The sequence below is a fragment of the Campylobacter concisus genome (assembly GCF_003048985.1).
GTDB lineage: Bacteria > Campylobacterota > Campylobacteria > Campylobacterales > Campylobacteraceae > Campylobacter_A > Campylobacter_A concisus_AY.
In genome coordinates, this window is record NZ_PIRS01000014.1 from 1 (window position 1) to 57,671 (window position 57,671).

Annotated in this window: 51 protein-coding genes, 1 other RNA gene and 2 pseudogenes (1 of these 54 running past the window's edge); 41 read left to right on the forward strand and 13 right to left on the reverse strand. The window is 40.2% G+C overall.

The features are described from left to right. The 3 genes and pseudogenes from CVS91_RS10730 to CVS91_RS09000 form a co-directional block, all read left to right on the forward strand. Positions 1-155: pseudogene (locus CVS91_RS10730) on the forward strand (chemotaxis protein); the annotation flags it as partial. A 394-nt stretch (positions 156-549) separates the two neighbouring features. Continuing rightward, a complete protein-coding gene (locus CVS91_RS08995) occupies positions 550-1,266 on the forward strand; it encodes a basic amino acid ABC transporter substrate-binding protein (RefSeq protein ID WP_087583725.1) in 717 nt (238 codons plus the stop codon). 100 nt (positions 1,267-1,366) lie between these two features. Beyond that, the gene (locus CVS91_RS09000) at positions 1,367-4,105 is read left to right on the forward strand and encodes a M16 family metallopeptidase (protein WP_107831661.1); all 2,739 of its coding nucleotides are present in this window, start codon (positions 1,367-1,369) and stop codon (positions 4,103-4,105) included. 313 nt (positions 4,106-4,418) lie between these two features. Here CVS91_RS09000 and CVS91_RS09005 read toward each other — a convergent pair whose 3' ends face one another. From CVS91_RS09005 to CVS91_RS09015, 3 genes are read right to left on the reverse strand one after another with little or no spacing between them, the layout of a single operon-like run. Further along, positions 4,419-5,321 (reverse strand): hypothetical protein, encoded by a 903-nt coding sequence (locus tag CVS91_RS09005; protein ID WP_107831663.1) that lies wholly within the window; start codon positions 5,319-5,321, stop codon positions 4,419-4,421. A gap of 50 nt (positions 5,322-5,371) precedes the next feature. Then, positions 5,372-5,593 (reverse strand): hypothetical protein, encoded by a 222-nt coding sequence (locus tag CVS91_RS09010; RefSeq protein ID WP_002941152.1) that lies wholly within the window; start codon positions 5,591-5,593, stop codon positions 5,372-5,374. A gap of 32 nt (positions 5,594-5,625) precedes the next feature. Beyond that, a complete protein-coding gene (locus tag CVS91_RS09015; protein ID WP_021084216.1) occupies positions 5,626-5,919 on the reverse strand; it encodes a putative quinol monooxygenase in 294 nt (97 codons plus the stop codon). 160 nt (positions 5,920-6,079) lie between these two features. On the opposite strand from CVS91_RS09015, the gene CVS91_RS09020 reads away from it, so the two are divergent. From CVS91_RS09020 to CVS91_RS09060, 9 genes are all read left to right on the forward strand, one after another. Further along, positions 6,080-8,533: a molybdopterin-dependent oxidoreductase gene (locus tag CVS91_RS09020; protein ID WP_107831665.1), complete on the forward strand. Its 2,454-nt coding sequence runs from the start codon at positions 6,080-6,082 to the stop codon at positions 8,531-8,533. Between the two features lie 88 nt (positions 8,534-8,621). Then, the gene (locus CVS91_RS09025) at positions 8,622-9,728 is read left to right on the forward strand and encodes a D-TA family PLP-dependent enzyme (RefSeq protein WP_107831667.1); all 1,107 of its coding nucleotides are present in this window, start codon (positions 8,622-8,624) and stop codon (positions 9,726-9,728) included. 766 nt (positions 9,729-10,494) lie between these two features. Next, positions 10,495-11,232, forward strand: a complete 738-nt coding sequence (locus CVS91_RS09030; RefSeq protein WP_107831668.1) for a phosphatidate cytidylyltransferase — start codon at positions 10,495-10,497, stop codon at positions 11,230-11,232. Further along, entirely contained in the window at positions 11,214-12,323 is a 1,110-nt protein-coding gene (gene dxr / locus CVS91_RS09035) for a 1-deoxy-D-xylulose-5-phosphate reductoisomerase (RefSeq protein ID WP_107831670.1), read from the forward strand. The genes CVS91_RS09030 and dxr overlap by 19 nt, the downstream gene beginning before the upstream one ends. Further along, complete coding sequence (locus CVS91_RS09040) at positions 12,310-13,545, forward strand: uracil-xanthine permease family protein (RefSeq protein ID WP_107831672.1); 1,236 nt, start codon at positions 12,310-12,312, stop codon at positions 13,543-13,545. The genes dxr and CVS91_RS09040 overlap by 14 nt, the downstream gene beginning before the upstream one ends. Beyond that, positions 13,545-14,843 (forward strand): M99 family carboxypeptidase catalytic domain-containing protein, encoded by a 1,299-nt coding sequence (locus CVS91_RS09045; RefSeq protein WP_107831674.1) that lies wholly within the window; start codon positions 13,545-13,547, stop codon positions 14,841-14,843. The genes CVS91_RS09040 and CVS91_RS09045 overlap by 1 nt, the downstream gene beginning before the upstream one ends. Then, a complete protein-coding gene (tsaD, locus tag CVS91_RS09050; protein WP_107831676.1) occupies positions 14,840-15,859 on the forward strand; it encodes a tRNA (adenosine(37)-N6)-threonylcarbamoyltransferase complex transferase subunit TsaD in 1,020 nt (339 codons plus the stop codon). The genes CVS91_RS09045 and tsaD overlap by 4 nt, the downstream gene beginning before the upstream one ends. A gap of 79 nt (positions 15,860-15,938) precedes the next feature. Next, positions 15,939-18,020: a dynamin family protein gene (locus tag CVS91_RS09055; RefSeq protein WP_107831678.1), complete on the forward strand. Its 2,082-nt coding sequence runs from the start codon at positions 15,939-15,941 to the stop codon at positions 18,018-18,020. Then, positions 18,013-19,845 carry a dynamin family protein gene (locus CVS91_RS09060; protein ID WP_107831680.1) on the forward strand — a complete coding sequence of 611 codons (1,833 nt, stop codon included), beginning with the start codon at positions 18,013-18,015 and terminating at the stop codon, positions 19,843-19,845. Before CVS91_RS09055 ends, CVS91_RS09060 begins: the two co-directional genes overlap by 8 nt. A gap of 58 nt (positions 19,846-19,903) precedes the next feature. On the opposite strand, the gene CVS91_RS09065 is transcribed toward CVS91_RS09060, so the two are convergent. Beyond that, positions 19,904-20,803, reverse strand: coding sequence for a restriction endonuclease (locus CVS91_RS09065; RefSeq protein ID WP_107831682.1), 900 nt, complete (start codon positions 20,801-20,803; stop codon positions 19,904-19,906). Positions 20,804-20,900: 97 nt separating this feature from the next. On the opposite strand from CVS91_RS09065, the gene CVS91_RS09070 reads away from it, so the two are divergent. Then, positions 20,901-21,152 (forward strand): hypothetical protein, encoded by a 252-nt coding sequence (locus tag CVS91_RS09070; protein WP_159071414.1) that lies wholly within the window; start codon positions 20,901-20,903, stop codon positions 21,150-21,152. A gap of 26 nt (positions 21,153-21,178) precedes the next feature. Here the strand turns inward: CVS91_RS09070 and CVS91_RS09075 are convergent, their stop codons facing one another. The 5 genes from CVS91_RS09075 to CVS91_RS09095 form a co-directional block, all read right to left on the reverse strand. Beyond that, complete coding sequence (locus CVS91_RS09075) at positions 21,179-21,898, reverse strand: fumarate reductase iron-sulfur subunit (protein WP_004317555.1); 720 nt, start codon at positions 21,896-21,898, stop codon at positions 21,179-21,181. Beyond that, positions 21,891-23,909: a fumarate reductase flavoprotein subunit gene (locus tag CVS91_RS09080; RefSeq protein WP_004317497.1), complete on the reverse strand. Its 2,019-nt coding sequence runs from the start codon at positions 23,907-23,909 to the stop codon at positions 21,891-21,893. Before CVS91_RS09080 ends, CVS91_RS09075 begins: the two co-directional genes overlap by 8 nt. Before the next feature lie 14 nt (positions 23,910-23,923). Continuing rightward, complete coding sequence (locus CVS91_RS09085) at positions 23,924-24,622, reverse strand: fumarate reductase cytochrome b subunit (RefSeq protein WP_035160410.1); 699 nt, start codon at positions 24,620-24,622, stop codon at positions 23,924-23,926. A gap of 119 nt (positions 24,623-24,741) precedes the next feature. Next, complete coding sequence (gene lgt, locus CVS91_RS09090; RefSeq protein ID WP_107831686.1) at positions 24,742-25,557, reverse strand: prolipoprotein diacylglyceryl transferase; 816 nt, start codon at positions 25,555-25,557, stop codon at positions 24,742-24,744. Between the two features lie 36 nt (positions 25,558-25,593). Further along, complete coding sequence (locus CVS91_RS09095; protein WP_107831688.1) at positions 25,594-26,229, reverse strand: IMPACT family protein; 636 nt, start codon at positions 26,227-26,229, stop codon at positions 25,594-25,596. Between the two features lie 126 nt (positions 26,230-26,355). On the opposite strand from CVS91_RS09095, the gene galU reads away from it, so the two are divergent. The 13 genes from galU (at position 26,356) to CVS91_RS09160 (ending at position 42,013) form a co-directional block, all read left to right on the forward strand. Then, positions 26,356-27,177: a UTP--glucose-1-phosphate uridylyltransferase GalU gene (gene galU / locus CVS91_RS09100; protein ID WP_009294249.1), complete on the forward strand. Its 822-nt coding sequence runs from the start codon at positions 26,356-26,358 to the stop codon at positions 27,175-27,177. Continuing rightward, entirely contained in the window at positions 27,174-28,394 is a 1,221-nt protein-coding gene (locus CVS91_RS09105) for a glucose-6-phosphate isomerase (protein ID WP_107831690.1), read from the forward strand. The genes galU and CVS91_RS09105 overlap by 4 nt, the downstream gene beginning before the upstream one ends. A 3-nt stretch (positions 28,395-28,397) precedes the next feature. Further along, positions 28,398-28,943, forward strand: a complete 546-nt coding sequence (locus CVS91_RS09110; protein ID WP_107831692.1) for a DUF1287 domain-containing protein — start codon at positions 28,398-28,400, stop codon at positions 28,941-28,943. Positions 28,944-29,005: 62 nt separating this feature from the next. Further along, positions 29,006-30,595, forward strand: a complete 1,590-nt coding sequence (locus CVS91_RS09115; protein WP_107831694.1) for an ABC-F family ATP-binding cassette domain-containing protein — start codon at positions 29,006-29,008, stop codon at positions 30,593-30,595. Between the two features lie 493 nt (positions 30,596-31,088). Beyond that, positions 31,089-32,489, forward strand: a complete 1,401-nt coding sequence (locus CVS91_RS09120) for an aspartate ammonia-lyase (protein WP_012140135.1) — start codon at positions 31,089-31,091, stop codon at positions 32,487-32,489. 91 nt (positions 32,490-32,580) lie between these two features. Next, a complete protein-coding gene (locus CVS91_RS09125) occupies positions 32,581-33,924 on the forward strand; it encodes an anaerobic C4-dicarboxylate transporter (RefSeq protein WP_021090082.1) in 1,344 nt (447 codons plus the stop codon). A 303-nt stretch (positions 33,925-34,227) separates the two neighbouring features. Next, positions 34,228-36,501, forward strand: a complete 2,274-nt coding sequence (gene phsA, locus CVS91_RS09130; protein ID WP_107831696.1) for a thiosulfate reductase PhsA — start codon at positions 34,228-34,230, stop codon at positions 36,499-36,501. A gap of 9 nt (positions 36,502-36,510) precedes the next feature. After that, positions 36,511-37,074, forward strand: a complete 564-nt coding sequence (locus CVS91_RS09135; RefSeq protein ID WP_004317626.1) for a 4Fe-4S dicluster domain-containing protein — start codon at positions 36,511-36,513, stop codon at positions 37,072-37,074. Continuing rightward, positions 37,067-38,002 carry an NrfD/PsrC family molybdoenzyme membrane anchor subunit gene (gene nrfD, locus CVS91_RS09140; RefSeq protein ID WP_107831698.1) on the forward strand — a complete coding sequence of 312 codons (936 nt, stop codon included), beginning with the start codon at positions 37,067-37,069 and terminating at the stop codon, positions 38,000-38,002. Before CVS91_RS09135 ends, nrfD begins: the two co-directional genes overlap by 8 nt. 89 nt (positions 38,003-38,091) lie before the next feature. Next, positions 38,092-38,760: a response regulator transcription factor gene (locus CVS91_RS09145; protein WP_103614048.1), complete on the forward strand. Its 669-nt coding sequence runs from the start codon at positions 38,092-38,094 to the stop codon at positions 38,758-38,760. After that, positions 38,744-39,850, forward strand: coding sequence for a sensor histidine kinase (locus CVS91_RS09150; RefSeq protein ID WP_107831700.1), 1,107 nt, complete (start codon positions 38,744-38,746; stop codon positions 39,848-39,850). The genes CVS91_RS09145 and CVS91_RS09150 overlap by 17 nt, the downstream gene beginning before the upstream one ends. Before the next feature lie 49 nt (positions 39,851-39,899). After that, positions 39,900-40,910: a Holliday junction branch migration DNA helicase RuvB gene (ruvB, locus tag CVS91_RS09155; protein ID WP_103612349.1), complete on the forward strand. Its 1,011-nt coding sequence runs from the start codon at positions 39,900-39,902 to the stop codon at positions 40,908-40,910. Between the two features lie 23 nt (positions 40,911-40,933). Continuing rightward, positions 40,934-42,013: a cytochrome C gene (locus CVS91_RS09160; protein ID WP_107831702.1), complete on the forward strand. Its 1,080-nt coding sequence runs from the start codon at positions 40,934-40,936 to the stop codon at positions 42,011-42,013. Positions 42,014-42,017: 4 nt separating this feature from the next. Here CVS91_RS09160 and CVS91_RS10350 read toward each other — a convergent pair whose 3' ends face one another. Beyond that, positions 42,018-42,158 carry a hypothetical protein gene (locus CVS91_RS10350; protein WP_188116266.1) on the reverse strand — a complete coding sequence of 47 codons (141 nt, stop codon included), beginning with the start codon at positions 42,156-42,158 and terminating at the stop codon, positions 42,018-42,020. Between the two features lie 55 nt (positions 42,159-42,213). Here CVS91_RS10350 and CVS91_RS09165 point away from each other — a divergent pair, with 55 nt between their 5' ends. Genes CVS91_RS09165 through CVS91_RS09175 form a run of 3 tightly spaced genes read left to right on the forward strand, consistent with a single transcriptional unit; the run spans position 42,214 to position 44,520 of the window. Next, positions 42,214-43,254 (forward strand): AI-2E family transporter, encoded by a 1,041-nt coding sequence (locus tag CVS91_RS09165; RefSeq protein ID WP_107831704.1) that lies wholly within the window; start codon positions 42,214-42,216, stop codon positions 43,252-43,254. 14 nt (positions 43,255-43,268) lie between these two features. Beyond that, the gene (locus CVS91_RS09170; protein ID WP_107831706.1) at positions 43,269-43,640 is read left to right on the forward strand and encodes an HIT family protein; all 372 of its coding nucleotides are present in this window, start codon (positions 43,269-43,271) and stop codon (positions 43,638-43,640) included. Beyond that, complete coding sequence (locus tag CVS91_RS09175) at positions 43,633-44,520, forward strand: cache domain-containing protein (protein WP_107831708.1); 888 nt, start codon at positions 43,633-43,635, stop codon at positions 44,518-44,520. The genes CVS91_RS09170 and CVS91_RS09175 overlap by 8 nt, the downstream gene beginning before the upstream one ends. Positions 44,521-44,606: 86 nt before the next feature. Here CVS91_RS09175 and panB read toward each other — a convergent pair whose 3' ends face one another. Next, positions 44,607-45,422: a 3-methyl-2-oxobutanoate hydroxymethyltransferase gene (gene panB, locus CVS91_RS09180; protein WP_107831710.1), complete on the reverse strand. Its 816-nt coding sequence runs from the start codon at positions 45,420-45,422 to the stop codon at positions 44,607-44,609. A gap of 85 nt (positions 45,423-45,507) precedes the next feature. Between panB and CVS91_RS09185 the strand changes: the two genes are divergently transcribed. From CVS91_RS09185 to CVS91_RS09205, 5 genes and pseudogenes are all read left to right on the forward strand, one after another. After that, positions 45,508-45,912 (forward strand): hypothetical protein, encoded by a 405-nt coding sequence (locus tag CVS91_RS09185; protein WP_004317574.1) that lies wholly within the window; start codon positions 45,508-45,510, stop codon positions 45,910-45,912. 30 nt (positions 45,913-45,942) lie between these two features. Further along, positions 45,943-46,301: a transfer-messenger RNA gene (gene ssrA / locus CVS91_RS09190) on the forward strand. 105 nt (positions 46,302-46,406) lie between these two features. Then, positions 46,407-48,965 (forward strand): WG repeat-containing protein, encoded by a 2,559-nt coding sequence (locus tag CVS91_RS09195; protein ID WP_107831712.1) that lies wholly within the window; start codon positions 46,407-46,409, stop codon positions 48,963-48,965. Between the two features lie 17 nt (positions 48,966-48,982). Beyond that, positions 48,983-49,567, forward strand: a pseudogene (locus tag CVS91_RS10735) (WG repeat-containing protein); the annotation flags it as partial. 21 nt (positions 49,568-49,588) lie between these two features. Beyond that, positions 49,589-50,680 carry a WG repeat-containing protein gene (locus CVS91_RS09205; RefSeq protein WP_107831714.1) on the forward strand — a complete coding sequence of 364 codons (1,092 nt, stop codon included), beginning with the start codon at positions 49,589-49,591 and terminating at the stop codon, positions 50,678-50,680. Positions 50,681-50,732: 52 nt separating this feature from the next. On the opposite strand, the gene sppA is transcribed toward CVS91_RS09205, so the two are convergent. Then, entirely contained in the window at positions 50,733-51,596 is an 864-nt protein-coding gene (gene sppA / locus CVS91_RS09210; protein WP_107831716.1) for a signal peptide peptidase SppA, read from the reverse strand. Further along, entirely contained in the window at positions 51,584-52,801 is a 1,218-nt protein-coding gene (locus tag CVS91_RS09215) for a metal-dependent hydrolase (RefSeq protein ID WP_107831718.1), read from the reverse strand. Before CVS91_RS09215 ends, sppA begins: the two co-directional genes overlap by 13 nt. 84 nt (positions 52,802-52,885) lie before the next feature. On the opposite strand from CVS91_RS09215, the gene aroQ reads away from it, so the two are divergent. The 7 genes in view from aroQ to CVS91_RS09250 are tightly spaced (at most 13 nt apart) and all read left to right on the forward strand, a layout consistent with a single transcriptional unit that may run on beyond the window. Then, complete coding sequence (gene aroQ, locus CVS91_RS09220) at positions 52,886-53,365, forward strand: type II 3-dehydroquinate dehydratase (RefSeq protein WP_004317604.1); 480 nt, start codon at positions 52,886-52,888, stop codon at positions 53,363-53,365. Continuing rightward, positions 53,362-54,387: an aminopeptidase P family protein gene (locus tag CVS91_RS09225; RefSeq protein WP_107831720.1), complete on the forward strand. Its 1,026-nt coding sequence runs from the start codon at positions 53,362-53,364 to the stop codon at positions 54,385-54,387. Before aroQ ends, CVS91_RS09225 begins: the two co-directional genes overlap by 4 nt. Further along, positions 54,384-54,860 carry a 2-amino-4-hydroxy-6-hydroxymethyldihydropteridine diphosphokinase gene (gene folK / locus CVS91_RS09230; RefSeq protein ID WP_087583756.1) on the forward strand — a complete coding sequence of 159 codons (477 nt, stop codon included), beginning with the start codon at positions 54,384-54,386 and terminating at the stop codon, positions 54,858-54,860. The genes CVS91_RS09225 and folK overlap by 4 nt, the downstream gene beginning before the upstream one ends. Positions 54,861-54,869: 9 nt before the next feature. Continuing rightward, positions 54,870-56,228 (forward strand): flagellar biosynthesis protein FlhF, encoded by a 1,359-nt coding sequence (gene flhF, locus CVS91_RS09235; protein ID WP_107831722.1) that lies wholly within the window; start codon positions 54,870-54,872, stop codon positions 56,226-56,228. Further along, positions 56,221-57,087 carry a P-loop NTPase gene (locus CVS91_RS09240; RefSeq protein ID WP_004317632.1) on the forward strand — a complete coding sequence of 289 codons (867 nt, stop codon included), beginning with the start codon at positions 56,221-56,223 and terminating at the stop codon, positions 57,085-57,087. The genes flhF and CVS91_RS09240 overlap by 8 nt, the downstream gene beginning before the upstream one ends. 13 nt (positions 57,088-57,100) lie before the next feature. Further along, positions 57,101-57,445 (forward strand): hypothetical protein, encoded by a 345-nt coding sequence (locus CVS91_RS09245; RefSeq protein ID WP_107831724.1) that lies wholly within the window; start codon positions 57,101-57,103, stop codon positions 57,443-57,445. Next, positions 57,417-57,671, forward strand: the 5' portion of a protein-coding gene (locus CVS91_RS09250; protein ID WP_004317527.1) for an RNA polymerase sigma factor FliA. It continues 450 nt past the right edge of the window; the window shows 255 of its 705 coding nt (coding positions 1-255); its start codon is at positions 57,417-57,419; its stop codon lies beyond the right edge, outside the window. Before CVS91_RS09245 ends, CVS91_RS09250 begins: the two co-directional genes overlap by 29 nt.

Consider the following 57,671-nt stretch of genomic DNA (forward strand, 5'->3'; position numbering starts at 1 on the left):
GTGAAGGAATAAATATGATAAATCAATCAGTTGCTCAAATAGATAATCTAACAAAAGAGAATGTTGTAATAGCCAACCAAGCAAATGAAGTAACATCAGAAGTAGATGAGATGGCTAAAGCTATAGTTGAAGATGTTAGGAAAAATAAATTTTAAAACATTTCTGGCTTAGGGTTTTAAATAAACTAAAATTTGTTTAATGAAAAACTACTCAATAAACCCCAACCTAGTTTAAACTGTGTTGGGGTTTAATAATATTTTTAAATCCTATACCTTGAATTTAACACTCAAGAATTATCTATCAAATTTTTAAAATTCCATTCACTCGCAAGAATTGACTACTAAAATTTGGCTTCGCTTGCCGCTTAGCTCAAATTTTAGAGCCGAAATTACTCGTTCATAAATTTTTAAAATTTGCCTGACTTCTTTTGGCACACTTGCCTATACACTTTACAAGCTTGTGTAAATTTCTGTCATTGCGCTAAATTTAAACAAATTTTAATAGATAAATGCCGATAATTAGGGCTTTAAATCACCTTAAAGGATAGACATGAAAAAGATCTTTGCTCTTTTACTGACAGCTTTTGTTGCTCTTTGTGCAAACGAGCTAAAATTTGGTACTGCGGCAAACTACCCGCCATTTGAATACATCGATGAAAACAACAAAATAACAGGCTTTGACATCGATTTGATAGACGAAATCTCAAAGCGTGCTGGCTTTTCATACAAGATCATAAATATGAGCTTTGATGGCCTCATCCCAGCGCTTAAAGCTGGCAAGATAAATGGCATCATAAGTGCGATGAGCGCGACTCCTGATAGACTAAAGTCGATTGACTTTACAAAGCCATACTATCTAACTGAAAACATCTACCTAAAGAAAAAAGGCAACGACGCTTTAAAAGCTAAAGAGGAGCTGGCTGGCAAAAAAGTAGGCGTGCAACAAGGCACCATCCAAGAGCTAGCTGCAAATGCGATAAATGGCGCAAAAGTAGTGCCTTCAGAAGATACTGTGCCACTCATCATGGGGCTAAAAGTTGGCAAATTTGACGCAGTCATCCTTGATAGCTCGATCGGCTATGGCTTTATCAAGAAAAACCCTGAAATAGAGGCATTTTTCAAAGAGGTTGATGGTAGCGAGGGCTTTTCAATAGCTTTTGACAAAAACAAAGAGAGCGAGCTTATCGCTAAGATAAATCAAATTTTAGATGAGATGAAAAAAGACGGCAGCTACGACGCACTGCTTAAAAAATACGAACTAAAATAACACCTCCCAACTAGCCTGCAAATTTAGCAGGCTAGCTTTATCTTGCATTTTAAAATTTATACTAAAATCCGCTTTTACATAGAAATTTAAAGGACGGATTATGAGAAAAATTCTGCTACTTTTGTGCCTAGCGCTTAGCCTCTTTGCCTTGCAAAATGACAAAGATATGCTAAGCGGTGAGCTAAAAAACGGGCTTAAATACTATATAAAAGAGAATAAACTCCCACAAAATACAGCCATCTTTTACCTAGTCGTAAACTCAGGCTCGACTGATGAGAGAGATGGCGAGCAGGGGCTTGCGCACTTTTTGGAGCACATGGCGTTTAATGGCAGCCGTGACTTTAGCAAAAATGAGCTCATTAAACAGCTTGAGAGCCTTGGGGTTAAATTTGGCGCTGATCTAAACGCGCAAACGAGCTATGATCAGACGAGCTACACGCTAAGCATAAATGTAAATGAGAAAAATTTAAAAGACGTTTTCAAGGTCTTTTCAAACTGGATCGATGGCGTAAAGATCGACGCAGGCGAGCTTGATAAGGAGCGAGGCGTCATAATGGAGGAGGAGCGCCAGCGAAACACGCCAGCATATAGGCTCTATCTTGCCCAGAGCAAGGACATCTTTGCTGGCAGCATCTATCAAAAAAGAGTGCCTATAGGCGATATGAACGTGATAAAAAGCGTAGATGCTAAGCACATGCAAGAGTTTTACGAGAGGCTCTATCAGCCAAGATTTATGAGCTTTGTGGCAGTTGGCGACTTTGATAAAAACGAGATAAAAGCTCTGATAGAGAAAAATTTTAGTGCAGCGAAAAATAGCAACTCTTACGTTCATCCAGATAAAAGCATCGCTTTTAAAGATGGGCTAAATATCTTTAACTACGATGCAAACGAGACGGCAGCTCAGTTTGTGAGGCTTAGTTTTTTTGATAAATTTAAGCCAGTTTCAAACGAGGCTGATGTGAAGCGAAATTTAAAAGATGCGCTAATAGCTAGCCTTATAAATATGCTTTATGAGCAAAAAAATGCAAATAATTCATCAAATTTAAGTGTTGATTTTATGGCGCAAACGCTTCAAGCAAAGCAAAAAATTTATAGCTTTGAGGCAAATGTGATCGGAGATGATTTTAACGCTAGCCTTAAAGATATGTTAAGCGTTTTAAAGGGCATTGAGAAATTTGGCTTTAACAAAGGCGATTTTAGTGATGTGAAAAAGGCGTTTGTGGCAAATGTAGAGGCTAAATTTAAACGCTCAAAAACTAAAAAATCAAGCGTTTATGCAAGTGAAATTTTAAATATGATCGAAAATGGAGGCTTTGTGCTAAGCGACGAAGATAGCAAAAACCTTAGCCTAAAGCTCTTAAACGAGATCACGCTTGAAGATGTAAATGCGAGATTTAGGCAAATTTTAGCCATACCTGATGAGCGTGTGAGGGTCTTTAGCAAAGATGGCTTTAAGCTTAGCAAAGATGCTTTTTTAAAGCTAAAAGACGAAGCAAAACCTTACGATACAAATTTAGCTAGCCAGAGCCTAAATAAGAGCCTTGGCAATGAAAATTTAGAGCCAAAAGATATCCTTTCTAGTGAATTTGACCAAAAGCATGGCATATACACTTATAAGCTGCCAAATGGCTCGCAAGTCATCTTTAAGCCACTAGCCACCAAAAAAGATAGCATCTTGTTTGCGGCCATTAGCAAGGGTGGCACTTCAGATCTAGCTGATCCTAAGCTTGGCGGCTTTGCGGTTGCGCTCACAAATGAAAGTGGCGTTGGCAAATTTAACAACTACGAGCTATCAAAGGTGCTAAACGATAAGATAGTAAGCTACGAAAAGAGTATAGAAGCGCTTACACAGGGCATTTACGGCTCTTCAAGCAGTGGTGATCTTGGCTCGTTGCTAGCTGTTATAAATTTAGAGTTTAGCTCGCCAAGAGCCGATGCAAACGTGCTTGAGAGGATAAAACAAAGAGCAAAAGATGAGCTAGCTAAAGAGCAAAATTTGCCTGAATATAAATTTAGCACCGAATTTAGCAAGTTTTTTTACGAAAACAATAAGCGTGTAGCGCCCATTGAGATGGCGCAGATCGACGCGCTAAAGCTAAATGAGCTAAAAGCTATCATCAAAGATAAATTTACAAACGCAGCCTCATACACCTTCGTAATCATCGGCGACACCGACGAGGAGAGGCTTTTGCCACTTGTTAAAAAGTATATTGCTACCTTGCCAAAGCTTGGCGAGGCTGAAAATTTTAAGGATGATGGCGTGCGAAGCATCAATGGAGAGCACACCTTTAAAAGAGAGTATCAAAGCACAAAAAGAAGCGATGTGAGCGTGGATATAATAAATTTAGATACAAAATACAGCTTCAAAGAGGTGATCAAGCTAAGAGCACTAAGCTCGGTCTTAAAAACGGCGCTTCGTGAAAAGATCAGAGAGGACAAAGGCCAAACATACGGCTTTAGCCTAAACGCGAAGCTCACTCGCTATGCGTATGAGCACTCAAAGGCGGTGATCGGCTTTACTTGCGACCCTGCAAACACGGACAAGATCATCGCCGAGATAAAGGAGATAATAGCTAGTATCAAGCGTGATGGCGCGCTCTTGCCAAAACATTTGGAGGATTTTAAGGCGCAGAGTGAAATTTCTATAAAGAAAGATTATGAAAAGCCTGAGTTTTGGCAAAATCTCATCATCTCAAATAAAATTTTTAACACGCCACTTTACACGGCTGATGAGTATATAGATGCGGTCAAAGCGCTCACAAATGACGACATCAAAGAGGCTGCTAGGCTATATCTTGATGAGAAAAATATGGTGATAAGTATAAATAATCCGAAGTAGAAATTTGGGGGACAGCTGGCTAGCTCTTTAAATTTAAGCCTGAATATAAATTTATGGAGCTAAGCTGGCTCTTTAAAATTTAAGATTAAGTAGAAATTTGAGTAGCTAAATCAGTCCCCAGAAATCTAAGCCTAGGCAGAAATTTGAGAAGTCAAGATGGCTCTTTAAATTTAAGTCTGAGTAGAAAAATTTGGGGCTGGGCTAACTCTTTAATTCAAATTTAAATAGAAATTTAGAGAACTAAGCCAGCTTCAAAAATTTAAGCAAAATAAATTTAGCGCGCCAAGCCAGCCCCAAAATTTAAACCCTAAAGCTAAGCCAGCACATCCTTTGGCTTTAGCTTGTTTAGCTTTTGCACCAGATCATCAAAACTCGCGCCATTTTCGACCTCGCGCCTGATAAATTCCTCAAAAAACTCGCGTTTTATATCCTTGTCCGTGTAAGTCACGCTCTTTTTGGTAACTTGCATAGGCTTAAATTTCTCTTCTTCTATATCTTCGTCGCCATCTTCTCTAACTGACACAAGGGCGATATTTTGCAGCACATCAGCGATATTTTCGCCCTTTTCATAGCTTGTTTTTAAAAATTTCAAAAACTCATCTTTGCTGTTTTTGTCAGCATAGCTTACACGCTGCGGCGTCGCTTGACCTATGATTTCTATGCGTTTTTTAGCCGATGTTTGCTCGTAGTGCAAGGCACCGTCTTTAAAAGAAATTTTCACATTTGCATGCTCGCCAAGTATCCTTTCGGCGGTAAATTCCAGCCATTTGTCTTTAAAATCGTCGATACTTAGATCAGAGTCTAGCAAATTTCTAGCCTCACGACTTAGATGAAGTACGCCAATGTCGTGATTGATTAGAGCGCCAAGAGCATTGGTGACGTTAGTAGATATTTTGTAAGTTTTATTAAACTCATCTACGCTAAATCCGTTTTTCTCGCTAGTGATGATGGAATTTAACCTCCAAAGCTTCGTGCTATCAACGAAATTTTTAAGGCTAGCAACTTCGTCTTTACCCATAGAACTATCAAGCCCGTTTATCTTGCCCCAGATAGAAATTTTATAATTTGACGAGTAGCCAGAGAGTGATAGATGCTTGATGTCTAGGGCATTGGGAGAAATTTTTACTTTGCCTAAATTTGCGATAGTTGTTGGCTGCTTATTAAAAGTGTCTTGATAGTTAAAGCTTTGATTAAATCCATTTAGTGCGTTTATCATGTCAAATCCTTTAACACTATATCGGCAAATGGATTTAAATTTTAAATGGATTATTTTTTATTGCGGTATTTTTCGAAAATGGCGATCATCTGGTGCGAGTCTTGCGCGACTTTGAGCTTGTTTGGGTTTTTGCTAAGTAGCTCTTCTCTTAAAGCGTCGATGAACTCCTTATCCTTTTTGCAGGCTTCAAGGCTCACACGTCCTCTAAGTATAGCCATAAACATAATATCGGCAGTCGCGTTTATCATCTCAAGCATCTTTTCTTCGCTCATTTTTTTAAATTTTGTCCTTTTTTAAGCAAATATTATTCCTTTACGCTTACAAAATTTATTATTTTCACCTCTTGGCTCTCTTTGCAAGCCTCCAGCGCAGCCGCATTTTTCACCATGTGAGCGCTCTTCATGTGCTCTTTTTGGCTCTCTAAATTTTCCCAGCTCTCCATAAAGCAGTATTCGCTTTTAGAGCCTGCAACTACGCCACACTCGTAGCTTATGCAGCCTTTATCTTTTCTTGAAGCTGGCACGATCTCTTTTAAAATTTCTTCAAATTTCGCCTCGCATCCAGCTTTTAATTTTACATTTACATAAAATCCTACCATTTCTTATCCTTTAATATTTTTTGGCTAAAATAACGCAATTTAGACGCAAGTTTGCGTATTACATTACAAGGCCTTTTCATGACTAGATGATACAAAATACTAAATTTATAACTCATAAAACCAACCAAAAACAATAAATTTAACCAAAATCGGAGAAAAAATGAAAAGACGAGACTTTTTAAAGCTTGGTGCCTTAAGTGCAGCAAGCCTTCAGGCAAAAGAGCTTGACGGAGCAGCTCAGGCGCTCTTTGACAAGCAAAGCGGGCTAAGTGCGAACAAATTTGGTCCATTTTATGTAAAAACTATCGCAGGCCGCGTGGTTGAGACTGAGCCGTTTGAGGGCGATGCATGCCCAAATGAGCTAAACAACGCACTTCTTGATCATATCCAAAATGAAAGCCGTGTAAAATATCCATTTGTTAGAAAGAGCTTTTTGGCTGACCCAAACAACCCAAAGCCAGAGCTTCGTGGCAAAGAGGAGTTTGTGCGCGTGAGCTGGGATGAGGCGATAAAGCTAAGTGCGAAAATTTTAAAAGAAAATTTTGATAAATACGGCGCTGAAGCGATCTACGGACAGGTTTATCAGTGGGGTAGCCTTGGTAAAGTCGGTCACAGCCAAAAGACCGCAAAGAGGCTACTTAACGTGCTTGGCGGATATGTAAATGAGCTTGGTGGCTACTCATACGGCGCAGCGACTGTCATCATGCCTCACATCACTGGCTCGATCGATCCAACACTAGCGCCAACAAAGTGGGAGGCTATCTTAAAAAATGCCAAAACGATCGTATTTTGGGGCACAAACCCAGTCGTTTCAAACAAGATCGCCATTGGCGTGCCACTTCACAACTCATATAAATACTACGATGAGATCAGAAAAAAAGGCGAGAGCGGCGAGATGAAAATTTATAGCGTTGATGTTTATCACAACGAAAGCGCAAGATATTTTGGCGCAAAGTACCTTGAAGTCGTGCCTTGCACCGATACGGCGATGATGATAGGTATGTGCAACTACCTTTTTGAAAAAGGGCTTTACAGCAAAGAATTTATAGAAAAGTACACCGTTGGCTTTGATAAATTTAAAGAGTATATGCTTGGTACAAAAGACGGGGTCAATAAAAACCTAGCTTGGGCAAGTAAAATTTGTGGCGTGAGCGAGCAGGAGCTGGCGAAATTTAGCGAGGATCTAGCTAAAAATGACTCAGTCATAGTTAGTGGCTACGCCATCCAAAGGCAAGATCACGGCGAGATGGCGTATTGGGCTCTTGTGACGCTAAATGCGATGCTTGGACACATCGGCAAAGAGGGTTGTGGCTTTGTCACAAATGACGGCATGCACAAAAACGCCGATGAAAGCTTCATAGCGCCTAAACTAGCGGCTTTTGAGACGAAGGTGCCACAAAAATTCATTGATAGTGGCCTTGTGCCAAAGACCAAGGGCTACGAGCTGCCAAACTCAAGGCTCATAGACGCGCTTTTAAGCCCTGGCAAAGAGATAACTAGAAATGGCAAGAGCTACAAGCTACCAAAGATCAGAGTGATGTTTAACGCCAACGGCTCGACATTTACAAGACATCCAGAGACCAACAGAGCGATAAAAGCTATGCAAAAAGTTAGTGCGATCATCACTTGCGAGCCATTTTGGACGAGCACGGCGAAATTTAGCGACATCGTCCTGCCAGCTGCGCTAGAGTGCGAGCGAACGGATATCGAAATGGCAAACTCAACTAGCGAGTATCTCTTTGCCATTAAGCCGCTTGTTGCGCCATTTGGCGAGAGCAAAAGCGACTTCGAGATCGCAAGGCTCATCGCAAAAGAGTGGGGCAGGGAAGAGGCATTTAGCGAGGGCAAAAGCGAGCTAGAGTGGGTCAAAGAAATTTACGAAGATGCCGTTAAAAAGGCTGCTGGGCTTGGGTATGAGAGCATGCCAAGCTTTGATGAGTTTTGGGATAAGGGTTATTTTAGATTTGACAAGGTCGATGAGAAAAAACGCTACTTTACAAACTACAAGAAATTCCGCGACGACCCAGTGGCAAATCCGCTAAAAACGCCATCTGGCAAGATAGAAATTTACTCTGAAACGGTCGCTGGCTTTGGCTATGATGACTGCCCACCGCATGCGACGTGGCTTGAGCCGTTTGAGTGGCTAGGCGCAAAAAATAAAAAATACCCTATCGCCATCAGCGGCGCGCACTCTAAATTTAGACTTCACTCGCAGCTAAATAACTCCGTGCTTCGCCATTTTAACGAGATCGCAGAGCGCGAGCCAGTGCTCATAAACCCAAAAACAGCCGAAGCTAGAGGGATAAAAATGGGCGACGTAGTGAAAATTTACAACGACAGGGGAGAAATTTTGTGCGGTGCCTTTGTGACCGAGGACGTGCCACAAAACGTCGTCATCGTGAGCGAGGGCGCTTGGTACGACCCAGATGTGCCAGGCGAAAAGAGCCTTTGCTTGCATGGAAATTTAAATGTGCTCACAAAAGACGTGCCATCAAGCAAGATGAGCCAGAGTAACACCGCTCACACGAGCCTTGTCGAGGTCGAGAAATTTAAAGGCACGCCAAAACGTGTCAGGGCGTTTGACGCACCAAAGATCGGCGCAAGAAAGGCCTAAAAGTAACACTTTGAAATTTTAAAGTGCCAAAAGCTATCCTTTTTTAAATAATTAGAGTTAAAATCTAAGAAAAAAGAAAGGATAGCTCATGAAAATCACTGAAATAGACACTCCAGCACTGCTTATAGACAAAGAGATAGTGCTAAAAAACTTAGACAAAATGCAAAAATACGCTGATAAATTTAACGTAAGCTTAAGACCACATACCAAAACGCACAAGATGCCATACTTTGCAAAACTGCAAGTAGAGTGTGGGGCAAAGGGCATCACGGTGGCAAAGGTGGGCGAGGCTGAAGTGATGGCAAAAGAGGGGCTAAGCGACATTTTCATCGCAAATGAGATCGTCACAAGGCAGAAATTTGCTCGCATCATAGCCCTTGTAAGATCTGGCGTTAAAGTGAGCTTTGGCGTCGATAGCGTGGGCGTTTTAAGGCTCATTGATGAGGTATTTGGCGAGGCTGGCGAGATAGCTAGGCTACTTGTCGAGATAGAAGTTGGTGAAAACCGCTCGGGCGTCATAGAAGAGGGCGATTTTAGAGCTTTGATGGGCGCTTTTAAAGAGTGCAAAAATGCGAAATTTTGCGGTGTTTTCTCGCATGATGGCCACTCGTACAAGGCAAAAGATAAGCGCGAGTGCGAGCAAATTTTTAAAGTAGCAACCAAGAGAACGCTAAAATTTGCTGATATCGCGCGTGAGTTTGGGTATGAAAATTTAACCGTTAGCATCGGCTCGACGCCGTCGCTGACAAATGATTTTGAGATACCAAAAGGCGTTACGGAGCTTCGTCCTGGCACATATATATTTATGGATGCGTCGCAGGCAAATGCCTATGGCAGCTTTGATATGAACGCTGCTAGCGTGCTTAGCGTCGTGATCTCAAGGCCGACTGCGACCCGCACGATCCTTGATGCTGGAGCAAAGGCGCTAACCAAAGAGAGACGCAGCGAGGGCTTTTGCACGACGCCTGGCATGGGGCTCATCGCAGAGCACGAGGTGTGGATAGATAGCCTATTTGACGAGCATGCGATCATCTTAAATGAGAAATTTGCAAAAAGCGTGCGCGTGGGCGATTTAGTACGTATCTATCCAAACCACATCTGTCCGGTGGTAAATTTGTATGACTACGCCTATCTCGTAAGTGGCGATGAGGTCTGCGAAAAAGTGCCAGTTTTGGCAAGAGGTAAGATAGAGTAGGGATTTGCTTTGGGTTTTATGTAAAAAATTAAATTTTAAAATTCAATAAAGCTTTTTTGCAAATTTTAAACTTTCATTCACTCGCAAGAATTGACTACTAAAATGTGGCTTCGTTTGCGGCTTAGCTCAAATTTTAGAGCCGAAATTACTCGCTCATGAAATTTTAAAATTTGCTTGATATTTATCTGACTTCACAAGGCAAATTTGCAAATTTTAAACTTTCACTCACTCGCCTTAGCAGACTACTAAATCTAGGTCTAGTAGCCACTCGCCACTAAATTTAGAGCCGTGATATGCCAGCTCTAATTTTAAAATTTGTCTGACACTTGCCAGATGATAAACTGCATGCAGTGCGAAGCACCATTGCATGCCCCTCTAACGTTGTAGGGGTTAGGGGATTGTTAAGGGGGAAGGGAGCGACTTCGTAATTCAAGCCTCTTCCCCCTTAACAAAGAAGAAAAAACTTTAAATTTCTAAAAAACTATTTTGCAAATTTTAAAATTTAACTCACTCCTAAGAATTGACTACTAAAATTTGGCTTCGCTTACAGCTTAGCTCAAATTTTAGAGCCGAAATTACTCGTTCATGAAATTTTAAAATTTGCTGGAGTCTCAATAAAACGCAAGCAATGTAAAGCCCCATTAAACATCCTTTCATGCTCGTATCAAATTTTCAAACACATTTTAAACCAAATTTCACTCTTATAAACGCCGTCTAACTTTTAAGTGTTATAATTACGGCAAAATAACGATTTTAAGGAGAAAGTATGCGATCACGCATAATCACTGGCGTTTTGTTGTTTGCCTTATTTTTAATTATTGTATATACAAACAATCCTTATTTAAATTACACATTACTTGGCGTCGTTTATTGTTTCGCATTTAAAGAATCATTAGATCTTTATGGCATAAACAATAAAAAATTAACCTATGCAGCGCTTATTATTTATGGATTTCTACCTTTTACGGATCCGATCTTTTTATCAATAGTAGCAGTTGTATTTGTTGCTTCTGTTTTAGCTTATCAAAAAAATGAAAACTTAAAGATAGTGGCACCTTTCATCTATCCTACTATACCTATTCTTATGATGTGGATGCTTTTGCAATATGGGATTGAGTACCTTGTATGGCTTATATTAAGCGTAGTTGCGAGCGATAGTGGCGCATTTTTTATTGGCAAAGCCTTTGGTAAGCACCCATTTAGCCCAAGCTCACCAAACAAGACCATCGAAGGTGCAGTTGGCGGCGTGATACTAGGCACGGTAGTTGGCTGCATAGGCTGCATAGTTGGAGATTTCGTATCAAAAGGCTTTTTTCAAATTCTATTTTCAAGCTTTTTAGTCTGCGTCTTTGCGGTCTGGGGAGATCTCTTTGAGAGCTATCTAAAGAGACTTTGTGGTGTCAAAGACAGTGGCTCGCTGTTTCCAGGACACGGCGGCATGCTTGATAGGATAGATGGCTATTTATTTGGCGTTGTTGCGCTACTTTGGTCGCTATCGTGGTAATACTTGGCTCAACTGGCTCGATCGGCAAAAATACTTTAGCGCTCTGCGAGAAATTTGACATTAGCGTCGAGGCGCTAAGCTGCGCTAAAAACGTAGCTTTGCTAAATGAGCAAATTTTAAAATTTAAGCCAAAATTTGTCTGCGTGGGCGATGAAAAGTTAGCTAAAAATGTAAAAAACATTGAAGCTAAAAACATCTTTTTTGGCGAGGCTGGACTGCTTGAGATGCTTGAAATTTCAAGCTCAAAAAAGGTGATAAACGCCCTTGTTGGCTTTGCTGGGCTTGCTCCTAGTCTAAAGACGCAAGCACTTGGCAAAAGGCTGGCACTTGCAAATAAAGAGAGCCTTGTAGTTGGTGGCAAGTTTTTAAAAACAAGAGAAATTTTGCCCATTGATAGTGAGCATTTTGGGCTTAAATTTCTACTAGAAAACAAAAGTCCTGCCAAAAAACTCATCATCACAGCAAGCGGCGGGGCATTTTATAAAAAGCCGATCAAATTTCTAAAAGATGCCACGCCGTCTGACGCGCTTAAACACCCAAACTGGGATATGGGCGCAAAGATCACCATTGATAGCGCGACGATGACAAACAAGCTTTTTGAGGTGATGGAGGCTTACTGGCTTTACGGCATAAAAGATATCGAGGCCGTGATAGAGCCAACCTCGGCCATCCACGCCGTAGTCGAGTTTATCGACGGCTCAAGCACGATGCACCTCTCGCGCGCTGATATGAAGCTAGCCATTTCGCATGCTATCTTTGAAAAAGTTGAGCAAAATATCGTCTCACACGCAAATTTACTTGATCTAAAAAATATCAAATTTCACAAGATCAGCCTTAAAAAATATCCAGTCTTTTCTCTAAAAGATGAAGTCTTAGCTAGTCCTGATCTAGGTGTCGTCATAAACGCTGCAAACGAGGTTGGAGTGTTTAGCTTTTTAGAGAAAAAGTGCTCATTTTTGGATATATCAAGGCTCATTTTAGGTTCAGCAAAAAAATTTAAGAGTCTTAAAATTTCAAGCGTAGATGAAATTTATGAAGTTGATAAAGAGGTTAGAGAATACGCAAAAAGGATGCTAAATGCAAAGGTATGAGGGGTATAAATTTGATCTTAAGCAAAGCTTGATCGGTGTGCAGTTTTTATTTGTCGCCTTTGGCGCGCTCGTGCTCGTGCCTATCCTTACGGGGCTTGATGCAAACGTAGCACTCTTTACAGCTGGCCTTGGCACGCTGCTTTTTCAGCTAATAACTAGAAAAAACGTCCCACCGATCTTTCTAGCAAGCTCGTTTGCCTTTATCGCTCCACTTCAGTACGGCATCGAAAAATGGGGCATACCAGTGACTATGGGCGGCGTTATATTTGCTGGATTTTTCTACGTCGCGCTAAGTCTTGTGGTTCGCTTTGGCGGAGAGAAAATTTTGCATAAAATTTTGCCTCCAGTTGTCGTTGGTCCAGTCATCATGACCATAGGTCTGATACTAGCTCCAAATGCCGTCAAAATGGCTACTTCAGCTACTGAGGCTTACACTCAAAACGTAGCGATGATCGTAGCAGCCACATCGCTTATCGCCACTATCGTTGTCATGATGCTAGGACGGGGGATGTTTAGGCTCATACCGATCCTGCTTGGCATCATCGCTGGCTACATCGTGGCTTACTGCTTTGGCATGGTTAATTTTAGCGCCATCGCTAACGCTCCTTGGTTTAGAGTGCCAAGTTTTAGCGCACCAAAATTTGAACTCGAAGCGATCATCTATATGATACCTATCGCCATCGCCCCAGCGATCGAGCACATCGGCGATATGCTCGCTATCTCAAATGTCACAAAAGAGGATTTTTTGAAAAATCCAGGGCTAAAAAACACTCTTTTAGGCGACGGCCTAGCCACCTCGCTAGCTGCTGCCTTTGGTGGTCCGCCAAACACCACCTACTCAGAGGTCACAGGCGCGGTTAGCCTTACAAAAGCGTATAATCCAGCGATCATGACCTTTGCAGCGATCACTGCTATCGTGCTAGCCTTTATTGGCAAGCTTGGCGCGGTGCTCTCGAGTATCCCAGCGCCAGTCATCGGCGGCATCATGCTGCTACTTTTTGGCATCATCGCAAGCGTTGGCATGGAGACACTTATAAAAAACAGAGTCGATCTTGCCGATCCTAGAAATATGATAATCGTAGCTCTCATCTTCATCTTTGCCATCGGTGGCATGGTGCTTGACCTTGGAGCTGTTAAATTTTCAGGTATCGGACTTGGCGCGGTTACTGGTATAGTTTTAAATTTGCTTTTACCAAAAACAAAGCATTATGAAGGATATTAATGCGTAAATTTAGACTTTTTTTAGCAGTTCTAGCGGCTGCAAGCCTTGCAAATGCAAGCGCACTGGACTATGCACTTATCAAAAAAGGTGAGCCAAGTAGCAATACTATGCTCTTAATCGGTGGCATACAAGGCGACGAGCCAGGCGGCTTTTTGGCAGCTTCTATCGTGGCGACTGACTATAACATCACAAAAGGTTCGCTTTGGGTCGTGCCAAATTTAAATTTCCCAAGCATCATCGAGCGAAGTCGCGGCACAAAGGGCGATATGAATAGAAAATTCGCCCACGTCGAAAAGGACGATCCAGACTACAACTCAGTGATGAAGATAAAAGACGTCATCACTGACAAAAACGTCACTCTCATCTTAAATTTACACGATGGCAGCGGATATTACAGAGATAAATTTATAAGCAAGGACGAAAATCCAGACAAATGGGGCAACACCTGCATCATCGACCAAAGCACACTGCCAGGCTCAAAGTACCCAGAGCTTGAAACTATCGCCTCAAGCGTAAAAGACGTGCTAAATAAGCACCTTATAGATCCAAAACATCAGTATCACGTCAAAAATACGCACACAGCGATGGGCGACAAAGAGATGCTAAAAAGCCTCACCTATTACGCGATCACGCAAAACAAGTCCGCCTTTGCAAACGAAGCTAGCAAAAATTTAAACGCCGAGCAAAGGACATATTACCACCTAGTAGCGATCGAAGAGTATATGAAAAAGGCTGGTATTAGTTTTACTAGGCCATTTGAGCTTGATGTAAAAAGTGTGAAAAAAGCGATCGAAAAAGAGATCAGACTTGAGCTATTTGACAGCTACGCTCTTAGCCTTAAAAATTTAAAACCTGTGATAAATTTCGTCCCGTTTAAAAAGGGCGAGCTAAACTACCACTCGCCAAATCCGCTAATCGCCGTCATAAAAGAGAATGACACTTACAAAGTGCAGTATGGCAACCGCTCTGTTACAAAGCTAAAGCCACAATACTTCGAGTTTGCAAAGCCACTTGATAAAATTTCTCTTTTGAGCGATGGCAACGAACAGGTGCTAAAAAGTGGCGACAAATTTAGCGTCAAAAAGAGCTTTAAAGTAAAAGCACTCAAAAACGTGCGCGTAAATGTCATAGGATATGGCACAAAAAGCGTTGATGAGAGCGAGCAAGAGATCGATAAAAACAGCCTAAACAAAAGCTATAGCATAGATAAAGATGGCAAAATTTACCGAGTTGAGTTTTACAAAAGCGAAAATGGCAAAGAGAAATTTGCTGGCATGATACTAGTGGAGTTTAGATGATACTTGGCATAGAAAGTAGCTGCGATGATAGCTCTGTTGCACTCATAGATGAAGGCACGCTGGAGCAAATTTATTATAAAAAGATATCGCAAGAAGAGGAGCACGCTATCTTTGGTGGCGTGGTTCCAGAGCTTGCAGCGAGGCTTCACACAAAGGCACTGCCAGCGCTTTTAAATGATATCTTGCTAAATTTAAAAGATATAAACGCGATCGCCGTGACAAACGAGCCAGGGCTAAGCGTGAGCCTAATAGGTGGTGTGAGCATGGCAAAATCGCTAAGTATCGCCCTAAATATCCCACTAATCGCCGTAAATCACCTAGTTGGCCACATCTACTCGCTTTTTTTAGACCGTGAGGCCACCTTTCCACTTGGCGTTTTGCTAGTAAGTGGCGGACATACGATGATTCTTGAGATTGACAAAAATGGCGAAATCACAGAGCTTGCAAGCACTAGCGATGATAGCTTTGGCGAGAGCTTTGACAAGGTGGCAAAGATGCTTGATCTTGGCTATCCAGGCGGTGCTGTGGTGCAGCAAAATGCACTTTTGTGCGAGGATAAAGATAGGTTTAAATTTACCGTCCCACTTCTTCACGACAAACGCCTTGAATACAGCTTTTCAGGGCTTAAAAACCAAGTCAGGGTTGAAATTTCAAAGCTTAAAACTATTACACAAAAAGATATCGCAGATATTTGTTACGCCTTTGAAAACACAGCCTGCGAGCACATTTTAAATAAGCTTGAAAAGGTTTTTAAGCTAAGAAATTTCAAGCGCTTTGGCGTGGTTGGCGGAGCGAGTGCAAATTTAAATTTACGCAAAAGGCTTGAAACTCTTTGCCAAAAAAATGAGTGCGAGCTTTTGCTAGCTCCACTTGCGTTTTGCTCTGATAATGCGATAATGATAGCAAGGGCTGGTCGTGAGAAATACCTAAAAAAAGAGTTTGTAAGCCACAGCGAACTAGCGATACATCCAAGGGTTAGCTTTAAGAAATTTGAAATTTCATTAGAAAAAACATAAAGTTTTTATGCTTAAATTTTTGATACCTTCATAAGTAAAAATTTAATAAAATCCCAAAATATCAATAAAAAGAGTCTTTATGGATGAGTTTTTAAAACAGGCTTGGCGTGCAAATAAAATTTATACAAATGCTGCTGCTAGCGTGCCATTTTACCCAGATCTGCTAGCTCTTCTTTTGGTTTGTGACGAGAGAAATTTAGATCAGTTTATGGCGCTTGATGAGTTTAGAGCGGTGCTAAAAAGGCTTAAGGTTGAGCTAGATATATTTAGCATACAAAGTGCGCAGCTTGCGACTCTTAAAGCACTAAACGAGGCTAAAATTTCAAGTGATGAGATAGTAAAATACCTAAGAATATTGCGCGATGAAAAGATCATAGATGATGAGAAATTTACCTTTTTAGAAAAGATCATAAGCAAAAACAAGGGCGCCAATGAGGCTAAAATTTCTCATACCAAGCCAAAAGATCACTTCCATAAAAACCTAGACTTTTTAAATGAGATAAACGAAAAAGCAAGCTTGCTTGATAGCGATAAAACATTTTTAGAGGCGCTTATGGCAGCCAAAAAAAGATCAAACGAAACGCTTTTTAACATAGCTGCAAGTGGCGTCATAAACTCTGGCAAATCGACCCTTTTAAACGCCCTTTTAAACAAACCCGTCCTTGGCGCTTCAAACGTGCCAGAAACGATAAATTTAACCATTTTAAAATACTCCAAAGATAGCTTTGCAAGGGTAAATTTTTACAGCATTGATGAGCTTTTAGCACTTGGCATACCAAGTGAAAATTTACCAAGCAAAAGCGTAGATATCGGCATAGATGAGATAAAAAGCTACACCTCTTCAAGTTCAAAAACAGCAAATCTCGTAAAAAGCGTCGAGCTTTATGACGATTTGGAGCTTTTAAAGGACAACGTCTGCATCATAGACACGCCAGGCATCGATGATGCGGTGGTTTTAAGGGAACAGATCACTACAAATTTTATGAAAAAGTGCGACCTTTTAGCCCACCTCATGAACGCCTCGCAAAGTGCCACGCAAAAAGACGCGCTCTTTTTAAAAAAATGCCTTGAAAACTCGCACATCGTAAGGCTTGCTGTGGTGCTAACTCACGCTGATGAGCTAAGTGCTAAAGAGCTAAACGAGACGCTAAACTACACTAAAAAAGCGATTGCTGAGCAGATAAATGGCGTTGAGATTGATTACTTTGCGCTTAGTGCAAAAAGCTTCTTAGAAGGCGCTGCAAATAGCGGTGTAGAGGAGTTTAAGGACTATCTTTACGAGGTGCTTTTTGGCAAAAATTCTAAAAAATCAGCCCTTGTCTTAAGCTCGTATCAAAAGGAGCTAAAAAACATCCTAAATAGCAAGCTTGAGGCCACTAAGGCTGAAATTTTGTTGCTCAAAGCTTATGAAGTGGAGCTTAAAAAGCTTCAAAATGAGCAGGCAAACGTCAAAAACGCACTTAGTGAAAATTTCTCTAAACTTGAAAATCTAACCAAAGACGAGCTTGCAAAGCTTGAAAGCAGCAACACCAAAAACATCTATAAAATGGGGCTTGAGACGCTTTTGCAAAACTTAAACGATAAGGTAAAAAGCGAGATAGCCTACTGCAAAAGCAAAAAGCAAAGCTTAAATTTAGAGCGCCTAGAACAAATCGCAAAAACGACGCTTCGAGACGGTGTGATAGCGCTTATGAGAGAGGCCAGAAACGAAACTTTGGTGCAAACAAGATCATGCGAGCAAAATATCGCTTTAAATTTTGATGATTATGTGATGAGCAAAGATGAGATTTTTAACATCAATGACTTTTTAGAGCAAATGGGCGTAAAGCTTGAATTTAAGGAGCTTTTAGCTGCATTTAGAGCTAAAATTTCAAGTGACGCAAGTGAAGCACTTTCAGGCTTAAAAGAGGGTTTGCCAAAAGATAAAAATATCTCTCAATTTTGTGAAATTTTAACTGACCACGAAAAAAACCGCCTTTTAAACCTCATAAAAACCTACCAAACCGCTCAAAAAGCCACGCTTGATCAGAGGCTAAAAAAGCTAGATCGTGAGCTAGAAAAGCTTAGCTCGCAAAATCAAAACTCACTTTTAAAACTAAAAGAGCAAAACGCCTTGCAAGATGAAATTTGCTCTCTTTTAGGGGAGCTAGAAAATGTTTAATGAGTTCATAAATGCCTATAAGGCGAGATATTTTAAGGTTTTTACAAGCGACTTTAAAGGCGAGCTAGCAAGGCTGGTAAATGAGCTAAATGATCCAAGCCTGCACGCAAGTGATGAGATAAAAGAGAGCCTAAATTTACTAATCGACACTCTAAATGAACCGCCTCTTATCGCCGTCATCGGTCAGTTTTCAAGTGGCAAATCAACATTTTTAAACGCTCTGCTTGGACAAAACATCTTGCCATCAGGCCTAACACCTGTCACAGCAAAGGCTGTGCGGCTAAAATTTGCAAAGATGCCGCTTCTTAGCGTGAAATTTACAAATGGCAACGAGAGCTTGCTAGCTAGCAGCGAACTTACAGAGCTAAACGCCATGAGCGAGCAGATAAAAAGCATGACACTTTATGCGCCAAGTGAAATTTTAAAAGAGGTAAATTTCATCGACACGCCAGGGCTAAACTCACTACGAGATGCCGATACAAAAGAGACCAAAAACACGCTAAAAAAGGTCTGTGGCGCGATCTGGCTAAGCCTCGCAAACAACGCAGCAAAGGCTAGTGAGCTTGAAAGTGTAGAAGAAATTTTAAAGACAAACGATCTAAAGGCGCTTTGCTTCATCAACCAAAAGGATAAGCTAAGCGAGGACGAGCTTGAAAGCTTGCTAAAGCACGCTAGGCAAACTTATGGCGAGCTTTTTGACGATATCATCGCCATCTCGTCAAAGCAAGCACTCAATGGCATCATAAATAAAAACAAGAGCGAGCTAGAAAGCTCAAATTTCACTAAAGCACTAAGTGCGGTAAAAGAGACGTTTTTAAACGCGAGCTTTAAAGAAAATTTCATAAAAGCAAGGGCAAAAAAGATAGTAAATTTTTTGATTATCGAGCAAGAAAATCGCCTTAAAGTTTATAGCGCAGCTGATGAAATTTTGGATAAATTTAATGCCACGCTTGAAGAAAAACTAGAAGCGATAAAAGAGGAGTTTAAGCCTAAAATCGCCCTGCGATACAGCGATATGAGCGAGGCTATCAAGCTTGCAAGCGATGAAGTTTTTAAGCTGCTTAAGCCATTTTCTAGGACAAAATTTAACCCAACAAAGACGCTTTTAAACAAAGAAATTTATAAGCGCGAAAATTTTGAGATGATAAGCCTTGACACGGACGAGGTCTTTTCAAAGCTCATCTACGAAGACGTCGTTTTTTCTAAATTTTTTAAACGCTATAAAAGAGATCTAAAAGAGCTTGAAAATGAGATCATATCGGCTTTTGATGAGCTTTATAAAAGCTTAGAAGATGAGCTTTTCGTTTATAAATCTCGCTACGAGAGCTTTAATCCATTTGATGAGTTTGCCTCAAACTACGAGACAAAATCGATAAATACCTACGCTGGCAGGACCTATGAGAATTTTTTAAGAGAGTATGAAAATGCCAAATTTAAGGCGACGCAAAAGATATCGCTCTTTTTTGAAAAGCTTGACGTAAAGGTCGCATCAAACTACGAAAATGCGCTTAAGCTCGCGGTTTATTTTCTAAAGCAAAAGATCGAAAACTCGCTAAATTCGCACCTGCAAATGGGCACGCCACTTTACATCCCAAGCGCAAAAGAGGTTTATGAGCGCATGCTAAATGCCTTTAGCTTGTATGAATTTGACGATCTTATGTGCTCAAACAACTCTTTTTTAAATAAAACTTTGCTTGATATAAAGACCGAATTTAATGAAATTTACGCCCAAAAAATAGCGATGCTTGAACGCCTAAAAACAAAGCCAAAAGAGCAAATATTAAAGCTAGAAAAACTGCAAAAGAGTTCGGTGATATTAAAGTGAAATTTGACTTCAAACTACACATGCGAGCATCTTGCAAATTTTAAATTAGCTAGCATATTTAAAAATTATTTTCCTCAAAAAAGTCGGTGTCGATCTTGCAAATTTCATATATCTGGCTTGTTTGAACGCCTACTTTATACTTTATCATTAGCTCAGCCAGTCTGTCGCCATCTATCAAGACTACGCTAAAGTTTTGACTATCTTTGGCAAACGTTTGGGCCTCTTTTGTAAATTTTGCTGTAGTGATAAAGACGCCTTTTTTGGTATTTTTGTTTGAGATAGCGCCAATAAACTGCTGTATCTCTTGCCTGCCTATATTGCTACCATCCTTATATCTCTTTGCTTGGATGTAAATTTTAGAAAGTCCTAGCTCATCTTCGTCTATTATGCCATCTATCCCGCCATCTGGTCCTTTGTTTGTAAGACTTCCAGTTCCATAGTCCATCCTCTCTAAAAGCTCTGTTACTAGATGTTCGAAAAATCTAGGCTCTTTTTCTAAAATGCTAGATAAAATTTCACTTTTTAACTCTTCTTTTATCTTTTCATATGCTTCTTTTAGGCTGTCGTCTGGTGTATTTTCTACTGCTTCTTTCTTTTCTTGTTTAATCTCTTGCTTATAAATTTCATCATACCAAGATATAAATTTCTCTTTTGCGTTCTTGCTGCTTATCAGCTCTTTACCAAAATTTGTTATAGAAAACAGACTTTTGCCAACTTTCTCAAGAGGCTTCATCTTTGGTTTTGCCTTTACCTGTGCGGTGGTTGCCAGATACGTTAGAGCCCAGTCGGCACGGTTTATATAAGTAGGTGTCCCTCTTTTTATCCTTTGCAAAAGATCTTCGTCGTTTAGCTTAAACTGGTTTATTATAAATTTGTAAATTTCACTTCTGTTTGTATTGTTATTTTGTGCTACAAATTCTAAAATGGGCAGCATCATCTCTTTATAACTTGGTATCATTTTATGTCCTAAAAAATGAAGTTGTTTGATGTCAAATTATATAAATTTTTTACCAAAAAAATTCTTGTTTTTACATTTTTATGGATATAATCACCACATGAAATATGTAAGCCTAACAGAGTTTTTCTCTGATAATATCAACTTATTTATGAACGTGATCGCTTCATTGTTTGCGGTATTTTTTTGCTTTAGTGTTGGCTTTGGTCTTTTATTTTTTATTACCTTGCCACTTGGCTATATAATGGGCATAGTCTTATCGTTTCCGATTTTAATATTTGTATTTTTCTTATTTGCAGCGCTAGATAATTGTATCTGTATCTTGGTCTCTGTTTGCAGAGTATTTAAATAAATTTGGGGCTTTTTACAGCCCCCTTGCTACTTTATAGCAGCCATTTTTCTACGCATATAAGCTATGCGGCTTTGAAGAGGTAGGTGTTTTGGGCAGTTGTCTTCGCAGCCAAGCAAAGTCATACAACCAAATACACCATCATCATCGCCGATTAGCTCGTAAAAGTCCTCGTCAGTTCTCTTATCAAGTGCGTCTATCTTAAATCTAGCAACCCTGTTTAGACCAACAGCGCCGATGAAATCAGGTCTCATGATAGCTGTTCCACAAGATGCGACACAAATTCCGCACTCTATACAGCGGTCAAGCTCGAAAACTTCTTGAGCGACTTCTGGCTCAACTTTCTCTTCAAGCTTAGAGATATCTGTCTCGTGATCTGTGTGTATCCAGCTCTCGACACGCTTGCTCATAGCGTTCATCCAGTTGCCAGTATCTACGCTTAGATCTTTTAGTAGCTTAAAGACTGGCAAAGGCATAAGCTCGATGACACCGCTTTCAAAGTCTTTTGTTAGAGTTCTGCAAGCTAGGCTTGGTTTGCCATTTACTAGCATGCCACAACTTCCACAAATTCCCGCACGACAAACAAAGTCAAAGCTAAGATCTGGATCAAATTTCTCGCGAATTTGATTTAACGCGATAAATAGCGTCATACCATCAGTTTCTTCAAGCTCATAAGTCGCAAAATGAGGCTTTGAAACTTTGCTTAAAGGATTGTATTTAAAAGCTTTTATGGTTATTTTTCTACTCATTTCCTATACCTGCTCTTTCATTTGGTGCTTTATATTTTGGTTGAAGGTCATAGTGCATCAAAGCCTCTTGAATTTCTTGTCTGCTCTTGCCTTCTGCTTGCATTTTCTCGCGAATTTCATCGACCTCTTTTTGGCGGATAGCGCTGTTTGGATGCTCGATGATATTTCCTTTTGCACCATAACCTCTAAATGCTGGCGGCATCTCCATCTTCATGATATCAAGTGGCTCATAAGTGATAGTTGGCATAGTGTCGCCTTCTTTCCAGCTTGTAAGCGTTCTGTTTAGCCAGTTAAGGTCATCTCTTTTTGGATAGTCTTCACGGCAGTGAGCGCCACGGCTCTCTGTTCTATCAAGCGCACCTTTTGCGATACAAAGTGCTAGTTTTAACATCTTTGGCACGCGGTAAGCCTCTTCGAGCTCTGGGTTGCCAAATAGTGCTTTGTTGCTTACTTTTACATCAAGTGACTCTTTGTAGAGTGCTTCAAGCTCTTTAACAGCAAGCTCTAGACCTTTGCCTGTTCTAAATATCGCAACGTGCTCCCACATTACCTCTTTCATCTTGTTTTTGATATCAAAGACGTTAAATTTACCCTCTTTTGTGACGAGGCTATTTAGATAGTCTTCTTGTTTTTTAACAAATTTCTCGATATCAGCTGTGTTTATCTCGATCTCGTGGCTAGCGCAGTAATCTGCAAAATAATCACCAACGATCATACCAGCAACGACTGTCTCAGAAACTGAGTTACCACCAAGGCGGTTAAAGCCGTGCATATCCCAGCAAGCAGCCTCACCAGCGCTAAATAGACCAGCTAGTGTTGGGCTCTCGCCAGTTGGTTTTGTCTTGATGCCACCCATTGAGTAGTGCTGCATAGGTAGGATCGGCGCCCAGCCTTTGCCACGCTGATGTCCTGTCTCATCGGTATATACTTCAGTGTCAGCAGGATCGATGCCATTAAAAATTTCGCAAATTTCTTGAACGTCACGTAAATTTTTCTCGATGTGCTCGCGTCCAAGGATAGAGATATCAAGCCAAACGTGATAGCCATAAGGGCTAGGTACGCCTTTGCCTGCACGGATATGCTCCATGATACGGCGGCTAACGACGTCACGGCTAGCTAGCTCTTTTTTCTCAGGCTCATAATCAGGCATAAAGCGGTATCCATCAACGTCACGTAAAATTCCGCCATCGCCGCGGCAACCTTCTGTTAAAAGAATGCCAGATGGGACGATCGGAGTTGGGTGAAACTGAACAGCTTCCATATTGCCAAGCTGAGCTACGCCAGTCTCAAGTGCGATCGCAGCGCCGATACCTTCGCAAACAACAGCGTTTGTAGTGTGTTTATAAACTCTACCATAACCGCCAGTTGCTATAAGTGTGCCTTTTGAAACATAAGCTGTGATCTCGCCATTTACTAGGTCACGAACGATCGCGCCGTAACAGCGATTATTTTGGTGTATCAAAGCGATCGCCTCTTTGCGGTCGTGAATTTCTACATTGTGCTTAAGCGCTTCGTTTGCAACAGCAAAAAGCATGGTGTGACCAGTTGCGTCAGCTGTGTAGCAAGTTCTCCACTTTTTTGTACCACCAAAGTCACGTGAGTGGATAAGACCATGAACCTCTTCTTTTTCAACGATAGTTGTCTTTTGAGCGTTGATGATAGCGCTTCTTTCACCTTTTGTGATCCTAGTCCAAGGCACGCCCCAAGCTGCAAGCTCACGAATAGCTTTTGGAGCAGTTTGACAAAACATACGTGCAACTTGTTGATCGCAACCCCAGTCGCTACCTTTTACTGTGTCAGCAAAGTGTACATCTTCGTTATCGCCTTCACTCATTTTAGAGTTACCAAGGCTTGCTTGCATGCCGCCTTGTGCAGCAGCAGAGTGAGAGCGTTTTACAGGGATGAGGCTCAAAACTACGGTACTTAAGCCCTTTTCTCCAGCAGCCACAGCAGCTCTAAGACCAGCTAGACCACCACCAATTACCAATGCGTCATAATATTTTACATTCATCTTCTAGCTCCTTTTTAATGGCTGATCCACACGAAATCAGCGATTAACGCGATCACAGCAAGTATGCCATAAATGACAAATACAACTGTCTTTGCCTTGTTTCTTTTGGCAAACATTTCGTGTTTATTTACGCCATCAATGCTTACCCATTTGACATATAAGCGGTACATGCCAACGCTAGCGTGAACGACCATGAAAACAAGTAGTGCGAAGTAGAAAATTTCTAGTTTGTGAAAAGCAGCAGCTGATTTGTCAGCAGTGATGTGTCCGCCAAAGATGATGTCGATGAGGTGGGCGCTTGCTGCAAAAAATAGAGCAAAGCCTGTTAAAAACTGGAACCACCAAAGTGTGGTATCAAGGTGCTTCATGCGGTCTTTGTGGCCTCTAAACATTAAGTATTGTCTGTAATTTGCAGGAAATTTTCTCATTGCCAAGAAGGCGTGAGTTACAAAAACTACAAAGATAACAGCAGCTATAACATTTGTGATCCACCAAGTAGCCTCGCCAAATAAAAATTTAGCCTCTGCAAATCCTACGACAGCGTTAAATGCGTCTTTGCCAAGTAGTATAGTAGAAGTAAAAACCATATGGCACAATATGAAACAGGCTAGAATAAATCCTGTAATACTTTGCCATCTATCCCAAGCGGCTGGAGTGCGGCTTTTTTTGCCGTCCGACCGTTTCCCCAAAAAACCCTCTATAAGCCCGGTCATGAGCCCTCCTAAGAAATTTGAAATAAGTTATCATTTCTTAATACTAATTTAAACATTAGCATTAATTGATAAAGCTAATGCTATCAGAACTTTACTTTAATAAATTTTAAATATTGACATTAAATTTTCGTAAATCTCTTATAGAGTTTAATATAGACAAAAATTCCGAACCCACACATAATAAGTGATAAAATTTGCCCCATTGATAGACCAAAAATAATAAATCCAAGTCCAGAATCAGGCTCTCTGTAAAATTCACAAATAAATCTTGCAAATGTGTATAAAATGGCGTAAAGTGCTATGAGCTCGCCATTAAATTTCTTATATTTTCTATATAAAAATAAAATGACAAAAATAACTAAACCTTCTAAGAATGCTTCATAAAGCTGGCTTGGATGTCTTGGCTGACCAAAGACATTTATCGCCCAAGGCACGTTTGTAACCCTGCCAAAAAGCTCTTGATTTAAGAAATTTCCTATCCTACCAAAGGTGTAGCCAAAGGGTATGCAGATGGCGCAAAGATCAAGTAGCTGCCATGCGTTTTGCTTATATCTTTTGCAAAATAAAATTGTCGCTAGCAAAAAGCCAACCACAGCGCCGTGATAGCTCATGCCGCGAATTCCTATAAACTCGCCGTTGTGGATTGGATTAAAAATTTGCCAAGGCTGCGTTAGATAATATCCCGCTTCGCCAGAATAAACTAAAACCCAGCCAAGTCTAGCGCCCAAAATAACGCCTATCTCTACCCAAAAAAAGTAGTTGTCTAAAAGCTGATTTGAGATAGGGATATCATCTTTTTTAACGAGATACTTTGCCATGGCAAGCGCCAAAACAAGGGCTAAAATATACATAAGCCCATACCAGTGCACGCTAAAGCCAAAGAGGCTAAAAGCGACTGGGTTGAAGTGGTTATAAATGTCGTTCCAAATTTCCATTTTTTACTTTCTTTTTAAATTTATGCGATTTTACAATTAATAAATAAACAGCGCTTTGCTGCCAAGTGGCAAGGCTAGAAATTTAAACTCGCTTGCTTCAAATTCTTTGCAAAATTTAAATAGCTCAGCAAACTCGGCTTCGTTTAAATTTACGCTCCAAATCGCTCCAAGGTCATTAAATTCTCTTTCAAACTCGCTTAAATTTTTAGTGGCAAAATAGTGCTCAAAGCGACTCATCAACGAAAATGGCGTAAAAAATTTAACCTCATCTTTTATCTCAAATTTCATTACGCCACCATCTTTTATCGCCTCATTTATCGCTTCATTCACAGCCCCTGAGTAGGCTCTGACAAGCCCTCCAGTGCCAAGCTTTATCCCGCCAAAGTAACGAACTATCAAGACACCAACATTTATAAGCCCCGCCCCTCTTAGCGCATTTAGGCTTGGCTGGCCGCTAGTGCCCTTTGGCTCGCCATCATCACTTTGATTTTCAACGATTTGTCCGTATTTGTTTAGCTCCCTTGTCGCCCAAACTACATGAACAGCCTTAAAATGCTCCTCTTTTAGGTGTTCGTGAAAGCTTTTAAACGAGCTTATCGGGCACAAAAACGCTAAGAAATTTGACTTTTTTATATCAAGCTGGGCTTTAAAAATCCTATCAATCGTCTGCAAATTTGCTCTTTTTTTAAAATTTTAAAAATCTTATCAATTTGCTAATTAAAGCCTTGTAAATTCAGACAAATTTATATTATTAAGGAAAAGATAGTAGAATTTTGCAATTTTTTACGAAGGACTAAAATGATACAAACTTGCCTATTTCCAGCGGCTGGATATGGAACGAGGTTTTTACCAGCTACAAAATCGCTCCCAAAAGAGATGCTACCGATCCTTACAAAACCGCTCATTCACTACGGCGTTGATGAGGCGCTTGAGGCTGGCATGGACAATATGGCCTTTGTCACAGGACGCGGAAAAAGGGCGCTTGAGGACTATTTTGACATCAGCTACGAGCTAGAAAAAGAGATCGCAGGCAGCTCAAAAGAGTCGCTACTTAGCGAAGTTAGAAATTTAATGAGCTCATGCACATTTTCATTTACTAGGCAAAATGCCATGAAAGGGCTTGGACACGCCATTTATACGGGCAAAACTCTAGTTCGCGATGAAGCTTTTGGGGTCATTTTGGCAGATGATCTATGTATAAATGAAAATGGCGAGGGCGTGCTTTCGCAAATGGTTAAAATTTATGAGAAATACCGCTGCAGCGTCGTAGCTGTGATGGAGGTGCCAAAAGAGCAGACTAAGTCTTATGGCGTCGTAAGCGGTAGGTTTATAGAAGATGATCTAATAATGGTTGATGATATGGTTGAAAAGCCTGATCCTGCTGAGGCTCCGACAAATTTAGCAATAATTGGTCGCTACATCTTAACGCCAGATATTTTTAACATCTTAGAGCGAACAAAACCAGGTAAAAACGGCGAAATCCAGATCACAGACGCGCTAAAAACGCAGGCGAAAGATGGCATGGTGCTAGCTTATAAATTTAAGGGCAAGAGGTTTGACTGCGGTAGCATCGATGGCTTTGTCGAGGCTACAAATTTCTTTTACGAGCGCAGTAAATGATAGAGACTTCATTTAAATTTAACTTTGCAAGCAGCGATGTCATCGACTCATACGCCAAACGCATAAACGACGAGTACGAAAGCGGCGAGATAGGCTACTACCACCTGCCAGCCCTTGGGCAAAATTTGCTTGGCGAGATCGAGGAGTATGAAAAGGGGCTAGCTCATATCAAAAATGTAGTACTTGTTGGCATTGGTGGCAGCAGTCTTGGCGTAAAGGCGCTAAAATCGATGCTTGAAGGCACAAAGGGGATAAAAAGAGAGCTTTTATTTTTAGATAACGTCGATCCTTGCAGCTACAAAAGTACGCTTGATGGGCTAAAATTTGATGAGACACTTTTTATAATAAGCTCAAAATCAGGCAACACGATCGAGACGATCACTATTTTTAAGTGCTTGCTTGATGACTTTAAGCCTCAAAATTTAGGTAAAAATTTCCTCATCATAACTGATCCTGGGACAAATTTAGAAAATTTCGCCAAAGAAAATGGCATCAAATTTTTTAACATTCCAAAAAATGTTGGCGGGAGATTTAGCGTGCTAAGTGCGATCGGCCTTGTGCCTCTTGGTATCTGTGGCTACGATATAAAGGCACTTTTAGAAGGGGCACTTGCTTGCAAAAAGCAATACATCGAGCAAAAAGATAGCTCCATAGTCGCTAAAGCCTACCACTACGCCACTAGCAGAAATGCCAGCATAAATGTCATTTTTAGCTATTGCGATAGATTTTTTGAATTTAACGACTGGTACGTGCAGCTTTGGGCGGAGAGCCTTGGTAAAAAAAGAGGCTATAAAAGGGTCGGCCTTACGCCAGTTGGACTTGTTGGCAGCCGCGATCAGCACAGCTTTTTGCAGCTTATCATGGACGGCGTAAAAGATAAGAGCGTGACATTTATAAAGATAAAAGATCACGCAAGCGACAAGACTATCCCGAGCTTTGGCCTAAAAGGGCTTGAAGAGTGCGATTTTGTGGCGGGTCTAAGCCTAAATGAGCTTATAAATTTGCAGTGCGACGCGACGGCAATGGCGCTGGTGCAAGAGGGCATAAGTGTCGATACGATCACGCTTGAGAGACTTGATGAGTTTCATGCTGGCTGGCTCATTTTTTACTATGAGCTACTAACCTCGGCCACTGGTATCATGCTAGGCATCAACACATACGATCAACCAGGCGTTGAGATAGGAAAACGCATCTTAAAAACTATGCTTTTAAAGTAGAAAATGAAGAATTTTCTACTTTTAGCTCTTTTTGCCACGCAAATTTTTGCTTTTTCGGCGAGTAAATTTGTAAATGACGCTAGGTCGCAGATCGGCGTGACGCTAAGTTATGATCCAAGCTATGAAAGGCTTGCTTACCCAATGGGCGACGTGGATATCAAAAAGGGCGTTTGCACCGACGTTGTGGTAAGGGCGCTACGTCATCAGGATATGGATCTGCAAAGGCTTATTTTTGAAGATATGAGTAGAAATTTCGCAAGCTATCCTAAAAAATGGGGACTTAAAAAGGCTGATAAAAACATCGATCACAGGCGTGTTTTAAACATCGCTACCTATCTAAAAAGAAAAGGTTTTGAGGTGAGTGATGATAAATTTTTGCCAGGCGATATCGTCACATGGATGCTACCAGGAAATTTACCTCACATCGGTGTGATCTCAGATAAATTTTATGCCAAAACGCCGCTTGTCATCCACAATATCGGCTCTGACGTGCAAGAAGAAAACATACTTTATAGCTACAAGATCACTGGGCATTTTAGGCTAAAGTAGCAAAATGGCTTTTTAATCAAATTTTAGGCAAAATCGCAAAAAAATAAATTCAAGGAAAAATAATGTTAGAAGTTAGGGGACTTACTCAAAGATTTGCAAGCAGTTTGCTATTTGAGGATGTAAATTTAAAGCTAAATCGCCACAACAGATACGGGCTTATCGGTGCAAATGGCGCTGGCAAATCGACATTTTTAAAAATTTTAAGCGGAGCTATCGAGCCAACTAGCGGCGAGATCATCATAGAAAATGGACTAAAGGTTGGCGTGCTTGGGCAAGATCAGTTTGCGTTTGAAAATTTCACGTTAAAAGATGCGGTGCTTTATGGCAACAAGCGCCTATACGACGCTGTCAAAGAGAAAGAAAAGCTCTATATGAGCGAGGAATTTACAGATGAGATAAATGAGCGCTTAAGCGAGCTTGAGATGATAAGCGCTGAGGAAGACCCAAGTTACGAGTATGAGACTAGGATAGAAAAAATCCTAAGCTCGCTTGGGCTAAATGAATTTGATAAGCTGATGAGCGAGGTTGAAAACTCAGATAAAGTTAAAGTTTTGCTAGCTCAGGTGCTATTTCCAAAGCCAGACATCTTGTTTTTAGACGAGCCAACAAACAACCTTGATATAGACGCGATCGCATGGCTAGAAAATGAGCTAAACCGCCACGAGGGCACGCTTGTGGTTATCAGCCACGACAGGCACTTTTTAAATAGAGTTTGCACAAACATTTTGGATGTGGATTTTAAGAAAATTCGCGAGTTTTCAGGCAACTACGATGATTGGTATATGGCTGCAAATTTGATCGCAAAGCAGCATGAGATGGAGCGTGACAAGAAGCTAAAAGAGAAAGAGGAGCTGGAGAAATTTATCGCGAGATTTTCAGCAAATGCGAGCAAGGCAAAGCAGGCGACTTCACGTGCAAAGCAGCTTGAAAAATTAGATATCGCTGAGATCGCAGTCTCAAGCAGGCGTGATCCAAGCATACTATTTCGTGCAAACCGCGAGATAGGCAATGAACTAATAGAGCTTAAAAATGTAAGTAAGAAATTTGATGATAAAGTGATATTTGAAAACTTTAACTTTAAGCTTGAAAAGGGCGACAAACTAGCTATCATCGGCCACAACGGCGTTGGTAAAAGCACGCTTTGTAAGATCATAATGGGTGAGATAAAGCCTGACGCGGGAGAAGTGCATATAGGCGCGACCATCGAGCTGGGATATTTTGCGCAAGATACGGTAAATAAGATAGATGGCGAGCTAAAGCTTTATGAGTACTTACAAGATGCCAAAAACAAGGACATCGACGAGATCAGAAAGTGCCTTGGCAGGATGCTCTTTAGTGGTGCTGAGCAAGAAAAGGCAGTAGGTGCGCTAAGCGGTGGTGAAAAACACCGAGTAAGACTGGCTCAGCTTATGCTTCATAGACCAAATTTACTTGTCATGGACGAGCCAAACAACCACCTCGACCTTGAGGCTATCATCGCACTTGGTGAGGCGTTTTACAGCTTTAATGGCTCGGTCATCTGCGTGAGCCACGACAGGGAGCTGATAGATGCCTTTGCAAATAGAATTTTGCACCTAAAAGGCAATGGCGAAGTCGTTGATTTTAAAGGCACATACGAAGAGTATAGAGCAAATTTAGGCCTTGAAGGCTAAATGCTACTTTGCCTCTAGGAAATTTCTAGAGGCAGTTTAAATTTATCCCCTTAATTTTATCATTCATAGCAAGTTTGTAAATTTAGATAGAACCGCAAATTTTAAATTTATATCATATAAATGTGTCACGAAGTAATATTAGAATTAAAGTTTAACTTAATTTTTTTATTTTTGTGTTGTTCAAACTTTAAATTTACATTAATTATTTGTTAAATTTTCTCAAAAATAGCTTTTAAACTTAAAGTGTAGGACAAATCTGAGTTAATTTGACCCTTTTTATATAATAAAAAAGTGATATTATTAGTAATATAACAATTTAGACAAGTAAATTCCTAAAAATTAGCTTAAATATGAAATATAATTTTGCTTCAAATGTCGTCCTATCAACCAAAAATCTTAAAACTTAAAAAAAATAAGTAGTCATTAATATTTAAAATCTCAAATACCTATATAATTTCACTCGGTAACAAATTTTTACTAAGGAGAAGCTGTTATGGCAACCAGAAGAGAACATGATTTTATTGGCGAGTTGGAAATTTCTGACAATTTTTACTATGGTATCCAAACATTTAGGGCTACTGAAAACTTCCACATGAGCGGTAGAACATTAAAAGAGTATCCATACTTTGTAAAGGCATTTGCACAGATCAAAAAAGCTGCTGCGCTTGCAAATAAAGAGGTTGGCGTTTTAGATCCAAAGATAGCTGATGCTTTGGCAAAAGCTGCTGATAGAGTAATAGCTGGTGAGTTTTTAGATCAATTTGTCGTTGATATGGTTCAAGGTGGCGCAGGAACTAGTACAAATATGAACTCAAACGAGGTTATCACAAACATCGCACTTGAGAGTCTTGGTCACAAAAAAGGCGAGTATCAATACATCCATCCAAATGACCACACAAACCTTGGACAAAGCACAAATGATACTTATCCAAGCTCTATTAAAGTAGCAACTTATGCAAAACTTACTGACTTGCTTGCTGCTATGAATTTACTAAAAGATGAGCTTGAGAAAAAAGCAAAAGAATTTAAAGATATCATCAAAATGGGTAGAACAGAGCTTGAAGATGCCGTCCCTACAACACTTGGCAACACTTTTAACGCATTCGCAAGCTATATCAAAAGTGACATCGAAAAGATCACAGCTGCTCGTGAGTCAATGACACATCTAAACATGGGCGCAACTGCGATAGGCACAGGCATCAACTGCCACCCAGAGTATAAAAATGTAGTTGTTAAAAAACTAAAAGAGATCACTGGAGTTGATTTTAAAAAGGCTGATGATTTTATTGCTGCTACGCAAGATACTGCAGACTTTGTTCATGTAAGTGGTGCGCTTAAAACTGCAGCTGTTAGACTTTCAAAAATTGCAAATGACTTAAGACTAATGAACTCAGGCCCAAGATGCGGTCTAGGTGAGATAAATTTACCTCAAATGCAACCAGGCAGCTCAATCATGCCAGGTAAGGTAAATCCAGTTATCGCTGAGGTTGTAGGTGAAGCGTGCTATGAGGTTATCGGCAACGACGTAACTATCATGCTTTGCTCTGAAAGAGGCGAATTTGAGCTAAATGCATTTGAGCCAGGTATCGCTTATGCGCTATTTAACTCTATATTTATCCTTGAAAATGCTATGAAAACACTAGCTGAAAAAGCTATCAAAAAACTTACAGCAAACCCTGAGGCTTGCTTAAAATCAGTTCTTGGCTCAGTTGGTATCGTAACAGCATTTAACCCATATATCGGTTACGAAAAATCAGCAAGCATCGCTAAAGAAGCTCTTCAAACAGGTAAAGCAGTTGGCGATATCTGCCTAGAGAGAGGCTATCTAAGCAAAGAGGAGATCGATAAGATTTTAGAGCCTAAAAATATGCTAAATCCGAGCATGGTTAAGTAAAAATTTAAGCAAAGTATTATTAAAAGCGTGCCAGAATTCTGACACGCTTAAGTGGTGATTTTAGTAATAAAATTTAATAAAGGAGTTTTCGATGGATATAATGCTGATCTTACAGATTATAGTCCTATTTGGCGGCATCTATCTTGGTGTCAAACTAGGTGGTATGGGCGTTGGCTACGCAGGTGGTCTAGGCGTTGTGATACTCGCTTTACTTGGTATGAAAGTCGATATGAAAGACATCCCTATGGATGTTATCTTGATCATCGCTTCAGTTATCTCAGCGATCACAGCTTTGCAAGTTGCGGGCGGACTTGATTATTTAGTTCAAGTAGCAACAAAAATTTTACGCAAGAATCCAAAACAGATCAACTTTCTTGCTCCGATAGTTACTTACTTTTTAACTATCCTTGCAGGTACTGGACACACTGCGTTTTCTATGATCCCTGTTATCGTTGAGGTTGCAAAAACTCAAAACATCAAACCTTCAGCTCCACTTGCGCTTTCGGTTGTCTCTTCTCAAGTAGCGATCACTGCAAGCCCTATCTCAGCTGCGTTTGTTGCTATGAGCGGTCTATGCGAGAAGCTAGGTGTTAGCTATCCAGTGTTGCTATTTATTTGTATATCAACTACATTTGTTGCGATGATTATCACTGCGTTTATTATCAATAAATTTTACGATCTTGACCTTTCAAAAGATCCTATCTATCAAGATAGACTTGCAAAAGGTTTGGTTGCAGAGGTTAAGGATGTCGAGTATCACGAGCCAAAACCATACGCAAAAAGATCAGTTGCGATCTTTGCAGTTGGTGTTTTGATCGTAGTTTGCTATGCGCTATGCATCTCAAAGAGCTTAAATTTAGTAGAAAAACCTATCCTTTCAAGAGATGCAGCTATCATTAGCTTTATGCTAACTATCGGCTTTACGATAGCAGTAGCTTGCAAAGTTGAGACAGGCAAACTTCTATCAACTAGCACTTTCCAAAGCGGTATGAATGCGTGCATCTGCGTTGTTGGTATCGCATGGCTTGGTACAACATTTGTTAATGGACACCTTGACGCTATCAAAGAGGTTGCAAAAGACTTCGTTACTCAGTATCCATTTATCCTAGCGGTTGCGCTTTATTTCTTAAGCTGCTTGCTATACTCACAAGCTGCTACAACAAAGGTTATGATGCCTGCTGTTGCTGCTGCTCTTGGTATGACTAGCCCTGAAAATTCAGGTCAAATTTGGATCCTTGTAGCTTCATTTGCTGCAGTTTCTGGTCTATTTGTATTGCCAACATATCCTACAACACTAGGTGCGATAGCGATGGACGATACAGGAACTACAAGAGTTGGTAAATTTGTATTTAACCACTCATTCTTCATCCCAGGAACTATAATGGTTGCATTATCAGTTATCCTTGGATTTATAGTAGCTCCAGTTCTTATATAAAACTTAAGCCGAGATCTCTCTCGGCTTTTTATTCTTCTTTAAATTTTCAATTTTTTATATCAAATTCTTAAATAATATCTCTTTTTAAATTTTAAATTTTTCACTTTTATAAATCACGCAAAAATCGCGCTAAAATTTAATCCATCTTAATTTATCATTTTTAAAATTTGCTCTATTTTGATATTTGATCTCACATATCATAAAAAATAAAAACTAAAAAAAATTATTAAATAAAATTTAATTTTAGTTTTAACTTTAAATAATAAAATAACAAAAAGTAAAATTTCTTTTAAAGGGAGAAAGATGAGCTTAAATAGAAGAGAATTTTTAAAATTCAGTGCAGGAGTTAGCGCAGCTGCATCATCTCTATCAGGTGGTGCTTTGCAAGGTGCTACAAATGGAGGCGAAAAGCACGTTCATAGCTTTTGTGAGATGTGCTCTTCAAGGTGTCCTATCGAAGCAAAAGTCGTTGATGGCAAAGTTCGCTTTTTAAGTGGCAATCCAAAAGCTGGCGGTACGGCAACCTCTCTTTGTGCAAGAGGCGGCTCAGGACTTAGCCAGCTCTATGATGAAAATAGGATAAAAAAGCCGTTAATCAGAGCTGGCGAGCGAGGCGAAAATAAATGGCGCGAGGTTAGCTGGGACGAGGCACTTGACTATGTCGCTTCAAAGATGCTTGAGATCAAGCAAAAGTATGGCCCTGAAAGCTTTGTATTTACCTGTAAAAGCTCGCAAACACACAAGCTAATGGTAAATTTTGCCTCAGCTTATGGCTCGCCAAACTGCTTTTCGCACTTTTCATGCTGTCCGATCACCTACCAAATGGTCTGCGAGCAGATGTATGGCATCGCTAAGCTAAAAAGAGACTTTGCAAATGCAAAATACGTTGTAAATTTTGGTCACAACCTCTTTGAGGGCATCGTCATAGCTGATGCCAAAAAGCTTGCTAAATTTGCAGCTAGCAAGGATACAAAGCTACTTGTGCTTGAGCCAAGATTTAGCGTTGTAGCTGCAAAGGCCGATGAGTGGCTACCAGTTAAACCTGGCACTGATCTAGCATTTGTGCTAGCACTCATCAATACTTGGATACAAAATGGCACTTATGATAAAGAATTTATTGAGAAATTTACAACTGGCTTTGATGAGATCGTAAAGAGTGTCGAGGGCAAAACACCTGAGTGGCAAGAGAGCATCACAGGCATAAAAGCAAGTGATGTTAGACGCATCGCTGATGAAATTTACAAAGCTGCTCCAAGAGTTATCATCGACTTTGGTCACAAGACAACTACCACAAGAGCTGAATACATGAGGACAAAAGCCATCATGGTGGCAAATGCTATGATGGGCAACTGGGAGGTTAAGGGCGGCCTTTTTGGTGGCAAAAATGCAAAAACCTTTAACAAACTAGTTGGCGAGGATAAATTCCCAGTCCTTAAAAACCCAGATGATAAATTTAAAGTGCCAAAAGTCACTAGACTGGACTTTGCTGGCGAGGCTGGAGCGCATAAATTTGTAAGCAGAAAACATGGCGTTTTGATGGATATAGATAACGCTATCTTAAACGAGAAGCCATACGCCATAAAAGGCTGGTTTAACATCCGCTTTAACCACCTTATAAACGTGGCTGAGACGATGAAGAGCATAGAGGCGATGAAGAAGCTTGAGCTCATCGTAGTAAGCGATGTCTATCTAAACGATATGGCGACCTTTGCTGATGTCATCTTGCCTGAGAGCAGCTATCTTGAGCGCGACGAGGGCATAGAGGATAAGTCAGGTCTAAAACCAGCTTATATGATAAGAAATAAAGTCGTTGATCCAGTTGGCGACACGAAGGACGGGGCGTTTATCTTTAGAGAGCTAGCACGCCGCATGAAGATAGATGAGCTTTACACTTGGAACGACATACGTGAGTTTAGGATGCAACAAGCTGGTGGAGATGTAAATTTACTTGCAGCACTAGAAAAAGATGGCTTTATCACGTGGGATGAGCCAGGAATTTTGTTTAGAGAAAAAGGCATGATCGATAAATTTATCGCTAAATATCCAGTCGCATCTAAATTTGTAGGTGAAAATGGCCTAATGGACGATATGGCTAAGCTTAAAACAAAAAGCGGCAAGATAGAGCTATTTTTACCTGATGTCGAGGCGCAGTTTGCAGGATATGGCGCGCTAAATGACAAAGATATGGACACATTTGACGGACACGAGCTTTGCCTAACTTGTGGTAAAACGCCTATTCATACAAACGGCCACACTCAAGCAGTGCCATTTTTAAATGACCTTATGAGCGATAGCCCTATCTGGATCAATCCAAACACCGCTAAAAAGCAAAATTTACGTGACGGCGACATGGTTTTGGTCAAAAATAAATTTGGCGAGCAAAAGGGCAAGCTTATGGTGACTGAGGGCATTAGAGAAGATACGCTCTTTATCTATCACGGCTTTGGACACATCACGCCAGGCCTTAAGAGTATAGATCACGTGGGGCTTAACACAAGCGTGCTTCTTGATCCAGCTGAGGGTCCAGTGGCTGCGACTATGGTTACAAATGTTGGCGTTAGCATAAGTAAAGCGTAAGGATAGAAAATGAAAAAATATATGATGATACATGATGAAAATTTATGCATCGGCTGTCAAGGCTGCTCGGTAGCTTGCAGAAGTGCAAACAACGTGCCAAGGGGACTTTACCGCTTTCAGGTGCATGCAAAGATGAGTGGGACATTTCCAAATTTAAAGACTGACTTTTTACGTCAAAGCTGCGTTATGTGCGAAGATGCACCTTGTGTTGAGGTTTGCCCAACTGGAGCTAGCTTTAAAACGGCTGATGGCGTGACACTGCTTGATCACAGAATTTGCGTTAGTTGTAAATACTGCATCCTAGCCTGTCCATACGACGCTCGCTATGTCTTGCCAGATGGCGAGATAGGCAAATGCACATTTTGCTATGAGAGCAGGCTAGAAGAGGGCAAAGACCCAGCTTGTGTTAGTGTCTGCCCTACAAATGCCCTAACTTTTGGCGACGTAAATGATGAAAACTCTAAAATTTCAAAGAAACTAAAAGAGAGCAAATACTACTTGCCAAAAGCGGAGTTAAACACAAAACCTTCACTTGCGATGATCGCAAATACAAAAGGAGCACACCATGAATAACATGTCAGGAAGCCTAGCTCAATACACAGAAATTTACTGGGGCTGGCCGATAGCTTTTTATCTATTTTTAGCAGGACTTAGTGCAGGTGCTAGCATCGTTGCTGTGCTTATCTCAAATAAATTTGGCAAGGATAACTACTACTTTAAAGCAGCCGCTCTTATCGCTCCAGTGGCGATCATCCTTGGACTTGCTCTTTTGGTGATTGATCTTGGCAAGCCGCTTAGCTTTTACTGGATACTTTTGCTTTATAACTTTGACTCAGTTATGTCAATAGGCGTTGCGCTGCTTCTAGTTTATACTCCACTAAGCGTTGTATACGCAGTTGCCGCGTTTAAAAATGAGATCGCTGCACTTAAAATTTCTCTTTTTGACGCGGTTGCAAATTTAGCTGAGAAGCTTTCAGGCCTGCTTGGAATTTTACTTTTCATCCTTGGCATCGGCGTTGGCGCATATACGGGCTTTTTGCTAAGTGCAGCTCACAAGATTGCACTTTGGAACACGCCAGTTTTGCCACTATTATTCTTAGTTTCTGGCTTAAGCTGTGCTGGTGCTTTTACACTGCTTCTTGGCGTGCTAAAAGATGAAAAGAGAGAGCAAAATCAAACTGCACACTTTTTATTAAAATTTGACTTTTTAGCGATAATAGTCGAGTTTTTGCCAATAGTTGTTCTTTTCATGGTCGTAAAAGGTGCAAGCGCAAGTGGTGCGGAGAGCGTAGCAAATGCACTTAGTGCAAATTCTCTTGGCTTGATGTTTTATATCGGCGTCATAGGTCTTGGTATGGCTGTGCCTATCATCTTGGACTTAAGCGTTTTAAAGGTACATGATTTCAAACGCGAATTTGCCGTGCTTAACGCTATTTTAGTCATTTGTGGTGTCTTTTTGCTAAGATATTACATAGTCTATGCAGGACAAATTTTTATTTAATACTTAAAAAAGAATTTTAATTTGAAATTTACCTATTAAGTATTACAATAGATAAAAATCTTATTAAAGTTTGTTTTTAGGAGAGCGTTTTGAAGATTTTGCTTTTAGAAGATGATTTGGGGTTTCAAGAGAGCGTCTGTGAGTTTTTGCAGACGCTTGGTTATGAAGTTACAGCGGTGAGCGACGGTCAAGAGGCTTGCGATCTGATAGAAAAAAATTTCTATCACCTTTTTATACTTGACATAAAAGTGCCTGGAGTAAATGGTCACGAAGTCATCAAGTATATAAGAAGTCTAAATCCAAACGCTCCTATCATGATAACGACATCTTTAGTTGATATTGATGATATGGCGATTGGCTACGAACTTGGCTGTAATGAGTATCTAAAAAAGCCATTTGAGCTAGCTGAGCTTAAATTTAGAGTTGCTGAGCTTATGCGAAAATACTATGGCACTGACGATAAAAACATAGTTAAGATAAATGACGAGTTTAGCTTTAACCTAAACAAGCGTGTGCTACTTAAAGATGGCAAGATGGTCGATCTTAGCGCAAAAGAGGTCGCTTTGGTCGAGTGCCTGGTCTCGCATTTAAATTCTTACGTCAGCATAGAAGAGCTTAGAGATCTTGTCTGGAATGACAAAGATATCGAGGGCGCTGATATAAGAATGCACGTTTTAAAGATAAGAAACAAGACAACAAACGACTTTATCATCTCAAAGAGGCGCATAGGCTACAAGATAGATGCACAAGAGCTTTAAGATCCAGATCATAGCGACATTTGTCATAATGTCACTTTTTTGCTTTCAAAGCTTTGTGATCTTAAATTTAAGCCAGAAAAACAGCAGCTCAAAAGCCCTTTTTGGTGCTATGAAGCATGAAACCATCATCAAAAATTCATTTCTAAAAAACGAAAATATAGCTAGCTCATTAAAGTATAAATTTGCGATTTACGACGTAAATTTTAAACCAGTCATATCAACCCTTAGCAAAGAGCCAAGCAGCTTTAAATTTGTAACCCTAGAAGAGGGCGGATATCTCTTTTACAAGAGCTTTTTTATAAAAGATAAGACCCCTTATTATATAGTCGTTGAAAAGGAACTTGACAACAAAAAGAACATCTTTTTAACAGCCATCATGCTGCTTGTCATCCTTGTGGCGGTGCTTTTTATCGTCTATTTTTTATATCTAAGCAGTGTTAAGCCTTACAAAGAGTTTCAAAAGTATATGAATAACTTCTTTAACGACGCCATGCACGAGCTAAAGACACCCCTTGGCGTGGCTGGCATGAACCTTGAGATGCTGGGGCTTGAAAACAAGTATATAACCCGCATCAAAAACGCCCTAAAACAGATGCAGATAACTTACGAAGATGTTGAGTACTTCATAAAGCGAGGCTACATTAAATTTCCACTTGAGAGGCTAAATTTAGGCGAGTATGTTAAAGAGCGAGTGAAATTTCTCTCAAGCGTGGCTGATGTCAAGCACATAGTAGTAAAGACAAATTTAGCAAGCGAGGCATTTACTATGCTAAGCAAGGTCGAAGCTCAGCGCATCATCGATAACACCATAACAAACGCCATAAAATACAGCCCAAAAGAGAGCGAGATAATTGTAAATTTAGAGATTGAAGCAGATCGCATAAATCTTAGCGTGCAGGACTTTGGCAAGGGGATAAAGGACGTCAAAAGGGTCTGGAAAAGGTACGTGAGAGAGGATGAAATTCAAGGCGGTTTTGGTCTTGGGCTAAATATCGTCAGTGAAATTTGTCAAAAACATGAAATTTTATACGGCGTTGATAGCGTTTATGGCGAGGGCAGCACCTTTTACTACAAATTTAAACGAGCTTAGATTAAGCATAAAAGCGTAAAATGAAGCCTTAAATTTAGAAGGAAAAACTTTGGATAGAATCGTTGAAATCGAAAAAGTAAGCTTTGAAAACGACTTTGAAGTCTCGCTAAGACCTAGCAAATTTGAAGACTACATCGGTCAAGAAAAGATAAAACAAAATTTAGACGTCTTTATAAAAGCAGCCAAAAAGCGAAATGAGTGCCTAGATCACGTGCTATTTTACGGCCCTCCAGGACTTGGCAAAACCACCCTTGCTCACATCATCGCAAATGAAATGGGCGTAAGTATCAAAATGACCGCAGCGCCGATGATAGAAAAGAGTGGCGATCTAGCCGCGATCCTTACAAATTTACAAGAGGGCGACGTGCTTTTTATCGATGAGATCCACCGCTTAAGTCCAGCTATCGAAGAGGTGCTTTATCCTGCGATGGAGGACTTTAGGCTAGACATCATCATAGGCTCAGGGCCTGCAGCTCAGACTATCAAGATAGACTTGCCAAAATTTACGCTTATTGGCGCAACAACACGTGCTGGCATGATCTCAGCGCCTTTAAGGGACCGCTTTGGGATGGATTTTAGGCTGCAGTTTTATACAAGCAGCGAGCTAAGCCGTATCGTGCAGATCGCCTCGGCCAAGCTTGGCAAAGAGTGCGACAAAAACGCCTCTTTAGAGATCGCCAAACGCTCACGTGCCACGCCAAGGATTGCTCTTAGACTGCTAAAGCGAATTCGCGACTTTGCTGAGGTAAATGACGAGCAAATCATCAGCCACGATCGTGCAAAAGAGGGGCTTAATGCGCTTGGTGTAAATTCGCTTGGATTTGACGAGATGGATATTAGGTATTTAGAAATTTTGATGCAAGCAAGGCGCCGTCCTATGGGGCTTAGCACGATCGCTGCGGCACTTAGCGAGGACGAGGGCACGGTTGAGGACGTCATCGAGCCATACCTGCTTGCAAATGGCTTTATCGAGCGCACCGCAAAGGGCAGGATCGCAAGTGCGAAGTGCTTTGAGACCTTTAACGTCAAGATCGACATCGAAAAAGGACTTTTTGAGTAGAGAAATTTAAATTTGGAGCAAAAATGGGCGAGCCACATCTTTGTCCTAAGTGCAAGCAAAGGACGATTTATTTTGACGGGATCTGCTATGAGTGCAGGCAAAAAGAGAAGCTGGAGTTTTATGAGGGCTTAAGCGAGGACGAGATCAAAAAGAGGCAGAAAAATATCCTCGCTCACATTGACGAGCTAGATAAATTTGATGAAATTTACAGCGACCTTACATATATTTTTTATCTACATGACATTTGCGACGAGCAGATCATTAATGAGCTTACAAAAAACGGCGAGTACTACCCACCTGAAATTTACAAAAAGGCTTCAGAAGGGCTTAGAGATGAGCTTATAAATAGGCTTTCAAGCGAAGAAAATATAGTCAAGCTAAATCACATCCTTTCAGCACTTGCCTGGCAGGGCGATGAGGTAGTAAGGGAGCTATTTTTTAGGCTTTATGGTGCGCCAAAGCCTTGGAAGACGAAGCTTTATGCCGACACTGATGGATACTCGCAGACTGCTGGCTGGAGTTTTGATAGCAGTGGCAAGAGAAGAAGCCTTGTTTTTGATAAGTGTTTTGTTTGCGAGCCAAGCAAAAATGCAGACGCAAGCGTTAAATTTAAAGCAGCAAATGATGAAAAGTGTAAATTTTGTAGCGGCGAGATGATAGAACTCACCATTAAAAAAGAGAGTCTAAAGCGATTTGGGCTAGAGCTTAAAAATGACGCTGTGCTTAAATTTTGTCCGACATGCGTTGGCTTTGTGCAGTACTTTTGCCAAAATGACGGCAATAATGTGCAAACAGAGGTAGTAGGTGAGGGTGAGAGCGAAGACTATGTAAGAGATGCTGTGGCGGTGCTTGACGGGCAAAAATTTGAGTTAGCAAACGAGGTCTGTATGCACTATGCGGCTATGATCGATGGTGAAATTTTGCTTGGAGGATATCCGCAGTGGCAGCAAGACAGCGAGTATCTAGCCTGCCCAAAATGTGGTAAAACGATGAAATATCTAGCGCAAATTCCTTTTGGTGGCTTGATAGACGGCGAGGGCACGATCTATATGCAAATTTGTGATGAGTGTGAGGTCGTCGGAGCAAATTTTCAGTGCACGTAAAAGGCTAAATTTTTAGGAGCTTTTGAGCAAGAAAATTTACGTAAGGCATAAATTTATCTAAATTTATTAAGCGGTGGCAGGCTAAAAATGCCAAAAGCCTGCTCTTTGCAAATTTGGCGCCAAAGCGTTTTAGTAAATTTATCAAGCAAATGAGTAGCTTTGATAAATCTGCTATAATTACCCCATTTTAAGGGAGCGAAATGAATAACAGGCTGTTTTTTGGAATTTTTGCGTTTTGTGCTTTGGCTTTGGTGGTCTATCTTTTTAAACCATTTTTACTTGACATTTTTATCGCAGCGCTGCTTGCTGTGGCTGTTGCAAACGTGCAGATCGCATTTTTAGCGCTTACTAAAAACCGCAAAACGCTCTCGTCAGGACTTACGACATTTGCGCTTCTTTGTTTATTTATTGCACCGCTTCTTTACGCCGTCATCGAGATCGCGAAATACGCAGCTGGCTTTGATATAAACAACGTCACAAAGACGATTGAATTTATCAAAAACTACGACTTTAGCCTGCCAGAGTCGATAAATTTCTTAGAGCCAAAGATCAAGGAATTTATAGGCGGGCTTGATATCAAGATGCTCTTTTCGCAAGTCGCTGCTAATCTTGCAAATTTAGGCAAGCTAAGCCTTAAATTTGGCGTTGATATGATCATCATCCTAGTCTTTTTCTTCTTTTGCAACCTTTACGGCAACGAGCTTATAAACTACCTAAAAGAGGCGCTTCCGCTTAAAAAAGAGGACACTGAGTCGATACTAAGCGAAGTTGGTAACGTGATGGGCGTCGTTTTTTACTCAACCATTGCAAATATGATCATCCAGGGCTTTTTATTTGCCATTATCACAAGCTTTTACGGCTATGACGGCGTGCTAACTGGCATCTTTTTTAGCTTCGCTTCACTCATCCCAGTCGTTGGTGGCTTTTTGGCGTGGGCACCTATTAGCATTTATGAGTTTGCAAATGGCAACACAGCAGCCGCTATCACGATCGCACTTTATACCATCATCGTGATCTCATTTGGTGCTGATACCTTGCTAAAGCCACTTGTTATTAAATTTATAAACTCAAAATTAGTCAAGATACCAACAAAGATAAACGAGCTACTCATCTTTTTTGCGATGATCGCTGGTATCACGACGTTTGGCTTCTGGGGTGTGATACTTGGACCTGCGATCGTGACATTTTTTGTCTCAACGATCAAGCTTTACACGCTTTTGCGAGAGAGAAATTTCGTATAAAATAGGGGCAAAGTATGATATATGAAGATAAATTTATAAGAGTTGAGCGCGAAGAGAACGAGCTTCCGTGGGTGAAAATTTTTACAGCTAAGCCCTACCGCGAGCTAAGTGAGTGTGACGAAGCGAGTAGAGCTAGGCTTTTTGAAGCGATGCTGGTGGCTGAAAAGGCGATGCTTGAGTTTTATAAACCAACTAAGATAAACATCGCAAGCTTTGGAAACTACGTGCCACACGTGCATATTCACGTGATTGCGAGATTTGAAAAGGATGCATTTTTCCCAGATAGCGTTTGGGCTAGCCCCAAAAGAAAAAGCGAGCTTAAGCTGCCTAAATTTGATGAGTTTGCTAAATTTTTAGAAGAAAAACTAAGGCTTAGTTTTGAGTAAATATAAAAAATATTTTAATATCTATATCGTTTTAGTCGTTTTTGCGCTGCTTGGTAGCCTCTTTTACTTTCTTTATAGCTCATACATGGCTGAAAAAAAGCAAAACAATATGCGCGTCTTTTTTGACTACCACGTAAAGCAGCTAAACAAAAGCATCGATGATGAGAAATTTTCATCAATGGCGATCTCGATCTTGCTTGCTCAAAATGAGTCTATACAGATGTGTTTGCTAGGTCAAGACCGCGACGAATGCGTAAAAAATATCGAAAATTTGACCAAAACTCTTGGTGCAGCATCGATGTATAATAACATCAAACTTCATCTTTACGACAAAGATCTAAAAAGCTACGTAAGAAGCTGGGATCTAAACAGATATGGTGATATGATCGCTAGTGGCAGGTTTTTAGTCCAAGAGTCAAGACGTCAAAATAAGCCCATGGTTGGCATCGAGGCGTGGTATGCGGGGGTGCATATAAGGGCTGTTTCAAATGTGATGCATGATGGCAAAAATATCGGTAGCATCGAGGTTTTGCTAAACTACGACTCACTTGGAAATTTTTATAAAACGCAAGGCATCGACCTTTTCGTGCTCCTATCAAAAGATAAGATGCCAGCACATAAAAGCGCGCCGAGTGATCAAATTTTAAGTGATTATTACATCGAAAATTTAAGCAGTGCGAATTTAAATATAGTTGGAATTTTGCGTGATATCGACCTTAAAAAGTATGAATTTTACGTATATAAGACGCACTATTTTTGCGTTGTGCCGCTACTTGATGCTAGCAACACGCAGATAGGCTACTATGTCCTTCATGTAAATACCGACGAAAAAGAGCGAAACATCTCGCAAAACTATCTTGAATCAGAAGAGCTTTTTTAAATTTAAGAGTTTGCTCTAGCGCTTTGGTGTTGCTAGAGCTTTTTGCAGAGTTTTTATGGACTATTTTATAAGCTTGGACTATAAATTTAACCCTTATACGAAAATTCTTCACTTGGGAAAATTTTGCTTTTTACTTCGCTAGTGTAGCTTTGCACGCCTTTTCGCACAAGAGCGGCTCCGTCAAGATAGCGCTTGACAAATTTAGGTTTAAAGTCCTCGAAAAATCCCAACATATCAGACCAAACAAGCACCTGCCCATCGACATCCACCCCAGAGCCTATGCCTACAACTGGCACACGAACCTGCCTTGTTATCTCGCTTGCTACCTTGCTAAGCGTGCCCTCAAGAAGTATGCCAAACGCACCAGCTTGCTCAAATGCCAAAGCCTCCTCAACTAGCCTTTTTGCCTCAAGCTCGCTTCTACCTTTTATCTTATATCCGCCCTCAAATTTAAAAAACTGCGGCTTTAGTCCGATGTGAGCCATCACGTTTATGCCCTCTTCGCAGAGGCGTTTTACTAAATTTACCTGATGCATGCCAACTTCAAGCTTCACCGCATCGGCATTTGTCTGCTTAAAAAATTTCATCGCATTTTTGATCGCTTGTTTTTCGTTTGTGTAGCTGCCAAATGGCATATCAGCTAGGATAAAACTCTTTTTAGCCCCGGCGCAAACGGCCTTTGTGTGATAAAGCATAGCGTTCATATCAGCACTTAGCGTGCTCTCTTTCATATTAAAACTCATATTTAAGCTATCGCCAACAAGGATAACATCAGCGTAATCATCAAAAATTTTAGCAAATAGCGCATCGTAGGCAGTTATCATCACGATAGGCTCGATGCCTTTTTTGTTTTTTATATCATTTATGGTGAGTTTTTTCTTTGCGATTTTTTCATCTCTCATGGCTAAGTCCGGTAAAATTTGTGATAATGCTAACAATTTTATCAAAATTTTGCTACAATTACGCCAATTTCTTAAGGACATGAAAATGGGTATATTAAAAAGGCTTGAAGTCGATTATTCTTATGATATAGTTGAGGAGTTTCTCTCTCACTACACTTTGATGTGCGATTTACTAGAGCCTTTGATAATAAATTTAGGAAGAGCTGACAAGTATAAGGAGAGCATTTTAGAGCTTTCTAGGATCTTTCACAATATCAAATCAGCAGCAGGTTTTATGCATCTTGACCCGATCTTAAAGCTGACAACCTTGGCTGAAGAGGTCACTCAAGAGGCTAGAAGCTTAAAAGGTCCAGCAAATGATAAATTTATAGATTGGTTACTGCTTATCAGCGATCAGTTTCATAAATACAAAGGCGACGTCGAGAAAGACCTAGAGTATTTTAGCGTCCTTGAGCCAAAGATCATTGACGTACCTGCAAAGCTTGACTAAATAATCCAACTAAACCATTTCATTTTTTATGGGAGCGACTTGGCTTCGACAGGAGCAGAGTGTGTACGGTGGCACGTCGCTTTGAGCAAAGCGTAAAAAGCTCAAATTAAATTTAAACGCAAACAACGTTAATTTCGCTCCTGCTTACGCTAAAGCTGCGTAAGTTCAGTTGAGCCTCGCTTTGTCTCATTCTAGCTAGGATGTAAGCGAGTAATTTAGCTAGAGTAGGCCAGCAAAGTGACTGCTTGTTAGCTGAAATTTTAGTCTTAGTCTAAATTTTGGTTTTGGAAAGTGAGCCTTTTTAGATGAAATTTTCACTTTTGCTAAGCGTGTAGAGGCTGTACGGATTTTGCTTTTGGACAGGGGTTCGATCCCCCTCGCTTCCACCATCTACTTTAAATTTCTATTTTATTCTACGATTTAAATATTATTTGAAATTTTACTTATTTTTAAAAAATATAAATTACAATATTTGAAAAACAAAGGAGGCTTATATGGCAAATAGTTTTGATTATGTTGGCGATTTTTGTGAAGGCTTAGCTAGAGTTAAAAAAGATGATAAATGGGGATATGTAAACACCAAAGGCGAACAGATCGTAGAGTATAAATTTGATTATGCTATGGATTTCAAAGAAGGCTTAGCTAGAGTTAAAAAAGACGGCAAATATGGATACATAAACACCAAAGGCGAACAGATCGTAGAGTATAAATTTGATTATGCTATGGATTTCAAAGAAGGCTTTGCTTTGGTTCAAAAAGACGGCAAATATGGATACATAAACACCAAAGGTGAGCAGATCGTAGAGTGTAAATTTGATGGTGCTGACGATTTCAACGAAGGCTTAGCTAGTGTTAAAAAAGATCGCAAATGGGGATGTATAAACACCAAAGGTGAGCAGGTTGTAGAGTGTAAATTTTATATTGCTAGTTATTTTGAAGAAGGCTTTGCTAGAGTTAAAAAAAATGGCGAGTATGGATACATAAACACAAAAGGTGAGCAGATCGTAGAGTGTAAATTTGATGAAGCTTACGATTTCAAAGAAGGCTTTGCTTTGGTTCAAAAAGACGGTAAATTCGGATACATAAACACCAAAGGTGAGCAGATTGTAGAGTGTAAATTTGATGGTGCTTACGATTTCAAAGAAGGCTTAGCTAGAGTTAAAAAAGATGATAAATGGGGATATGTAAACACCAAAGGCGAACAGATCGTAGAGTATAAATTTGATTATGCTATGGATTTCAAAGAAGGCTTTGCTAGTGTTCAAAAAGACGGCAAATATGGATACATAAACACCAAAGGTGAGCAAGCTATAGAGTATAAATTTGATTATGCTATGGATTTCAAAGAAGGCTTTGCTAGTGTTCAAAAAGACGGCAAATATGGATACATAAACACCAAAGGTGAGCAAGCTATAGAGTATAAATTTGATAGTGCTAGTGATTTTAAAGAAGGCTTTGCTAGAGTTAGAAAAGACGGCAAATGGGGATACATAAACACAAAAGGTGAGCAGATCGTAGAGTGTAAATTTGATGAAGCTTACGATTTCAAAGAAGGCTTTGCTAGAGTTAAAAAAGGCTATAAGTATGGATACATAAACACAAAAGGTGAGCAGATCGTAGAGTGTAAATTTGATGAAGCTTACGATTTTAAAGAAGGCTTTGCTAGTGTTAAAACATGTCTAGGAAGCTATACTATCAATACTAGCGGGAATTTTATAGTAGTTGATGAAGAGAAAAACAAAATAGAAATTTCAAAAGAATTTGATGGAGCTTACGATTTCAAAGAAGGCTTTGCTAGAGTTAGAAAAGACGGCAAATGGGGATACATAAACACAAAAGGTGAGCAGATTGTAGAGTGTAAATTTGATGGAGCTTACGATTTCAAAGAAGGCTTTGCTAGAGTTAAAAAAGGCTATAAGTATGGATACATAAACACAAAAGGTGAGCAGATCGTAGAGTGTAAATTTGATGAAGTTAGTGATTTTAACGAAGGCTTTGCTAGAGTTAAAAAAGACGGCAAGTATGGATATGTAAATACCAAAGGTGAGCAGATCGTAGAGTGTAAATTTGATGAAGTTAGTGATTTTAACGAAGGCTTTGCTAGAGTTAAAAAAGACGGCAAGTATGGATATGTAAATACCAAAGGTGAGCAGATCGTAGAGTGTAAATTTGATGAAGTTAGTGATTTTAACGAAGGCTTTGCTAGAGTTAAAAAAGACGGCAAGTATGGATATGTAAATACCAAAGGTGAGCAGATCGTAGAGTGTAAATTTGATGAAGCTTACGATTTCAAAGAAGGCTTTGCTAGAGTTAAAAAAGATCACAAATGGGGATATGTAAATACCAAAGGTGAGCAAGTCATAGAGTTTAAATTTGATAGTGCTAGTGATTTCAACGAAGGCTTAGCTAGTGTTAAAGAAGACGGCAAGTATGGATACATAAACACCAAAGGTGAGCAAGCCATAGAGTGTAAATTTGATAGTGCTGGCGATTTTAAAGAAGGCTTAGCTAGTGTTGTTGTTAAAAGATATAAAGGAAGCTATACTATCAATACTAGCGGGAATTTTATAGTAGTTGATGAAGAGAAAAATAAAATAGAAATTTCAAAAGAAATTGATGACATCTATGACTTTAAAGAAGGTTTTGTTAGGATTAAAAAAGATGGCAAATTTGGATATGTAAATACCAAAGGTGAGCAGATAGTAGAGTGTAAATTTGATGAAGCTTACGATTTCAAAGAAGGCTTTGCTAGAGTTAGAAAAGACTACAAGTATGGATATGTAAACACCAAAGGTGAGCAGATCGTAGAGTGTAAATTTAATGATGCTGACGATTTCAAAGAAGGCTTAGCTAGAGTTAAAAAAGACGGCAAGTATGGATACATAAACACAAAAGGTGAGCAAGCCATAGAGTGTAAATTTGATAGTGCTAGTGATTTTAACGAAGGCTTAGCAGGAGTTGAAAAAGATGACAAATGGGGATACATAAACACCAAAGGTGAGCAGATTGTAGAGTATAAATTTGATTATGAGACGGCAAATGGGGATACATAAACACCAAAGGTGAGCAGATTGTAGAGTATAAATTTGATTATGCTGACGATTTTAAAGAAGGCTTAGCTAGAGTTCAAACATATCTAGAGAGCTATACTATCAATACTAGCGGGAATTTTATAGTAGTTGATGAAGAGAAAAACAAAATAGAAATTTCAAAAGAATTTGATGGAGCTTACGATTTCAAAGAAGGCTTTGCTAGAGTTAGAAAAGACGGCAAATGGGGATACATAAACACAAAAGGTGAGCAGATTGTAGAGTGTAAATTTGATGAAGTTAGTGATTTTAACGAAGGCTTTGCTAGAGTTAAAAAAGACGGCAAATGGGGATACATAAACACAAAAGGTGAGCAAGCCATAGAGTGTAAATTTGATTATGCTTACGATTTCAAAGAAGGCTTTGCTAGAGTTAAAAAAGACGGCAAGTATGGATATGTAAACACCAAAGGTGAGCAAGTCATAGAGTTTAAATTTGATAGTGCTAGTGATTTCAACGAAGGCTTAGCTAGTGTTAAAGAAGACGGCAAGTATGGATACATAAACACCAAAGGTGAGCAAGCCATAGAGTGTAAATTTGATTATGCTAGTGATTTCAACGAAGGCTTAGCTAGTGTTGATGTTAAAATGTTTACAGGAAGCTATACTATTAATACTAGCGGGAATTTTATAGTAGTTGATGAAGAGAAAAACAAAATAGAAATTTCAAAAGAATTTGATGGAGCATGCGACTTTAAAGAGGGCTTTGCTAGTGTTAAAAAAGATGGCAAATGGGGATATGTAAATACCAAAGGTGAACAGATCGTAGAGTGTAAATTTGATGATGCTTACGATTTTAAAGAAGGCTTAGCAGGAGTTAAAAAAGATGGCAAATGGGGATATGTAAATACCAAAGGTGAACAGATCGTAGAGTGTAAATTTGATGATGCCAGTTATTTTTACAATGGCTTTGCTAGAGTTGAGAAAAATGGTCGGAGTTATGAGATTAATACAAATGGAAATTTTATAGTACTTGATATAGATAATAATGAAATAGAAATTTCAAAAGAAATTGATGACATCTATGACTTTAAAGAAGGTTTTGTTAGGATTAAAAAAGATGGCAAATTTGGATATGTAAACACCAAAGGTGAGCAGATAGTAGAGTGTAAATTTGATAATGCTTGGGATTTTAAAGAAGGTCTAGCTCCAGTATATAAAGATGGCAAATTTGGATATGTAAACACAAAAGGTGAGCAAGCCATAGAGTGTAAATTTGATAAAATTTGGTATTTTAAAGATGGTTTTGCTAGAGTTGAGAAAAATGGTAAGAGCTATAAAATTAATACCAGTGGAAATTTTATAGTAGTTGATGAAGAGAAAAACAAAATAGAAATTTCAAAAGAATTTGATGAAGTTAACGACTTTAGTGGTGGTTGGGCTAGTGTTAAAAAAGATGGAAAATATTATAAAGTCAATACTAGCGGAAATATTATATTTTATGATGAAAATGAAAATTTGATAGAAGTGCTAGATAAGGTGATAGATAGATCAAACAACACTTTCTACTTATCACGACTAGGTGATAAATTTGGACTTTTGGATGAAAACTTTAATGTCGTTATCAAAAATAGCATTTATGGTAAATTTGAGGTGCTTCAAAGGATAAATGAAACTACTTTTTTGATAAAAATAGCAGAGCGAGAACTCTTCGTGGATAGCGAAGGGAATTTCAGATAAACTAGCTACAAAAAGTTTTGCCAGCCAGTTAAATTTAACTTGGCTGGTTTATTTATCTAAGCTTTGTCTCAAAAAATGCGCCAAAAAGCGAGTTTATGCCTTGCTTTGTAAATTTCTCCATTATCTTTTCGAGCTGCGGTTTTTCTTGCCAGACGGGCTCATCTACGAGGCTCATTTTAGCTAGCTCATTTTGAGCGTCTATGTAGCTACCAAGGCTGTCTATTAGCCCCATTTTTAGGGCATTGTGCGCCAAAAAGACCCTTGCGTTTGCCCACTCGTCTTTTTTCTTGATATCTAAATTTCTAGCCGCCGCCACGTCGCTTACAAAGAGCATGTAAGCGTCATTTACGAGCCCTTGCAAGCTCTCGCGCTCCTGCTTGCTCCAGCTCCTCATAAAGGTGCCAGCCTCTTTAAACTCGCCAGCCTTCACTACCTGCTCGCTCACGCCTAAATTTTTGGCTAAATTTTCGATATTTGCCCCTTGCATGATGACGCCGATCGAGCCTATGAAAGCGCCTGGGTTTGCGACGATAGTATCAGCATTTACGCCAGCGTAGTAGCTGCCGCTCGCCATGTTGCCAGCAGCGTATGCGAGCACTTTTTTGCTCTCTTTTAGTCGCTTGACCGCCATGGCTAGCTCCACGCTCGGGCTTAGCGCACCGCCTGGACTGTCGATGTAGAGCAGCACGCCTTTGATGTTGCTATCCAGCCTTGCCTTTTCGAGCACATCTAAAATTTCACTTGTATCCACTATCGTGCCAGTGATGTCGATACGGGCTAAATTTGGCTCTTTCATCTTGCTATTTGGCGCGAAAATAAAAAATAAGATGAGTAAAAATATGAGCGCCTTAAAGTAGCTATTTATAAATTTAAAAATTCCCAAAATTCCTCTAAAAATAAGCCTTAAAATTTGCAAATTTTGCCTCCGATATATAGTTTTTTAGCCTCGTTTGTATGAAGTATTAGCTGAAGTATTAGCTCGCTATCATCGCACTCTAGGTCGCTATAGACTGCGATATCAGCCGCACGTCCAGCCTTTATCTCGCCGTTATTTGTCCTAAGTGCCTTTGCGCCTCCATGCGTTGCAGCGACAAAAAGCCTAGTGGCAAGCTCGTTTAGATCAAGGCTAGCGTGTGTAAAAAGGGCGGCTCGTAGCTCATGCCAGAAATTTAGGCTGATATTTGAGCTAAGGCCGTCTGTACCGATATTTAGACTGACGTTGTTTTTGAAAATTTCTTTTAAATTTAGCGCCTTTTTACCAAGTAGTCTGTTTGAAACGGCGCAGTGCGTTACGCTGTGATGAGGCTTAAATTTGGCAAAATCACTCACATAAACGCAGTGCGTAAAGAGCGTATTTATCTCACGAAACATCGCAAAGTAGCCCTGCGCGTCATACATCGGCTTTGGATCTTGGCTAAATCTTAAAAGATGCTTTTTAAAGCCACCGCTGCCGTGCTCTAGCCACTGCTTTTCAGCCTTGCTCTCTAAAAAGTGTGTGCTAACAAGAAGACCACCCTTTTTAGCTATCTCAAGGGCGGCTTTGGCAAGCTTTGGATGCACAGAGTAGGGCGAGTGCAGCGAGATAGCTGGGGTGAAATTTTGACTTTTATAGCTCTTTGTTTTTTCAAATTTAGCTAAGAAATTTTGCAAATTTTGTTCACACATCTGCTCGCTTGAGCCTAAAATTTCACTAAAAAGCACGACTTTAAGCGGACTAGCGGCTAAAATTTCAAGCTCCGAGCCAAAGCTAGATATCTCGCCAACGGCACAAACTCCGCTTTTAAGTAGTGAATTTATCGCTTCATTCATAGCTTTTTTAGCATCCATCCTAGCTAGCTCGCCGCCTTTATCGACGATAGAGCCGAGCCATTTTATGAAGTCACCGTATTTTAGGGTGCTGACGTTTGAGCTAAACTCCAAATGAACGTGTGTATTTACGAACGCTGGGGCGATCACGCTCTCACCAAAGTCGCAAATTTTGGCCTCTCTAAATTTTTTTTGTGCCTCTTTTTCGCTTGTAATTTCTAAAATTTTATCACCTTCGATGACAACACAAGAATTTCTTAAAATTTTTGGATTTTCTCCGCCAGTGATGATCTTTTTTGCTTTTAAAATTTCCATTTCTAGCCTTAAATTTTTGTTATTGTAGCGAAAATTTAGGAACGAAAATGTATAATTTGGGCTATTTAATCAAAAAGGAGTGACATGGATAAGAAGCTAAAAATAATGGTTATCCAAGGCCCAAATATCAACATGCTTGGCGCTAGAGAGCCAGGAATTTACGGCGTTATGAAGATGGAGGATATCCACTCTCAAATGAAGATCGTTGCCGATCAAAATGACGTTGAGATCGAGTTTTTTCAAAGCAACCTTGAGGGCGAGCTAGTCGATAAGATCCAAGAGTGCTTGGGCGATGCTGACGGCATCATCATAAATCCAGCCGCTTACACTCACACCTCTATCGCTATCCGTGACGCGCTAAGTGCGGTTGCGCTGCCAGTTATCGAGGTGCATATCAGCAACGTTTATAGAAGAGAAGAGTTCCGCCACAAAAGCCTCATCGCACCAGTTGCAGCAGGCCAGATCGTGGGCTTTGGACCAGTTGGCTATCATTTAGCGATGATAGGCATGCTTCAAATTTTTGAGCAAATCAAAGCAGTAAGAGCAAATCAAAAAGCACAATGAATTTCATCTTAAAGGACGAAAACGCCGTATTTTACGAGTGCGGCTACAGCTGCGACAATGAGTTTTTGCTATGCGTTGATGGCGTGAAATACTTTTTCACGGACGCGAGGTATTATTTCGAGGCAAAAAGCTGCGTAAGTGCAGGCGTGGTCGTTCTTTTAGCGCAGAGAAATTTAATAAACGAGGTTAGGGCATTTTTAAGAAAGACGAAGCCAAGCAGCCTCGTTTTTAACCCTGATGAGCTAAGCTTAAGCGAATTTAACGCGCTTAGCAAGGGCTTTAGGATAAATTTCAAGCCAAAGGCAAATTTCTCTAGACTAAAGAGAATTTGCAAGAGCGAAGATGAGATAAAAATTTTAAAAAAGGCTAGCGAATTTGGAGCAAAATGCTTTGATGAATTTGCTAAATTTGTGCGTGAAAATGGCGAAGGAATGAGCGAAAAAGAGCTTCATTTTAACGCCTCGCTCATCTTTAGGCAAAAAAACGAGCTAGGTCTTAGCTTTGATCCGATCGTGGCGATAAATGAAAATGCCGCAAAGGCGCATGCGCTACCTGGGGATAAAATTTTAAAAAGGGGCGATTTGCTGCTACTTGACGCTGGGGTTAAATTTAAGCGTTACTGCTCTGACCGCACCAGAACTGCTTGCTTTGATGAAAATTTTAACTTCTCAAAGGAGCAGAAATTTAAAAACGCCAAGATGCAAGAAATTTACGAGATCGTAAAAGAGGCTCAGGCTGCTGCGATAGAGGTCGCAAGAGCTGGCGTGAGGGCGTGCGAGATAGACCTTGCGGCAAGAAGCGTCATAGCAAAAGCTGGATATGAAAAGGCCTTTTTTCACTCGACAGGACACGGCGTAGGTGTCGATATACACGAGCTTCCAGTCATCTCAGCAAGAAGCGATACGCTCATAAAAGAGGGCATGGTCTTTAGCGTGGAGCCTGGAATTTATCTAGAAAATGAATTTGGCGTGCGCATCGAGGATGTGGTGGTCGCAAGAGAAGGTGGGTGCGAGATTTTATGAGGCTAGCTGGAGCAAGAAAGATCGTAAAAAGCCGTTTTTGCCCTAGTTTTTTTCAAAAAAGAGATGAGTTTAAGTATGAGGCGCTAGTTGGCATGGGTGGCAACATCGGTGATAGCGCAAAGAGGTTTGATAAATTTATAAGAGCGATTAGTGAAGATAGGCGTTTTCACGTGGTTGAAGTCTCGCCGATCCTTATAAATGCGGCATTTGGCTACGAAGCGCAGGATGATTTTAGTAACGCTGTTATAAATTTACAAACATCTGTGAGCCCTAGAAATTTGCTAAAAATTTTAGGGCACTATGAGAGTAAATTTAAGCGCGTGAGGACGTTTAAAAATGCGCCACGCACGCTTGATCTGGATATTTTGTATTTTAGTAAAAAAGTCTATAAGACGCCGCGCCTTATCGTCCCGCACCCAGGGGCTAGCAAGAGGCTTAGCGTGATCGTGCCACTAGGGCTTATGAGAGGTTAAAGGATATAAATGGCTACAAAATTTCATACTTTTACAGGTGAGAGCACCATCGAGGCTTTGAAGAAGGCTCAAGAAGCGTGCGGCGAGAAGGCCATACTCGTTACCACAAAGCAAATTCAAGCCAAAACGATAAACAAAAAGCCGCTTTATGAAATTTTAGTAAGCGTCGAAGAGGACGAGGTAAAGCAGCCGCCAAAGCCAAATACAAAAGCCATAAACTATGAAAATGCCTACTCTAAATTTAGCAAAAACTACGAGCCTCCAAAGCCAAAATTTGAGATAAAAGAGGAGCCTGCTAAATTTGAGGCAAAGACGACGTCGCCTGAGCCTTACGATCCAAATGAGAGCGTGCTTTTAAACATTTCAGACGTCGCAAAAGAGATAAGCGCGATCGCAAATGTCGATATGAACGAGATAAAAGAGCCAAACACAAATGGCATGAATAAAAAAATAGACGATGTAGCAAAGCAAGTAAGCGTACTAAGCGAGAAAATAGGGCTTATAACTGATATGATCTGGGACGAAAAGGCCCCAAATCGCAACAATCTCTCGATCCCGCCAGAGTTTGCTAGCATCTACAAGCTCGCAAAACAAAGTGGCATGAAAGAGGAGCATTTAGAGGCGATCATGCAAACGACGCTTGAAAATTTGCCTGTTTCTATGAAAAGTAACCCAACTGCGGTAAAAAGGTACTTCTACTCGCTTTTGAGAAATATGCTGCCTTGCAGAAAAGAGCTAAATGATAAAAAACAGCGCATAATGATGCTAGTTGGCCCAACTGGAGTTGGCAAGACGACGACTCTTGCAAAGCTTGCGGCTCGTTTTGCATACGGCAACGAAAAGCGCTATAAAACGGGCATCATCACGCTTGATACGTACCGTATCGGAGCGGTTGAGCAGCTATTTCAGTACGCTAAGATGATGAAACTACCGATCCTTGACGTCATAGAGGTCGAGGACTTTCAAAATGCCATAAAGCAGCTTAGCTACTGCGACGTGATACTAATCGACACCACTGGAAATTCGCAGTATGACAAAGAAAAGCTTGAAAGACTTGATAAATTTTTAAAGCATAGCGGCGCAAAGATCGATGTAAATTTAGTCCTTTCGGCTGGCTCAAAGGTCGAGGATCTGATAGAAATTTATAATGGATTTTCATTTTTAGAGATCGACACTTTAATAATCACCAAATTTGACGAGACTAAAATTTTTGGCAACGTCTTTTCGCTGATATATGAGACAAACACGCCAGTTAGCTACTTTAGCGTGGGTCAAGAGGTGCCTGATGATCTTGTGGAGGCAAAGAGCGAATTTTTAGTAGAGTGCGTGTTTGACGGCTTTACAAAGCAAAAGGCTAGCGATGAATAACCAAGCGCAAAAACTACAAAATTTAGTCCAGTCTCAAAATAAGGCTAAAAATACGCATTTTATAGCTATCACAAGCGGCAAAGGCGGCGTTGGCAAGAGCACGATAAGTGCAAATTTGGCAAATGTCTTGTCGCAAAATGGCTATAAAGTAGGGCTATTTGACGCTGATATCGGACTTGCAAACCTTGATGTGATCTTAAACGTCAAAATGGGCAAAAACCTGCTTCACGTGCTAAAGGGCGAGTGCAGCTTAAAAGATATCTTGATACCTATAAATAAAAATCTCATCCTCATCCCTGGCGAGAGCGGCGATGAAATTTTAAAATTTAACAATCAATTTTTATTTGAGAGATTTTTAGATGAGGCTAGCGAGCTTGATCAGCTTGACTTTTTGATCATTGATACCGGTGCTGGCATAGGCGGTAGTACACAGCTCTTTTTAGAGGCGGCTGACGAGGTTGTCGTGGTGACTGTGCCTGACCCTGCGGCGATAACTGACGCATACGCGGTCATAAAGATCGTTTCAAGATTTAAAAATAACGAGCTTTTACTTTTAAATATGGTAAAAAACGAGGCTGAGGCCACTAGAATTTATGAAAATGTAAAGCGAGTGGCAAACGCAAATATCGGGCCAAATTTAAATTTAGAGCTAATTGGCTACGTAGCTTCTGATAAGAGCGTGGCAAGGAGCATAAAGCAAAGGACACTCTTTACAGATGACGAAGCTTACGGCTCTGCTAGCGTGCAGATCAAGCAGATAGCTTCGAATTTGCTTTATAGGTTGGAACGAAAAGTGCTTAAAGATGAGCAAAGCAGGAGCTTTGGGGGCTTCTTTAAGCGTTTGATAGAACAATTTTAATGGAGATTGAGCTTTGCGTGCAGAAAATTTTATAGCATTTTTTACGGTTTGTGGATTTTTCATAGGCATAGTTTTTACCTTGCTAAAGGTAAGTGAGCCTATCGAAATGCTCGTTTATACGCTAGTTATTACTTTATTTTTCTACCTTATAATTCACATCGTGATAATGAACTATGTCGATGTAAAAAGGACTTTGAAGAAATTTTTTGACAAGCAAAGACATGAGGAGATCGCAGACTATCTCATCTCTGAGCTAAACGTTAGGGAAAAACGGATTGAAAATATCATGCTAAAAGTAACCACCGAAAATTTAGACTCTGGTAAGCAAAATGTACGAACTAAAGCAAAAGCAGCTTAACGCTTATAAAAGCACCATTAAAAAAGAGCAAGACGAGATCGTCTTAAAATACATGCCAGCTCTGCGCGCGATGGCGTTTAGGCTAAAGGAGCGCTTGCCTTCAAGTATCGACGTAAACGACCTTATAAGCGTTGGTGTTGAAGAGATGATAAAGCTTAGCAGGAAGTATGACAAAGAGCAAAACGACTCATTTTGGGGATATGGCAAAAAGAGAATTTATGGCTCG

Coding starts and splice junctions, on each gene's coding strand:
- CVS91_RS08995 (WP_087583725.1), top strand. CDS start 550: ATGAAAAAGATCTTTGCTCTTTTACTGACAGCTTTTGTTGCTCTTTGT.
- CVS91_RS09000 (WP_107831661.1), top strand. CDS start 1,367: ATGAGAAAAATTCTGCTACTTTTGTGCCTAGCGCTTAGCCTCTTTGCC.
- CVS91_RS09005 (WP_107831663.1), bottom strand. CDS start 5,321: ATGATAAACGCACTAAATGGATTTAATCAAAGCTTTAACTATCAAGAC.
- CVS91_RS09010 (WP_002941152.1), bottom strand. CDS start 5,593: ATGAGCGAAGAAAAGATGCTTGAGATGATAAACGCGACTGCCGATATT.
- CVS91_RS09015 (WP_021084216.1), bottom strand. CDS start 5,919: ATGGTAGGATTTTATGTAAATGTAAAATTAAAAGCTGGATGCGAGGCG.
- CVS91_RS09020 (WP_107831665.1), top strand. CDS start 6,080: ATGAAAAGACGAGACTTTTTAAAGCTTGGTGCCTTAAGTGCAGCAAGC.
- CVS91_RS09025 (WP_107831667.1), top strand. CDS start 8,622: ATGAAAATCACTGAAATAGACACTCCAGCACTGCTTATAGACAAAGAG.
- CVS91_RS09030 (WP_107831668.1), top strand. CDS start 10,495: ATGCGATCACGCATAATCACTGGCGTTTTGTTGTTTGCCTTATTTTTA.
- CVS91_RS09040 (WP_107831672.1), top strand. CDS start 12,310: ATGCAAAGGTATGAGGGGTATAAATTTGATCTTAAGCAAAGCTTGATC.
- CVS91_RS09045 (WP_107831674.1), top strand. CDS start 13,545: ATGCGTAAATTTAGACTTTTTTTAGCAGTTCTAGCGGCTGCAAGCCTT.
- tsaD (WP_107831676.1), top strand. CDS start 14,840: ATGATACTTGGCATAGAAAGTAGCTGCGATGATAGCTCTGTTGCACTC.
- CVS91_RS09055 (WP_107831678.1), top strand. CDS start 15,939: ATGGATGAGTTTTTAAAACAGGCTTGGCGTGCAAATAAAATTTATACA.
- CVS91_RS09060 (WP_107831680.1), top strand. CDS start 18,013: ATGTTTAATGAGTTCATAAATGCCTATAAGGCGAGATATTTTAAGGTT.
- CVS91_RS09065 (WP_107831682.1), bottom strand. CDS start 20,803: ATGATACCAAGTTATAAAGAGATGATGCTGCCCATTTTAGAATTTGTA.
- CVS91_RS09070 (WP_159071414.1), top strand. CDS start 20,901: ATGAAATATGTAAGCCTAACAGAGTTTTTCTCTGATAATATCAACTTA.
- CVS91_RS09075 (WP_004317555.1), bottom strand. CDS start 21,898: ATGAGTAGAAAAATAACCATAAAAGCTTTTAAATACAATCCTTTAAGC.
- CVS91_RS09080 (WP_004317497.1), bottom strand. CDS start 23,909: ATGAATGTAAAATATTATGACGCATTGGTAATTGGTGGTGGTCTAGCT.
- CVS91_RS09085 (WP_035160410.1), bottom strand. CDS start 24,622: ATGACCGGGCTTATAGAGGGTTTTTTGGGGAAACGGTCGGACGGCAAA.
- lgt (WP_107831686.1), bottom strand. CDS start 25,557: ATGGAAATTTGGAACGACATTTATAACCACTTCAACCCAGTCGCTTTT.
- galU (WP_009294249.1), top strand. CDS start 26,356: ATGATACAAACTTGCCTATTTCCAGCGGCTGGATATGGAACGAGGTTT.
- CVS91_RS09105 (WP_107831690.1), top strand. CDS start 27,174: ATGATAGAGACTTCATTTAAATTTAACTTTGCAAGCAGCGATGTCATC.
- CVS91_RS09110 (WP_107831692.1), top strand. CDS start 28,398: ATGAAGAATTTTCTACTTTTAGCTCTTTTTGCCACGCAAATTTTTGCT.
- CVS91_RS09115 (WP_107831694.1), top strand. CDS start 29,006: ATGTTAGAAGTTAGGGGACTTACTCAAAGATTTGCAAGCAGTTTGCTA.
- CVS91_RS09120 (WP_012140135.1), top strand. CDS start 31,089: ATGGCAACCAGAAGAGAACATGATTTTATTGGCGAGTTGGAAATTTCT.
- CVS91_RS09125 (WP_021090082.1), top strand. CDS start 32,581: ATGGATATAATGCTGATCTTACAGATTATAGTCCTATTTGGCGGCATC.
- phsA (WP_107831696.1), top strand. CDS start 34,228: ATGAGCTTAAATAGAAGAGAATTTTTAAAATTCAGTGCAGGAGTTAGC.
- CVS91_RS09135 (WP_004317626.1), top strand. CDS start 36,511: ATGAAAAAATATATGATGATACATGATGAAAATTTATGCATCGGCTGT.
- nrfD (WP_107831698.1), top strand. CDS start 37,067: ATGAATAACATGTCAGGAAGCCTAGCTCAATACACAGAAATTTACTGG.
- CVS91_RS09150 (WP_107831700.1), top strand. CDS start 38,744: ATGCACAAGAGCTTTAAGATCCAGATCATAGCGACATTTGTCATAATG.
- CVS91_RS09160 (WP_107831702.1), top strand. CDS start 40,934: ATGGGCGAGCCACATCTTTGTCCTAAGTGCAAGCAAAGGACGATTTAT.
- CVS91_RS09165 (WP_107831704.1), top strand. CDS start 42,214: ATGAATAACAGGCTGTTTTTTGGAATTTTTGCGTTTTGTGCTTTGGCT.
- CVS91_RS09170 (WP_107831706.1), top strand. CDS start 43,269: ATGATATATGAAGATAAATTTATAAGAGTTGAGCGCGAAGAGAACGAG.
- panB (WP_107831710.1), bottom strand. CDS start 45,422: ATGAGAGATGAAAAAATCGCAAAGAAAAAACTCACCATAAATGATATA.
- CVS91_RS09185 (WP_004317574.1), top strand. CDS start 45,508: ATGGGTATATTAAAAAGGCTTGAAGTCGATTATTCTTATGATATAGTT.
- CVS91_RS09195 (WP_107831712.1), top strand. CDS start 46,407: ATGGCAAATAGTTTTGATTATGTTGGCGATTTTTGTGAAGGCTTAGCT.
- CVS91_RS09205 (WP_107831714.1), top strand. CDS start 49,589: ATGTTTACAGGAAGCTATACTATTAATACTAGCGGGAATTTTATAGTA.
- CVS91_RS09215 (WP_107831718.1), bottom strand. CDS start 52,801: ATGGAAATTTTAAAAGCAAAAAAGATCATCACTGGCGGAGAAAATCCA.
- aroQ (WP_004317604.1), top strand. CDS start 52,886: ATGGATAAGAAGCTAAAAATAATGGTTATCCAAGGCCCAAATATCAAC.
- CVS91_RS09225 (WP_107831720.1), top strand. CDS start 53,362: ATGAATTTCATCTTAAAGGACGAAAACGCCGTATTTTACGAGTGCGGC.
- folK (WP_087583756.1), top strand. CDS start 54,384: ATGAGGCTAGCTGGAGCAAGAAAGATCGTAAAAAGCCGTTTTTGCCCT.
- flhF (WP_107831722.1), top strand. CDS start 54,870: ATGGCTACAAAATTTCATACTTTTACAGGTGAGAGCACCATCGAGGCT.
- CVS91_RS09240 (WP_004317632.1), top strand. CDS start 56,221: ATGAATAACCAAGCGCAAAAACTACAAAATTTAGTCCAGTCTCAAAAT.